This window comes from Roseibium alexandrii DFL-11 (genome assembly GCF_000158095.2).
Lineage (GTDB): Bacteria > Pseudomonadota > Alphaproteobacteria > Rhizobiales > Stappiaceae > Roseibium > Roseibium alexandrii.
The window spans coordinates 5,185,104-5,242,774 of the sequence record NZ_CM011002.1 but is presented as its reverse complement, the minus strand read 5'-3'; the positions used below and the strand labels follow the sequence as shown (position 1 = coordinate 5,242,774).

The 57,671-nt window shown below is 55.8% G+C and carries 51 protein-coding genes (2 of these 51 cut by a window edge); 26 read left to right on the top strand and 25 right to left on the bottom strand.

Going from position 1 to position 57,671, the window contains the following annotated elements; all coding sequences use genetic code 11:
* Positions 1-741, top strand: partial view of an AI-2E family transporter gene (locus SADFL11_RS24180; RefSeq protein WP_008195807.1) — the 3' portion only. The gene continues 327 nt to the left of window position 1, outside the view; the window shows 741 of its 1,068 coding nt (coding positions 328-1,068); its start codon lies off the left edge, out of view; its stop codon occupies positions 739-741.
* A 120-nt stretch (positions 742-861) separates the two neighbouring features.
* Positions 862-1,626 carry an SIMPL domain-containing protein gene (locus SADFL11_RS24175; RefSeq protein ID WP_008194263.1) on the top strand — a complete coding sequence of 255 codons (765 nt, stop codon included), beginning with the start codon at positions 862-864 and terminating at the stop codon, positions 1,624-1,626.
* A gap of 69 nt (positions 1,627-1,695) precedes the next feature.
* Here the strand turns inward: SADFL11_RS24175 and SADFL11_RS24170 are convergent, their stop codons facing one another.
* The 3 genes from SADFL11_RS24170 to SADFL11_RS24160 form a co-directional block, all read right to left on the bottom strand.
* Positions 1,696-2,667, bottom strand: coding sequence for a substrate-binding periplasmic protein (locus SADFL11_RS24170; protein WP_134853129.1), 972 nt, complete (start codon positions 2,665-2,667; stop codon positions 1,696-1,698).
* A 206-nt stretch (positions 2,668-2,873) separates the two neighbouring features.
* Complete coding sequence (locus SADFL11_RS24165; protein ID WP_209002698.1) at positions 2,874-3,638, bottom strand: substrate-binding periplasmic protein; 765 nt, start codon at positions 3,636-3,638, stop codon at positions 2,874-2,876.
* A 210-nt stretch (positions 3,639-3,848) separates the two neighbouring features.
* Positions 3,849-4,436 (bottom strand): GNAT family N-acetyltransferase, encoded by a 588-nt coding sequence (locus SADFL11_RS24160; RefSeq protein ID WP_008188673.1) that lies wholly within the window; start codon positions 4,434-4,436, stop codon positions 3,849-3,851.
* A gap of 200 nt (positions 4,437-4,636) precedes the next feature.
* On the opposite strand from SADFL11_RS24160, the gene speD reads away from it, so the two are divergent.
* Positions 4,637-5,191: an adenosylmethionine decarboxylase gene (gene speD / locus SADFL11_RS24155; RefSeq protein ID WP_050775990.1), complete on the top strand. Its 555-nt coding sequence runs from the start codon at positions 4,637-4,639 to the stop codon at positions 5,189-5,191.
* Positions 5,188-6,060 (top strand): polyamine aminopropyltransferase, encoded by an 873-nt coding sequence (gene speE / locus SADFL11_RS24150; protein WP_008190061.1) that lies wholly within the window; start codon positions 5,188-5,190, stop codon positions 6,058-6,060. Before speD ends, speE begins: the two co-directional genes overlap by 4 nt.
* Positions 6,061-6,129: 69 nt before the next feature.
* Here the strand turns inward: speE and SADFL11_RS24145 are convergent, their stop codons facing one another.
* Positions 6,130-7,227, bottom strand: a complete 1,098-nt coding sequence (locus tag SADFL11_RS24145) for an NAD(P)/FAD-dependent oxidoreductase (protein WP_008195447.1) — start codon at positions 7,225-7,227, stop codon at positions 6,130-6,132.
* 179 nt (positions 7,228-7,406) lie between these two features.
* Between SADFL11_RS24145 and SADFL11_RS24140 the strand changes: the two genes are divergently transcribed.
* Positions 7,407-8,096 (top strand): dimethylsulfonioproprionate lyase family protein, encoded by a 690-nt coding sequence (locus tag SADFL11_RS24140; RefSeq protein ID WP_134853128.1) that lies wholly within the window; start codon positions 7,407-7,409, stop codon positions 8,094-8,096.
* Positions 8,097-8,209: 113 nt separating this feature from the next.
* Here the strand turns inward: SADFL11_RS24140 and SADFL11_RS24135 are convergent, their stop codons facing one another.
* The 4 genes from SADFL11_RS24135 to SADFL11_RS24120 form a co-directional block, all read right to left on the bottom strand.
* Positions 8,210-9,058, bottom strand: coding sequence for a transglutaminase-like domain-containing protein (locus SADFL11_RS24135; RefSeq protein WP_008191712.1), 849 nt, complete (start codon positions 9,056-9,058; stop codon positions 8,210-8,212).
* A 26-nt stretch (positions 9,059-9,084) separates the two neighbouring features.
* Complete coding sequence (locus tag SADFL11_RS24130) at positions 9,085-10,182, bottom strand: permease (RefSeq protein WP_040450881.1); 1,098 nt, start codon at positions 10,180-10,182, stop codon at positions 9,085-9,087.
* Entirely contained in the window at positions 10,175-10,507 is a 333-nt protein-coding gene (locus tag SADFL11_RS24125) for an ArsR/SmtB family transcription factor (RefSeq protein WP_008189107.1), read from the bottom strand. The genes SADFL11_RS24130 and SADFL11_RS24125 overlap by 8 nt, the downstream gene beginning before the upstream one ends.
* A gap of 173 nt (positions 10,508-10,680) precedes the next feature.
* The gene (locus tag SADFL11_RS24120; RefSeq protein WP_008194415.1) at positions 10,681-11,109 is read right to left on the bottom strand and encodes a ketosteroid isomerase-related protein; all 429 of its coding nucleotides are present in this window, start codon (positions 11,107-11,109) and stop codon (positions 10,681-10,683) included.
* Between the two features lie 309 nt (positions 11,110-11,418).
* Here SADFL11_RS24120 and SADFL11_RS24115 point away from each other — a divergent pair, with 309 nt between their 5' ends.
* Positions 11,419-12,168 carry a substrate-binding periplasmic protein gene (locus SADFL11_RS24115; protein ID WP_040450882.1) on the top strand — a complete coding sequence of 250 codons (750 nt, stop codon included), beginning with the start codon at positions 11,419-11,421 and terminating at the stop codon, positions 12,166-12,168.
* Between the two features lie 144 nt (positions 12,169-12,312).
* The gene (locus SADFL11_RS24110) at positions 12,313-13,047 is read left to right on the top strand and encodes a substrate-binding periplasmic protein (protein WP_209002697.1); all 735 of its coding nucleotides are present in this window, start codon (positions 12,313-12,315) and stop codon (positions 13,045-13,047) included.
* 26 nt (positions 13,048-13,073) lie between these two features.
* Here the strand turns inward: SADFL11_RS24110 and SADFL11_RS24105 are convergent, their stop codons facing one another.
* The 4 genes from SADFL11_RS24105 to SADFL11_RS24090 form a co-directional block, all read right to left on the bottom strand.
* Positions 13,074-14,417: a DUF930 domain-containing protein gene (locus SADFL11_RS24105; RefSeq protein ID WP_008191714.1), complete on the bottom strand. Its 1,344-nt coding sequence runs from the start codon at positions 14,415-14,417 to the stop codon at positions 13,074-13,076.
* A gap of 109 nt (positions 14,418-14,526) precedes the next feature.
* Positions 14,527-16,530 (bottom strand): RNA polymerase sigma factor RpoD, encoded by a 2,004-nt coding sequence (rpoD, locus tag SADFL11_RS24100; RefSeq protein WP_040450883.1) that lies wholly within the window; start codon positions 16,528-16,530, stop codon positions 14,527-14,529.
* Between the two features lie 448 nt (positions 16,531-16,978).
* A complete protein-coding gene (dnaG, locus tag SADFL11_RS24095) occupies positions 16,979-18,928 on the bottom strand; it encodes a DNA primase (RefSeq protein WP_040450884.1) in 1,950 nt (649 codons plus the stop codon).
* A gap of 188 nt (positions 18,929-19,116) precedes the next feature.
* Positions 19,117-19,629 (bottom strand): GatB/YqeY domain-containing protein, encoded by a 513-nt coding sequence (locus SADFL11_RS24090; protein WP_081450616.1) that lies wholly within the window; start codon positions 19,627-19,629, stop codon positions 19,117-19,119.
* Positions 19,630-19,874: 245 nt separating this feature from the next.
* Between SADFL11_RS24090 and carA the strand changes: the two genes are divergently transcribed.
* On the top strand, positions 19,875-21,056 hold the full coding sequence (gene carA, locus SADFL11_RS24085) for a glutamine-hydrolyzing carbamoyl-phosphate synthase small subunit (RefSeq protein ID WP_040452386.1): 1,182 nt from the start codon (positions 19,875-19,877) through the stop codon (positions 21,054-21,056).
* Between the two features lie 91 nt (positions 21,057-21,147).
* On the opposite strand, the gene SADFL11_RS24080 is transcribed toward carA, so the two are convergent.
* Positions 21,148-21,585 (bottom strand): MerR family transcriptional regulator, encoded by a 438-nt coding sequence (locus tag SADFL11_RS24080; RefSeq protein ID WP_040452387.1) that lies wholly within the window; start codon positions 21,583-21,585, stop codon positions 21,148-21,150.
* Between the two features lie 949 nt (positions 21,586-22,534).
* Between SADFL11_RS24080 and SADFL11_RS24075 the strand changes: the two genes are divergently transcribed.
* The 4 genes from SADFL11_RS24075 (at position 22,535) to SADFL11_RS24060 (ending at position 27,516) form a co-directional block, all read left to right on the top strand.
* Positions 22,535-22,780 carry a helix-turn-helix domain-containing protein gene (locus SADFL11_RS24075; protein ID WP_040452388.1) on the top strand — a complete coding sequence of 82 codons (246 nt, stop codon included), beginning with the start codon at positions 22,535-22,537 and terminating at the stop codon, positions 22,778-22,780.
* Positions 22,781-22,949: 169 nt separating this feature from the next.
* Positions 22,950-26,312 (top strand): carbamoyl-phosphate synthase large subunit, encoded by a 3,363-nt coding sequence (carB, locus tag SADFL11_RS24070; protein ID WP_008191207.1) that lies wholly within the window; start codon positions 22,950-22,952, stop codon positions 26,310-26,312.
* A gap of 110 nt (positions 26,313-26,422) precedes the next feature.
* The gene (greA, locus tag SADFL11_RS24065; RefSeq protein ID WP_008195288.1) at positions 26,423-26,896 is read left to right on the top strand and encodes a transcription elongation factor GreA; all 474 of its coding nucleotides are present in this window, start codon (positions 26,423-26,425) and stop codon (positions 26,894-26,896) included.
* Positions 26,897-27,030: 134 nt separating this feature from the next.
* Positions 27,031-27,516 (top strand): hypothetical protein, encoded by a 486-nt coding sequence (locus tag SADFL11_RS24060; RefSeq protein ID WP_008195981.1) that lies wholly within the window; start codon positions 27,031-27,033, stop codon positions 27,514-27,516.
* Positions 27,517-27,590: 74 nt separating this feature from the next.
* Here the strand turns inward: SADFL11_RS24060 and SADFL11_RS24055 are convergent, their stop codons facing one another.
* Complete coding sequence (locus SADFL11_RS24055; protein ID WP_008190144.1) at positions 27,591-28,061, bottom strand: Lrp/AsnC family transcriptional regulator; 471 nt, start codon at positions 28,059-28,061, stop codon at positions 27,591-27,593.
* A 198-nt stretch (positions 28,062-28,259) separates the two neighbouring features.
* Here SADFL11_RS24055 and SADFL11_RS24050 point away from each other — a divergent pair, with 198 nt between their 5' ends.
* The 3 genes from SADFL11_RS24050 to SADFL11_RS24040 are packed head-to-tail and all read left to right on the top strand — an operon-like array spanning position 28,260 to position 31,208.
* Positions 28,260-29,261 (top strand): mitochondrial fission ELM1 family protein, encoded by a 1,002-nt coding sequence (locus SADFL11_RS24050; RefSeq protein WP_040452390.1) that lies wholly within the window; start codon positions 28,260-28,262, stop codon positions 29,259-29,261.
* A gap of 47 nt (positions 29,262-29,308) precedes the next feature.
* Positions 29,309-30,277: a thioredoxin-disulfide reductase gene (gene trxB, locus SADFL11_RS24045; RefSeq protein WP_008188718.1), complete on the top strand. Its 969-nt coding sequence runs from the start codon at positions 29,309-29,311 to the stop codon at positions 30,275-30,277.
* 34 nt (positions 30,278-30,311) lie between these two features.
* Positions 30,312-31,208, top strand: a complete 897-nt coding sequence (locus tag SADFL11_RS24040; RefSeq protein WP_040452391.1) for a LysR family transcriptional regulator — start codon at positions 30,312-30,314, stop codon at positions 31,206-31,208.
* A 498-nt stretch (positions 31,209-31,706) separates the two neighbouring features.
* On the opposite strand, the gene SADFL11_RS24035 is transcribed toward SADFL11_RS24040, so the two are convergent.
* The 4 genes from SADFL11_RS24035 to SADFL11_RS24020 all read right to left on the bottom strand — a co-directional run bounded on the left by SADFL11_RS24035 (position 31,707) and on the right by SADFL11_RS24020 (position 38,118).
* Positions 31,707-34,385 (bottom strand): EAL domain-containing protein, encoded by a 2,679-nt coding sequence (locus tag SADFL11_RS24035; RefSeq protein WP_008195847.1) that lies wholly within the window; start codon positions 34,383-34,385, stop codon positions 31,707-31,709.
* A gap of 157 nt (positions 34,386-34,542) precedes the next feature.
* Complete coding sequence (gene msrP, locus SADFL11_RS24030; RefSeq protein ID WP_008195836.1) at positions 34,543-35,505, bottom strand: protein-methionine-sulfoxide reductase catalytic subunit MsrP; 963 nt, start codon at positions 35,503-35,505, stop codon at positions 34,543-34,545.
* 81 nt (positions 35,506-35,586) lie between these two features.
* Positions 35,587-35,955, bottom strand: a complete 369-nt coding sequence (locus tag SADFL11_RS24025) for a SpoIIAA family protein (RefSeq protein ID WP_008190627.1) — start codon at positions 35,953-35,955, stop codon at positions 35,587-35,589.
* Between the two features lie 99 nt (positions 35,956-36,054).
* The gene (locus tag SADFL11_RS24020; RefSeq protein ID WP_008194095.1) at positions 36,055-38,118 is read right to left on the bottom strand and encodes an elongation factor G; all 2,064 of its coding nucleotides are present in this window, start codon (positions 38,116-38,118) and stop codon (positions 36,055-36,057) included.
* 349 nt (positions 38,119-38,467) lie between these two features.
* On the opposite strand from SADFL11_RS24020, the gene SADFL11_RS24015 reads away from it, so the two are divergent.
* Positions 38,468-38,800 carry a hypothetical protein gene (locus tag SADFL11_RS24015; protein WP_134853127.1) on the top strand — a complete coding sequence of 111 codons (333 nt, stop codon included), beginning with the start codon at positions 38,468-38,470 and terminating at the stop codon, positions 38,798-38,800.
* Between the two features lie 3 nt (positions 38,801-38,803).
* On the opposite strand, the gene SADFL11_RS24010 is transcribed toward SADFL11_RS24015, so the two are convergent.
* The 4 genes from SADFL11_RS24010 to SADFL11_RS23995 form a co-directional block, all read right to left on the bottom strand.
* Positions 38,804-39,406, bottom strand: coding sequence for a hypothetical protein (locus tag SADFL11_RS24010; RefSeq protein WP_008188796.1), 603 nt, complete (start codon positions 39,404-39,406; stop codon positions 38,804-38,806).
* 121 nt (positions 39,407-39,527) lie between these two features.
* Positions 39,528-39,722: a hypothetical protein gene (locus tag SADFL11_RS24005; protein WP_134853126.1), complete on the bottom strand. Its 195-nt coding sequence runs from the start codon at positions 39,720-39,722 to the stop codon at positions 39,528-39,530.
* A 139-nt stretch (positions 39,723-39,861) separates the two neighbouring features.
* Positions 39,862-41,061, bottom strand: coding sequence for a pyridoxal phosphate-dependent aminotransferase (locus SADFL11_RS24000; protein ID WP_008189220.1), 1,200 nt, complete (start codon positions 41,059-41,061; stop codon positions 39,862-39,864).
* A 129-nt stretch (positions 41,062-41,190) separates the two neighbouring features.
* Positions 41,191-42,318 (bottom strand): hypothetical protein, encoded by a 1,128-nt coding sequence (locus tag SADFL11_RS23995; protein ID WP_008195570.1) that lies wholly within the window; start codon positions 42,316-42,318, stop codon positions 41,191-41,193.
* A gap of 305 nt (positions 42,319-42,623) precedes the next feature.
* On the opposite strand from SADFL11_RS23995, the gene SADFL11_RS23990 reads away from it, so the two are divergent.
* The 4 genes from SADFL11_RS23990 to SADFL11_RS23975 all read left to right on the top strand — a co-directional run bounded on the left by SADFL11_RS23990 (position 42,624) and on the right by SADFL11_RS23975 (position 45,163).
* A complete protein-coding gene (locus SADFL11_RS23990; RefSeq protein ID WP_008194487.1) occupies positions 42,624-42,833 on the top strand; it encodes a hypothetical protein in 210 nt (69 codons plus the stop codon).
* A gap of 50 nt (positions 42,834-42,883) precedes the next feature.
* Positions 42,884-43,135 carry a hypothetical protein gene (locus SADFL11_RS23985; protein ID WP_040450887.1) on the top strand — a complete coding sequence of 84 codons (252 nt, stop codon included), beginning with the start codon at positions 42,884-42,886 and terminating at the stop codon, positions 43,133-43,135.
* 151 nt (positions 43,136-43,286) lie between these two features.
* Complete coding sequence (locus tag SADFL11_RS23980) at positions 43,287-43,757, top strand: DUF3775 domain-containing protein (RefSeq protein ID WP_008196549.1); 471 nt, start codon at positions 43,287-43,289, stop codon at positions 43,755-43,757.
* Positions 43,758-44,161: 404 nt separating this feature from the next.
* Positions 44,162-45,163 (top strand): acetyltransferase domain-containing protein, encoded by a 1,002-nt coding sequence (locus SADFL11_RS23975; protein ID WP_008191336.1) that lies wholly within the window; start codon positions 44,162-44,164, stop codon positions 45,161-45,163.
* Positions 45,164-45,190: 27 nt separating this feature from the next.
* Here the strand turns inward: SADFL11_RS23975 and SADFL11_RS23970 are convergent, their stop codons facing one another.
* A complete protein-coding gene (locus SADFL11_RS23970) occupies positions 45,191-46,045 on the bottom strand; it encodes a phosphotransferase (protein ID WP_040450888.1) in 855 nt (284 codons plus the stop codon).
* A 99-nt stretch (positions 46,046-46,144) separates the two neighbouring features.
* Between SADFL11_RS23970 and SADFL11_RS23965 the strand changes: the two genes are divergently transcribed.
* The 5 genes from SADFL11_RS23965 to SADFL11_RS25500 all read left to right on the top strand — a co-directional run bounded on the left by SADFL11_RS23965 (position 46,145) and on the right by SADFL11_RS25500 (position 55,151).
* Positions 46,145-46,444 carry an Rdx family protein gene (locus SADFL11_RS23965; protein ID WP_040450889.1) on the top strand — a complete coding sequence of 100 codons (300 nt, stop codon included), beginning with the start codon at positions 46,145-46,147 and terminating at the stop codon, positions 46,442-46,444.
* A 137-nt stretch (positions 46,445-46,581) separates the two neighbouring features.
* Entirely contained in the window at positions 46,582-49,044 is a 2,463-nt protein-coding gene (locus SADFL11_RS23960; protein WP_134853125.1) for a methyl-accepting chemotaxis protein, read from the top strand.
* 267 nt (positions 49,045-49,311) lie between these two features.
* A complete protein-coding gene (gene betC / locus SADFL11_RS23955) occupies positions 49,312-50,829 on the top strand; it encodes a choline-sulfatase (protein ID WP_008193978.1) in 1,518 nt (505 codons plus the stop codon).
* A 113-nt stretch (positions 50,830-50,942) separates the two neighbouring features.
* Positions 50,943-54,092 (top strand): excinuclease ABC subunit UvrB, encoded by a 3,150-nt coding sequence (gene uvrB, locus SADFL11_RS23950; RefSeq protein ID WP_008195676.1) that lies wholly within the window; start codon positions 50,943-50,945, stop codon positions 54,090-54,092.
* An 888-nt stretch (positions 54,093-54,980) separates the two neighbouring features.
* The gene (locus SADFL11_RS25500) at positions 54,981-55,151 is read left to right on the top strand and encodes a hypothetical protein (RefSeq protein ID WP_008189485.1); all 171 of its coding nucleotides are present in this window, start codon (positions 54,981-54,983) and stop codon (positions 55,149-55,151) included.
* A 469-nt stretch (positions 55,152-55,620) separates the two neighbouring features.
* Here the strand turns inward: SADFL11_RS25500 and SADFL11_RS23945 are convergent, their stop codons facing one another.
* Both SADFL11_RS23945 and SADFL11_RS23940 read right to left on the bottom strand, forming a co-directional pair.
* Entirely contained in the window at positions 55,621-55,830 is a 210-nt protein-coding gene (locus SADFL11_RS23945) for a hypothetical protein (RefSeq protein ID WP_040450891.1), read from the bottom strand.
* A 121-nt stretch (positions 55,831-55,951) separates the two neighbouring features.
* Entirely contained in the window at positions 55,952-56,161 is a 210-nt protein-coding gene (locus SADFL11_RS23940) for a cold-shock protein (protein WP_008192268.1), read from the bottom strand.
* A 490-nt stretch (positions 56,162-56,651) separates the two neighbouring features.
* On the opposite strand from SADFL11_RS23940, the gene SADFL11_RS23935 reads away from it, so the two are divergent.
* Positions 56,652-57,671, top strand: partial view of a trypsin-like serine protease gene (locus tag SADFL11_RS23935; RefSeq protein WP_008191753.1) — the 5' portion only. It continues 132 nt past the right edge of the window; only the first 1,020 of its 1,152 coding nucleotides appear in the window; its start codon is at positions 56,652-56,654; the stop codon falls past the right edge of the window.

Sequence of the window (57,671 nt, the reverse complement as noted above, 5' to 3'; positions counted from 1 at the left end):
GATCTGTTTCACCTCAACGACCCGGTGGAACTGCGGGACCTTTTCCCGGATTCCGTGGTGCCAAGGATGGTGACGGCGGGAGCAAGTGTGGTAACCGCGATTGCGGGATCTGCCAGCCTTGTCTTCATCTATGTGCTGTTCCTGCTGCTTGAGCAGTCCACCTTCGACCGAAAGTTCGAGAAGCTGTTTGCAACACCGGAGCGGGCGAAAGCCGCCTTTGCGATCCGCGCGGAAATCAATTCGTCGCTGATGCATTATTTCACCATCAAAACCGCTGTGTCAGTCGCAACGGGCGTCCTCACAAGCCTCGTCTTGATTGCAATCGGTTTGCCCTATGCAGCCCTCTTCGGCTTCATTGCCTTTATTTTGAATTACATCCCGACGATCGGGTCTTTGATCGGCGTGATTTTCCCAAGCCTACTGGCGATCGTCTATTACGACACCCTTGGCCCATTCCTGATCATCGCGACGGGCCTTGGACTGATCCAGTTTTCAATTGGCAATCTGATCGAACCGCGGCTGATGGGGGCAAACCTGAACCTGTCCGGATTGGTGATCATGTTATCTCTGGCGCTTTGGGGCGCGATCTGGGGTGTGGTCGGGATGGTGCTGTGTGTGCCGCTGACGGTGATGATCGTGATCGTGTGTTCCAAAATCGAGGCAGCAAGGCCTGTAGCAGTTCTGCTTTCCGAAAACGGCGAGATCGGCGATCTGCCCGCCGCCACTCAGCCGGGCAGCTGATCCATTATTCGAAGGGCACGGACTAGATGAATGCCAGCTGAACCACGTGGCCTTACCCCTGCCCTATTGGCGGTTCACCTCTGCAACAGTTTTTGAATATCGTTCAAAGGAATAAGACCCATGCAGCAGTTCATTCAGTCGAGCATTGGCAAGCTGCCAAAAGTTTCCAGAAATGCCTTCATCGCCGCCGTATTCGCAGTGGCATCACTCGCCGCCGCTCCTGGCTATGCTGATGAGACCGCGGCCCTCACCGGGTCAATCACAATGAACGGCCGCGGAACAGTCTCTGTCGCCCCGGACATGGCGGTGATCACCGCACGGGTGGTCACGATCTCAAAGACGGCAGCTGATGCTCTGTCCGGAAACACTGCCGATCTCGCCAAGGTGATCGAGAAGATCAAAGCCGCCGGAATTGAGGCCAAGGACATTCAGACAAGCGGCTTTGCGATCTATCCGCGATATGAGCGCATCACGGACAACTCAAACCGCCAGCCAGACATCACCGGTTATGAGGTGCGTAACGGGGTGGAAATCAATGTCCGCGACCTGACCAAACTTGGCGACCTCCTGACAGGTGCCGTCGACAGCGGCGCGAACTCGGTGGATGGCATCCGCTTTCAGGTGAGCGACCCGGACGAGAAACTCGACGAGGCCCGCAAGCGCGCGGTTCAGGAAGCAAAACACAAAGCAAGCATTTTCGCAGAAGCAGCCGGAGTTGAGCTCGGCGGCATCGTCTCGATTTCAGAAACCGGTATTCAGATGCCCCGGCCGGTCATGATGCGCGCAGAAGGCATGATGATGGCCAAGGCCGATGCTGTTCCAATCGAGGCAGGGGAGGAAACCATCTCTGCCTCAGTCACCATTCAATGGCAGATTTCGAACTAATCAACACCATCAATCGCAGGGGCATTCATTGCCCTTGCGCCATTTTATTGGCGCGGATGTTAATTAGGTTCAGCCAGTGGTATCGAGAGCATCGTTTTTGGCGGAAAAACCCTCTTCCAGATCGTATATGAGCGGAATGCCGAGACGTTCACTCCACTCTTCTGCTACCTTGTGAAGTGCGCCGCTGTTCTTCAGCTCATCAAAAGCGTCTTGCCACTTCTTCAGAAGTTGCGGGTCGGTTCCGTTCGACACCATGAGATAGGAAGGCGAACGTCTATGGATGAAAACCGGTTCCACGGAGGATTGCTCCGCATCGATGTTTTCGAGAACCACCGACGCCTGCAATTGTGATGTGATCCACACGTCAACGCGGCCCGCCAGAAGCATCCGGGCACATGTTTCTTGGTCGTCCGCTGCGACAGTGTCTATGCCAGCTTCCTGAAGAAGTTTCACCTGCCAGGATCCTCGAACCCCTACTGCGGTCAACCCCTGTAAACGGGCGCCTTCCAAACTCTGGATATCGATACCGGAATCTTTTTTGGCAAGAAGCCCATGTGTCCACATCACAGCCGGCGCGATGAACGTGAAGCCCATCTCTTCGCGCTCCGGTGTCCTGGCGGCCGTGAACAACAGGATGTTCGGCTCGGACTGCGCAATTTTGTAACCACGCGCCCATGGGATGACCTCGATCGGCGTCGACAGACCGAGTTTATCTTTAATGGCATCAATAATAGCGACGGAAAGACCGGTTGGTTGCCCTTCGTCATCCAGATAGTTGGATGGTGGCCAAGGCGATGTCACGAGCCTCAGTTCCTGAGAGATTGCTGGTGACCCAATCAATAAAACGGCGATCCACACGCCAAACAGCGCGAGGATAAATGTACTGGCACTCAATGACTTCTTGGCAACTCTCGCCATTCTTTTTCTCGTTTCGCCCGCCCTCAGCAGTTCACCGCGCAAAAGCACAGCTCGAGTATCCCACAAGTGTCGGGGCAATCGCTCAATAAAGGGTTTAAATTCGGCACACGTGTTGGTGATCAATGGCGGCTGGCTGAACGTCCAGATCCGTTGATAGGCCTTGTTTCGCAGCCCATTCCGAAGGTCTTTCTGATATCAGACAATGACCCGGTAGAAAATATGGTCTTTTTTTACGATAGGTGCGGCTACTCGCTATATACCTGACCGGAAGAAAAACGCGCCCCAATGCTGTTGGCACTAGAGCGCGGTTAACCGAAGTCCTGTCGGGCCTACTTGTATTTCGCCGTGATCGCGTCGAATTCGCCGGAATCTTTCATCGCCTGCATTTGCTCGCTGAAAGCCGTTGCGAACTCTTCCGGTACACTTTTTTTGCTGAACATGATGTAGGATGCATCGGAAGAGATAATGACATTTGACGCGACGACTTTGTCACCAAATCCCAACCGCTTGATATCCTCCGACACCACGAACACTTCACCCAATGTCGCATCGATACGTCCAGCTGCAAGCTTTTTCAGATTGGATTCCTGGCTGTCGGTGTCATCTATCTGACTGGCATATTTATCTTTCAGGTCATTGAAGTCACCGCCATATGCATATTCGCGGATGGTCCCAAGTTTGCCGCCCTTTTCGAAGAAATCAGTAAGAGAGCTGTATTCCCCTTCTTTGCCGGCAGGTACGAACAGGACTTCCTGAGCATCAACATAGGGACTGCTGAAATGCGCGAAGGCCTCGCGCTCTTCCGTCTTGGAAACCGGGGAGGCAATATCGACATTGCCGTCTTCCAGCCCTTTCAGATGGCGGGCCCAGGGGAGAGCCTGTGTTTCCAGCCCGCATCCAAGTTTATCCAGCACAACGGCGATGACTTCAAAGTCCATTCCGCTGACTTCGTTGCCGTCAACCTTTTGATAAGGCCGGTAATCACTGGCTCCGGCAATCAACGTTCCACCACGTGGGCACTCAACTGCGGCAGCTTGACCTGCAAGCATACACACGGCGATTCCCGCACCTGAAACCATTTTCCAATTGATCATGCCACTTGCCCTTTTCTTTAAACACAACGGTTCGATCACCGAACGTGACCGTGCTCCGTAAAAGACGTGAGGAGGATAGAAACCAAGAGTAATCACAGTATTAAAAGAAACAAAAACTCGAATATTATTATTACCAGTGCAATTAATATAATTTACAAATTATTGATATTTCACACGCGAAATAAAAACACGAAAATTTTCAGTATTTCGTCAAAATTTCCGATACCAAACCTGCATGAGCTTGTCTGTCTCTTCGCTTTCACCAACATCTTGCCATGGGAACGTAACCATCACGCCCTCTAACTTGGCATATCCGCGCTTTGTCCAGAACGGATCCAGCGGCCGGTAGTCCGCCGGTTTCATCGGATGATCATCCGGACGCACGACTGCACAAAAGACAGCCTCACCAAAACCCAGCTCCTTTGCGTGGGCTTCGCGTTCGTCAAAGAAGAGATGACCAACGCCCCGGCCGCGGTACGCTGGGTCCAGGACCGATTCAGCCATGTAAAACAATTTGCCCGGATCAAAGCCCTTTGCTCTCAAGGGGGCCTGGAAAGCCTCGTATTCTCCGCCAAGCGGCTCTCCTGTCGCCGCCCCGACCAAGCGGTCGCCATCATACGCGCCGACAATCACTGCGCCTTCCGTCTCCGCATACCGGCCTAAATAGTTTTCTTCGTACGCCAAAGTGCCTTCATAGAGATACGGCCACGCACGAAAAACCGATATGCGCAACTGCGCCAGCGCGCCCAAGGTTTTTTTCAGTTCTTCGCCAGTTAAACGCCGGATCTCAATTGCCATTGCTAACGCCCTCAAATCGCGGAATATTTTTTCACCCATTCAGCCTATCGTAGTGCATCACATAGCAGAGCTGCGCTAACTGCAGCAATTTTTTGCGACCACCCCATTGAGATTCAAAGACAATATCTGTAAGGAGGGCGCTCCGGAAATAAGGGTCAAGGCCCTCCACCGGGGACATCTGCTGGTTTGGGAGAGCGATTATGAAAAGCAACGCCCTCTTCGAACTGGGGATGGACTTGGAGGCTCGCGTAGCAGAAGACGCAATCAGCGTTGCCGAGCCAAGAAGCACCACCCAGAAGGAAGAAAACGTTTCGACTGCGGCCTCTGTCTATTCAGACGACCGCTTGGATCACTTCATTGAAAAAGAAGGGGTCCACTGCGCTGGTGCGCATTTGATTATCGACCTTTACGATGCTGAACGCATTGATGATCTCGCCTATATGGAAGAGACCATGCGCGCGTGTGTCGAAGAGGCCGGAGCAACCTTGTTGCACATTCACCTGCACCCCTTCGAGCCGACCGGTGTATCAGGCGTTGCGGTGCTGGCGGAAAGTCACATCTCTGTCCACACATGGCCGGAAGCTGGCTATGCTGCATTTGACGTCTTCATGTGCGGAGACGCGCAGCCAGAAAAATGCGTTGAAGTGCTGCGCAAGGCTTTCAAGCCGGGCAAGACTGCTGTTTCCGAGCTGCTGCGCGGGCGTGAGGTGGCGAACCAGCTGTCAAAACCGCATGCTTTGGATGCAGCAGAATGAGCAACGGTCTGGTCTTCAACGAAACGCTCCATCCAGGCGTTCAGGTCAGCTACACCTGCGACGAGATCCTCTATCAGGAAAAGACAGAGCACCAGGATCTGGTGCTCTTTTCCAATCCTGTATTTGGAAAGATCCTGATGCTCGACGGGGTGACCCAAGTCACCACGCGGGACGAATTCATCTACCATGAGATGATGTCCCATGTGCCGATCATCGCCCACGGCGCGGCAAAGTCTGTTCTGATCGTTGGCGGCGGTGATTGCGGCTTGGCCGAAGAAGTTCTGAAGCACGCAAGCGTAGAAAGCCTCGTTCAGGTCGAGATCGACAAGTCGGTCGTCGATTTTTCCGAGGAGCATTTCGCCGACTTTAACAAGGGCGTTCTTGAGAACCCGCGGTTTGAGCTGGTGATTGAAGACGGCCTGAAATTTGCCGCTGAAACAGACCGGCGTTTTGATGTTGTGATCGTCGACAGCACCGACCCGCATGGCCCAGGGGCAGTCCTCTTCTCAGAAGAGTTCTATCGCGACATTCACCGCATCCTGACCCCTGGCGGGATCCTGGTGACGCAAAACGGCGTGCCGTTTTTGCAAAGAGACGAGCTTGTCACCAGTGTCGAACGGTTCTCCCGCATCTTCAAGGACGCAGCGGCTTACATTGCGGCCATTCCGACCTATTTCGGTGGTCACATGACCCTTGGATGGGCGAGCGACAATGTGGACTTGCGCAAGCAAGCTGTGTCCGTTCTTGAGGAGCGTTTCAAGGCTGCGGGTTTCGGCACCCGGTATTACACGCCCGATGTCCATGCTGCCTCTTTCGCACTTCCAAAGTTCATCCTCGACGCAGTCGAAGAAGGTCGGGCAAAAGCTTAAGGTCTGTGTGAAATTTTAGTTTATAAAAGGCGGGGATGGACCCCGCCTTTTTCATATTTGCTGTAGGCGTCAATCCCTGGCTTCCAGCCAGATACGGGCCGTGTCCATGTCTCTTGATTGAAACCCATCTGCGAGTTTTTGCCCGACAACAGCCCCAAATTTATAGCCGTGCCCGGAGCATGCGGAGACAACCGTCACCTTGCCCTCTGTTGTGCAGAAGAAATGCTCGTCTGATGTGAAGGTGTAAGCGCAGGTAACGACATCATCGACCTTGTATTCCTTGATCCGGCCGAACGGCGGCGAGAAGTAGTCACGCAAAGTTTCCCCTTCACCGGCCTTGGCAACCCGGTCCTGATCGGGTTCTGCTGTGTATTTGTGAATACCAGCACCAAACTTAAGCCCCGTTCCCGGGACCGGCGGCAGAACGTAGCCGTCGATGGCTCCACCGGGGTCGAGAATCGCGGGACCGGCAGCCCAAGCCGCCTTTAGGTCTTCTGGCGGCGTGAGATACACAACAGCCGTCCTGTAGGTGGTGAGGCTTGTTTTGAATTTTGGAAACAGGCCGAGCGTCCAGGCACCGGCCGTGACAATCACATGATCCGCACGAAGCACAGATCCATCGGCGAGCGTGACTGATCCAGCTTCCGGATCGACCGACCTAACACGCGTATTCTCGCGGATGTCAGTTCCTTTTTCCAAAAGCCAATCCCTGAGATCACCGGCAATCTTTTGGCACAGCAGAACACCGCCCTCGTCGCTATAGGCGCCCCAACGGATCGTGTTCGCATCAATGAACGGAAAGCGCGTTGCAGTCTCTATGGCGCTCATGTCATCGAACGGGTAACCACCCTCAATCAGACCGATACGGTACTCATCGCCGCCGTCCCCTTCGATCTGAGAAAGAAGCAGAAAGCCGGTTTCCAAGAGATATTTTTGGCCAATGTCGGCCCACATTTCGTCCCAGGCTGCGTACGCGTCACCGATCCGGCGCTGATACCCGCCATGCCCACCATAGGCCCGGCGGATGATCCTGTGCTGATCGCCGGAAGCCGACAAAGGATTGGGGATTGGGCCCTGTTCAATCAGCGTGACTGACACGCCGCGTTTGGTGAGAGCCCAGGCGGTGGACAGGCCGGATATTCCGGCCCCGACAATTATGACAGACATGAAGACTTCCCGAGATATGCGGCGCGCAGGTTAGCTCGCCATACGCCAAGTGCAATATGTGATTTTCCGGAATTCGTGCATGCCGCATATGTGTTTGTGATTGCCGCAGTGACAAAAGCCTCTACTTTGCCACCCGGACACACTGCAGCGCCTCCATTTTGGCGAGAGGAGATCGCACCTTGCTGGAAATTGAAAAGAGCGAACCGGAGACCCTGGCACAGCGGCGGCTGTCGGATTATCCCGACTGGGGCTACCTCCTCCGGGAGTATTACGAGGTCTATCGCTTTTTGTCCTCTGGCGGCAGTGACCGTATCCGGGCGCATCAGCGCGCTGTCCGCGAGGCGATATCCCGCGTCATAAAGTCAAATTCCGAACTTCGTTTCGATGCCCCGGCCCACAAACCGGTGACCGCCCATCTGAAACGGGCTTTGGACGAAGGACGCCTGGAACGCACAGCCACTTTGATCCGCTCCATTGAATCCGTGCAGGACCAGCTGACATGGCAATACGGCTATGAGAAAGTCCCACGGGGGCTCGACAAGAAATACGCCTATGCCGAACTCTGCGGCCCCAACGGCCCAATCCTGACGACAGAGGTGATCTTGGGGCTCGTTCTCTTCGCCCCAAATTGCACCTATCCGGCGCACTCCCACGACGGGATTTCAGAGAGTTACATCTGCCTTTCCGGCGCCGTTTCTGAAAACCATCAGGGCGTTTATGCGCCTGGATCGATGATCTTCAACCCGCCGGAACACGCCCACCGCATAACGGTGTCCAAAACAGAACCGGCCCTGTTGGCCTACGCGTGGACCGGCCCGCAGGACAAGCTGGCAGGTCAGAAGATGGTTTTCAGCCGAAAGCGCAGCTAATCAGCAAGGTCGGCGTTGGCCATCAAGAGCGGCGCAATGCCGACCGCTATGCTGTCCGGGACTTGATCCGCGACATTTTTGTAAAGATCCCGGTCCTCGGCCGGGATTGCCCATCAAGCCGCAACAGCTTCATCGGCAATTGAACATCGAATGTCGAGATCTGCGCTTACCAGCTTGCCGTCCGAAGCAACCCAGGCCGGTTCACCGAGAAGCTTGGTCTCATGGATGCCGAGCGTTGGGAAACTGAGGCCCATGGAATGCGCGGTCGCCACCCGGTGGCCCGGCTTGGGATTGAGACCGCAACAGATCTCACGCGTCCCCAGTTTCAAATGGTGTGCAATGTCCCACTCCAGAACCACACCCTGGTGCCGTGTCACCACCCAGCAGTGACCATCAACGCAGGTCCCGTTCTTTTCTTCCGGAAAGAAGTAGCCGTAGACATATCCGGCCTCGAGCCCTGCCGCCCGGAGACACGCAATCAGATACGTATTGATGTCAACGCAGGACCCTTCGGTCAGACCGCAGGAGATATAGGGAACTTCGTCGAGGCCGTCATTGAAGCGCACCTCCGGATGACCGTAGTGAAACTTCTCGGCAACCGCATTGACGATCGCCTCAATGGCCGCGTGACCGTCTTTTGAGCTGTCAACGAGCACGCGCACGTCGTCAGCAAGCTCGTTGGCCGCGCGCGTGAACCGGTTCAACCGGGGCTGAAACATCGGCTCCGGATAACCCGAGCCGCCATCTGCATAGGCATAAGAGACAGTTACCGGCGTTCCCTCATCGGGTGAAATCAGAGCCGCTATTTGCCCCGTTGAGACTTCGCCGCTCAGCTCAACAGTGCCACCTTCCACCTTGAAAGAGACGGGTGTCTGGTGCGGGGTTGGAATTCCGGCCGGAACCAACAATTTCCGGCCGAATTCCTGGTCAGGCTGAATGGTTACATTGACAAAGATGGACATGGTACCCCCTCAAGTCCGAATTTGGTTTAGACGATCATCTGGAACAAAAGTCCGGACAGAACCGCACCAGTGAAACCAAGTCCAAGGTAGGTTGCGAACACTGGCGGCTTGACCAGCGACCACACGGCAGCCATAGCCGGAATGGAGCTGACAGCACCTGCGATCATGAAGGCCATCGCAGCGCCTGCGCCCATGCCCTGGTCCATCAGACCTGCAAGCAGCGGCGGAGCCACGTAGCTGTTGAGGTAGGCCGGCATTCCGACCAAAGCCGAAATGACAATGGTGCCAACACCTTCGCCGCCAACAACCCGCGCAATCATGTCCGCAGGCACATAGGTGACCAGCAACGCCTCGAGAACATAAGCCAGGGCCAGCCACTTCACGAGGAACAGGGCATTCGCCTTAAGCTCCGCGCCAAATGTGCTCGTGCGCTCACCCTCTTTCCAGAATTGCCAAACTGGCCGACCGGTCTTTGGCGATGTGCCACAGCCACAGCCAGAGACGGACGATCCGACACGCACAGGATCTGAAAACAGGCCTGAGCGGATGGCAAATGCCACCAACGCGCCGCCGAACAAACCAAGCGCCACCGCGAAGACCGCCTTGCCAATGGCAAACTCCCAGCCGAGTGCACCCGCTGTGATCAACAGCGTCGGCGGATCGATCAGCGGCGACGACAGCCAGAATGCCATGATCGCAGACAGCGGAGCACCGACCGCCAGAAGACCGGCAATGAACGGGATCACTTCACATGAACAGAAAGGTGCCAGCCCACCAAACAAAGCCGCCAGAACGATCGCCTGCGTTTCCCGTCCTTCAAAGGCTTTGCCCACATACGATTCTGCTCCGGCCGCTTTCAGCCACGCAATCAACAGGACCGCGAACGCGATGTAGGGCAAGGTGCCAAGGAACGCCTGAATAGCAAAGCTCACGAACGGCACGAACTGAACCTGATCCAGGAGCAGGACCAGAACTGGAACGGTCACTACGATTGCCCAAGGCGACAGGATATAGTCCCGCCCTGGAAACCGTTTAAAGGACCACGTTTTTTTCGATGTGCCTTGGCCATCAGTACCGGATGCGCAACAGCTTGTGTTCTGCGCCACGTCTACGGTCTCAGTCATTTGCCGCTTTCCTTTCAACGCCAAGAACGAAGGACTTGCCCTCTTCCGCGCAGCATTCTTTCAAGATGTATCCGGCCAGCAGTTCCAACCGTTCGAAAGCAGCACGGTTGATTACTGATCGGCCGTCTTTTTCCTGAACCACCAGATCTGCCGAGGCGAGAAACTTCAGATGATGCGCCAGCGTGGACGCTGCCATGCCGGTGCGCGTTTGAATGTCGCCGACACTCAACCCGTCCCGGCCGGCACGGACCAAAGTCAACAACACTTGCAGCCGGGCTTCCGAGCCCAGCGCCGCAAAGCCTTGCGCAGCTTCTTCCAGAACCATGACACACCTCGTCCCTGTCAGCGCAATCAATATAACTACAATTCTAGTTATATAGTTTTTTGAAGTGCGTCAAGAGTATCCGCAGGCAAACGGCAAACATAGTCCGACCTCACGACCCAACGGATCGCAATTCAGCAAACGCTCAGCGACGCGGTAGACATCGGCGATTTATATTACGAGGCTTCTTTCACCTCACCGCCAACTTGGGCAATCCAATCCTGGAGATTGTAATAGGTGGTGATGCGAGCGATCTGGCCGTCGCGAATTTCAAAAAAACTTCCAGCAGGAAGAGCATAGGTCTGGCCGTCGGCCTCCGGCAGTCCTTCATCGGTCGCGATATACGTCCCGTGAACAATGAATTCGGCAGCCGCTCGGGTGCCCTCCTCGTTCACAAACAGAACGATATCGGTCAGGCGCTCTTTGTAGCAGCGGGTCATGTGAACGTTGAACGACCAGAAGGCATCCTTTCCAAGCCGTCGCCCACCCTGATTGACATCATGGATCAGATCCTCGGCGACCAAGCTTTCCATCTTCTTGGTGTCACCGGCATTGAATGCAGCGAAATACGTGTCGATCAGAAAACGCGATTGCTTGTTTGGCATTGGAACTCAACAGGTTGATGTTGTTAGGCTGCAGGGAGTTTGCCGCCCAACGTTGCCGGGGACAAGACCGCATCGCGGCCCTGGTGTACGGAACCTCACCAAAATCATGACAATCAGTCTAAAGGTGCGATCGATCTTTCAAAGCGATAGCCCTCGGATCAGCTGCGCCGACCTGTTGCGCGAAATATTACAATTCAAAAGTTGCGCACAAACAAAATACAAGCAAAATATTTTGAATTACTTTTTAGTATTTGATTACAAATCCAATTTACCCTAGGAAAGAAGAGGTGAGACAAAAAGATAAACACCATGAAAATTAAAGCGTTAAGAGTTTTTGCTTTATTTATCCTGTTGGCGTTGATCGCACTGCCGGCAAAGGCAGAACACATCACAATCGTCACCGAACACCTCCCCCCCTATAACTACCTGGAAGATGGCGAAGCGCTCGGCATGTCGACAGAGGTCGTACAAGCTGCCCTGGATGCTGCCGGCCATACTTACGAAATCAGGTTCATGCCTTGGGCCCGGGCCTACCAGATCGCTTTAACGAAACCCAACACACTGGTCTATTCCATCGCAAGAACGACGGAACGCGAGGCGTTGTTTGCCTGGGTGGGAGAAATCGCGCCGTTTGGAGCGTCCTTATATCAACGCGCGGACCAACCGGTAATCAAGTTAAGCGAGCTAAGTGATGCCAGATTGTTACAAGTTGGTGTCTACCGAGGCGATGCCAAAGAGGCCGTTTTGCGAAAAAACGGCTTTCAAAACCTGCAAACAACAGAAGATGATCATCTAAACCTGCGCAAACTGATGCTTGGGCGCATCGATCTTATTGCGATCGATGACAGTGTGATTGGCCCCCTCCTCGCGGAAGAAGGCATTGCATCAAACAAAGTCCGCCGGACGTTGGGAATCGACGAAGTCAGCGGGCACCTGTACATGGCCTTCCACAAGGAAACGGATCCTGATCTTGTGATATCTGTGCAGCGCGGCCTTGAACTCATCAAGGAAAACGGACAGTACGAACAGATCCTAAACCAATACCTTCTGATCAATTGAGCTGGCTCGGTTCGTCCATTTATGCTGGCGGCATCGCCTTTGTGACTTTCAACCGGCTGTGCAATCTCTATTGCCTGCACTTTTTGTGGCGTGTTGGACTTCCTCGTGTATTCTCCAAACTTGGAAAACCACTCGGAGCGTATCTTGAAACTGGCAATCCTAGCTGCGCTGTGCATCTCATTCGCGTTTACCGCCAAAGCGGAAACACTCGAAATCGTCACAGAGCATCTACCGCCGTTCAACTATCTGGATGATGGCGCTCCGAAGGGGATTGGGACAGAAGTGGTCCAGGCTGTCCTGAAAGAAACAGGCCGCGCTGCTCCGATCCAGTTCTTGCCTTGGGCGCGCAGCTATCAGATGGCATTGCAGACGCCTGGGACTTTGATCTACTCGATCCTCAGAACTCCAGAACGTGAGAACAAATTCGCCTGGATTGGCAAGATCGCACCTTATGGAGTTTCTCTCTATCAGCTGGTCCAAGACAACGCCCCTGACCTCTCATCTCTGGAAGATGCGCGGCTACTGAGGATCGGTGTCTATTTTGGCGACGCGAAAGCCGAGTTTCTTCAAGCCAACGGTTTTACCAATCTGTCTTCCGTTGAAAACGACAGGCTAAACCTCCGCAAACTGCTCCTTAAGCGCATAGACCTGATGATCATTGATGATGCTGTCATCAACGAACTCATCGAACTTGAGGGGGTGGATCCAAGCAAAATTCGCCGTGCGCTGCCAATTCAAGAGCTGAGCGGATACGCTTATATGGCCTTTCAGAAAGACACGAATCCAAAGCTTGTCGAAGAATTTCGGCGCGGGCTGGAAAAAGTCAAAGAGACCGGCGTTTTTGATGCCATCCTTGAAGAATATTATCTGATCAACTGACACTTTAAAATCGTTTCGTCCGAAAATCAGAAGATCGGAAATCCGCGGCTCCGCCATTGTGATCGCGGCACGGGTTGACCGACCCGCAGGCTGAAGCTCTCAACCCGCGTAATCGCGCGATCCACCTGGCAGCGGAAATCGACATTGTGCCACGTGCCGAACGTTCGGAACGCCGCACCGCTCGGCCTTAACACCGTTAGACCGGGAGGCGTTTGGAATGTCGGCAGGAGATCCGGCAGGATTGGCGGATTTTGAGCCTGTAGTTGCGCCCGCAGCTCTGTTGCGCACAAAAGGTTCAAGCGCTCGCTGTCCGACATGCCGCGCATGGCAGTCCGCACACGCCCATCTGCAAGCAAGTCGCCTGACAACAGTCTGCGAGCTGGTCGCAGAGCTTCACCACGCGGGGCGGAAGACGTCACCCCCACTGGCACAGGCGGTTTCGTCCGTGGGATCGCAGCAACAACCGTTTGTGTCTCCGTCCCCTTGGGCTCACCTTCAACCGGTTCGTCCAGTGTCATCTCAGGTGTTGCCTCAGGAGGCGTCGGCAGCTCCTCCGGCTCTTCAGTTGCACCAGCCTCTACGGGCTCAGCAGTCTCGTCTTTGTCCAAGGCTTCAGGTTGCTCGGGGCCAGGGTCGGCCTGCTCGGGGGCAGCGTCTTCCGGTTCCCCAACAGGTTCAACAGTCTCCCCAGCCTCGACAGGCAGAGGCGTTTCGATCTCGGGCGCGTCTAACTCACGCTCGTCGAGCGAGGCCTCATCGACTTCCGCATCTTCAACTGGAGTTTCTGGCTCTGGCTCTGGCTCTGGCTCTGGCTCTGGCTCTGGCTCTGGCTCTGGCTCTGGCTCTGAAGCATCTGCCGTTTCAATCGGCGTGTCTTCTAAATTCGGCTCTTCCAGGTTGGTTTCTGCCTGTTGCGGCTCTCCCAGCTCGCTGCCTTCGGGCGCTGTATCTTCATCGCCAAACTCAATGACAGGCTGTAAAACAGGGATCTCCGGGAGTTCCTGGTTTTCCTCAGGTCCCTCAGGCTGCACGTCTTCTTCTGGCTCCTGCTCGGCCTCTTCTTCTTGAGGCTCTTCAGGTGCCGGCTCTTCTTCCTCGACCGGAGGCTCTTCCTCGGCAGCTTCTTCTTGTGGAGCCTCCTCTTCCTCCAAGGGTACGGGCTCCGGCGAAACCGGCTCTGGAAGTGTCACCAGCTCCACCTCAACCGACTCCACTCCCTCAGGTGGCCGATGCCCTTGAAATCCCCCAACCAGAAGCAGCGCCGCCAAACCGTGCAGGATCAGGGACACGACGACGCCGGTTGCAAACCCGATGCGGGGGGCAACTTCGGGCGTTTCGGGACGCTTTTCCGGAATTTCGAGAATGGTCAAACGGTTCGCCTTGCCTTGCCCGGCAAACGGGCGCGCTCAATCTTTCGCTTCTTATCAAAAAACCCGGCAGAAATGTGCCGGGTTTTCATCAAGTTATCGCGAAGGCCGATCAGCTGTCGAGGAACGACCGCAGCTTGCGAGACCGGCTCGGGTGCTTCAGCTTCCGGAGCGCCTTGGCCTCGATCTGACGGATACGTTCACGGGTCACCGAGAACTGCTGCCCGACCTCTTCCAGCGTGTGGTCGGTGTTCATGCCGATGCCGAACCGCATCCGAAGGACGCGTTCTTCACGCGGCGTGAGGGACGCCAGAACGCGGGTCGTGGTTTCACGCAGGTTCGACTGGATCGCCGCATCAATTGGCAGAACTGCGTTCTTGTCCTCGATGAAGTCGCCGAGATGGCTATCTTCCTCGTCACCAATCGGTGTTTCGAGCGAGATCGGCTCCTTGGCAATCTTCAGAACCTTCCGAACTTTTTCCAGCGGCATCTGAAGCTTTTCAGCCAACTCTTCCGGCGTCGGCTCACGGCCGATTTCGTGGAGCATCTGGCGTGATGTCCGCACGATCTTGTTGATCGTCTCAATCATGTGCACCGGAATACGGATCGTCCGGGCCTGGTCAGCAATCGAACGCGTGATCGCCTGCCGGATCCACCATGTCGCATAGGTCGAGAACTTGTAACCGCGGCGGTATTCAAACTTGTCCACCGCCTTCATCAGGCCGATGTTGCCTTCCTGAATGAGATCGAGGAACTGAAGGCCGCGGTTAGTGTATTTTTTCGCAATGGAAATCACCAGACGCAGGTTCGCCTCGACCATTTCCTTCTTTGCGATCCGTGCTTCGCGCTCACCCTTTTGCACCATCGCAACAATGCGGCGGAATTCGGTGATCTCAAGGCCCGTCTCGGTTGCCAGCGTCTGGATTTCGTGACGCAGCTCGCGGACGTTTTCCTTTTCCTTGGCGATGAAGTTCTTCCAGCCGCGGGTTGACAGGTTCGCAACCTTGCGCAGCCAATTCGGATCAAGCTCCGCGCCCTGGTATTGCTTCAGGAAGTCCTGGCGGTCGACATTGTAGCTGTCCGCCAGACGCAGAAGACGGCCTTCATAGCCCATCAAGCGCTTGTTGATGTCGTAGAGCTGAGCGACCAGAGCATCGATACGGTTCTGGTTGAGCGACAAGCTCTTCACGTCGACGACAATGTCTTCCTTAAGCTTCTTGTAGCGGCGCTCCTGGCTTGGAGACAGGGTCTTGTTGGCCAGTTTGTTCTCGACAAGCTGGTCCTGCAGACGGCGCAGCTTCTTGTAGTCGTCAGCGATGCGGTCGAAGGTTTCAAGAACCTGCGGCTTCAGCTCTGCTTCCATGGCAGACAGCGATACATTGGACTCGAACTCATCGTCGTCGTCCTCACCGTCGCCTTCGCTATCTTCATTTTCCGTGTTCTCAGACGGGCCATCAGTCTGGTTCTGAGAACCACTCTCGCCGTTTTCGCTTTCCGGCTCATCATCGTTGTCACCGGTCGGACCCGCCTTCGCGTCCGGGCCAGCGTATGTGGCTTCCAGATCGATGATGTCACGCAGGAGAACCTGCGCTTCATTGAGTTCGTCGCGCCAGATGATAATAGCCTGAAACGTGAGCGGGCTCTCGCAAAGGCCGGCGATCATCGCCTCACGGCCAGCTTCGATCCGCTTGGCAATCGCGATCTCGCCTTCGCGCGACAAAAGCTCAACGGAGCCCATTTCTCGTAGGTACATCCGAACCGGGTCATCGGTCCGGTCCGCAGGTTCCTTGCCTGTAGTGGTTTTGGCAACTGCAGAGGATTTGGCTGCGACGAGCTCGCCACCATCAACCTCTTCCGGTGCGTCTTCGGCTTCTTCAGCCTCGATCACATTGATGCCCATGTCCGAGAACATGGACATAATGTCTTCGATCTTTTCAGAAGAGTTTTGATCGGACGGAAGAACTTCGTTGAGTTCATCGTATGTCACGTAGCCGCGTTTTTTCGCGGCCTTGATCATCTTTTTGACAGCAGCATCCGACAAATCCAGCAACGGGCCGTCGGCATTGTCCGCGCCCTGTTCTTGATTGTCGTCAGCTTGTGTCGCTTTGGCTACCATATCGTGCTCCAATTCACGGCCTTGGATCGGCCGCGCCGCGCCCTGTTTGGCTCAAACCTACATTTCCGGCGCGCCAGCACTGCTGCGGCGGCTGCCAGACGAATCATCTTGTTCTGCAGGTTGTAAGCCGTGTCCCTTAAGTCCCAATTAACTGCTCACTTATCGACAATGTCATTAATTGCATCGACAATGCACGCAGTACCCGGTTTCGCGACCGCACGTGCGTTCGCGTTTTTCTGTTTCAGCGGCTTGCAGCTTTGTTCTGACTATTGGCCGTCAGCAGCTAGAAGGCTGAGGCTCGCGAAGGCTGCAAAACCTCTATTTAGCTCGACGCGCACGATTCGCAAGTGTGATTCGGCAGTGGTCAATAAGTTTTCGGTATTTTCCGCTGCATTTTGCGCGATTTTCCGGACCAAACGCCGGTAGCAACGGCAAACGGAAAAAACCATTATCCCGCTGCGACTTGGCTTGCGCCCCCGGCATCTCCGTTTGAACGGATTTTCTTCGCTCTTTCGGCGAGTTCCCCTTCTTCACGAGCGCACTCTTCCCGGCGCCGGGTGAGGTCTTGTGTCAAAGCCTGTATTCTCTGCCACGCAAGCTCGTCAATCTGATCATCCGCAGCATTGAGTTCGGATTGCAGCTCTTCTTCCAGGGCATTCAATTCCAAGACGTCAAGGAAGTGCAGGAACGCCGCCCCGACAAAGTCTTCGGGCGGATTGGCTTTCAGCAAGGGGAAACGGTGATTGAGTGCATAGAACTCGGCCTGTTTTTGTTCTTGAAGGCCAATGGTCTCAAGGACCATCTCGTGCATCACATCGCGCAGCGGGTCATCAAAGGACGCAATCAAATCGGAAATAGCAGCAGTTTCCAGATCATCGACGATACGGCACAGCGCATCTCGAACACCGATGTGCAGCTCATTGACCAGAGGCAAGCCGGAGACCCGCTCAAAATTGCGATCGAGCAAATCCGGGAACCGCATACAGAGACCCAAAACAAGCCGCTCGATTCCAAAGTCATCGCTGACGGCAACCCGTTCGCGCGCAAGACCGATAACGTTGGCGGACGGGTCTGCACCTGGCTTCTTTCCGCCCTTCCGGTCGTTTCGGGAGAGTTCGAAAAAGAGATTTGAGAGCTTGAACTTCAGATCAAGCTGGTAACGCCGTTTGACCCGATCGTCTCGAATAGTTCCAATCAGGTCATCAAACCGCTTTTCCAAAGCCGCCTTGCGCTCCGGCGTATCCAGCCGTGCAACGGAGATCTCGCGATCCCAAACAACGTCAAACAGGTTTCGAGACTTTTCAGCCTCGGCCCAGAAGCCTTCAACTCCGCGCTGTTTGACCAAGTCATCCGGGTCCATACCGTCCGGCAAGAAGTTGAACTGGAACGAATAGCCGCTTTTGAGAACCGGAAAGATCCGATCAATCGCGCGGTGCGCTGCTGATATCCCGGCGGCATCCCCGTCAAAACAGACCATGGGTTCCGGTGCAAACCGCCACAACCGCAGGATCTGATCCTCCGTAAAAGCGGTGCCAAGCGAGGCAACGACATGTAGAATGCCCGCTTGATACAGGGCAATCGCATCCATATAGCCCTCAACGACAAGCGCCTGGCCGGATTTGAACGCAGGTTCCCGTGCCCTGTGAGCGTTGAACAGCATTGCCCCTTTATGAAAGAGCGGCGTTTCCGGCGAGTTGAGGTATTTGGGTTGCCCATCTGGCAGCATGGTCCTCCCGCCAAAAGCCACCACCCGGCCACGGTCATCCTGGATCGGGATCATAAGCCGGCCACGGAACCGGTCATAGGATGGTCGCGCATCATCGGGCTTGATCAACAAACCTGCCTCGATCATCGCAGGTTCTTCAACCCCTCGGCCCTTCAGGTGTGACTTCAAGGCGTCCCGGCTGTCGGGTGCAAAGCCAAATCGGAACTCACGCAAGGTTTCCGGCGTTAGCCCACGTTTTTGGACATAGGCTCGCGCGCCCTCGCCGCGCGGACCTGCAAATTGGGCCTCAAAAAACTGGGCGGCCATTTCGCAGATATCCGCAAGACTCGCCCGCTTCTGCTCCCGGCGGGCAGCTTGCGGATCCGGGGCGGGCAAGGCGACACCTGCCTGATCAGCCAAACGCTCAACGGCTTCCGGAAAACTGAGCCCCTCAGTTTCAGTGATGAACTTGAAGTGATCCCCAGAAGCCCCGCAACCGAAGCACTTGTAGCGGTTACGCCGATCATCAACGTGAAAACTTGGGCTCTTTTCCTGGTGGAACGGGCAGCATGCCCAGTAGTCCCCCTTGCCCGGCTGGGTCTTCCTACGGTCCCATGTCACCCGCCGTGCCACGATTTCCGAAAGCGGCAATCGGGCTCGAATCTCATCAAGAAGGCGCGGCTCAAATCGCATGAAAGGAACGGTATCCGTGTGAATAAATTGCAGCAAGCAAGGCGATCTCAAACCGCCAAGCTGCTTAACTCAAAATAGGGCTTATTGGCCGGCTTCGCTACCGGATTGACAGGGCCAAAGCGATCTGGGGATGACTTGTGCGAAACTGCACCGGCAACCTTACCAGTGCCGTGCGGGAGGCCAGACGTTCAGTTTGCGCTTTTGCCGTCTACTTCGCTTACTGGTTCACTGCCAGCGTTATCGTTGTTGCCGTTCCGCAGCATGTCCCGCATGACACAAGAAGCCTGCACGAAGTCCATCTGGCCGGGATAGCGGGATTTAAGCTCGTTCATGCATCTGCCGATGTCCCGCAAACCATGGGCTTCAATTTCCCGCACAGTTTCTTCGCATGCCGACCGCACTTCATCTTCGTTTAACTGCTCCGGCAAGAATTCTCGAATGATGGCCTGCTCGGTGCGTTCTTGCTCCGCAAGGTCCAGCTTGCCGCTGTTTTCGAAATCGGCAGCGGATTCATCACGCTGGCGGACCATTTTCTGAAGGATGTCAATCACTTCATCCCCGTTGATCCCGTCTTTGCCGTTTTCCCGGGCAGCACTTTCCCGGTCTTTGACAGCAGTTTGAACGAGCCGAAGAGTGGCGCAGCGGCGTTTGTCGCCGGCATCTTGTGCAGCCCTTAAGGCCGCGTTGATTCTGTCTCGCATCACATCGCGCATGGTTTGCCCCACCCCTGCCGTATAAACCGGTCAGTGTGCTTTACACCCACCAGTTCATTTAAGCCAAGCAATTGAATTTCAAAGATCTTTTTTCATAGGATCAATATTGACGATCCTGCCCGCTTCCCATAGAGTCCCGCGCTTAATGCAGACGGCCAGATGCAAGGAATTCCTTCGCTCCGATCGCCTTTCCTGCAGTGCATGATGTCACCATCAAACTCTGGATACAAGACATGACGACTGCAGACGCATGGTCTGACACCCCGGCGACCGCCCTGCTTGTGCTCTCCGACGGCAGCGTGATCGAAGGATACGGCCTCGGCGCAACCGGCCAAGCGGTTGGAGAAATTTGTTTTAACACCGCGATGACCGGTTATCAGGAGATCCTCACGGACCCATCCTATTCCGGCCAAATCATCACGTTCACGTTTCCTCACATCGGCAATGTCGGCACCAACGTCGAAGACATTGAAACCGTAAACATGGCTACAGACAGCGGCATCCGCGGCACTGTGCTTGCCGCCTCGATCACAGATCCGGCCAATTACCGTGCTGCACAGCACCTCGATGCCTGGCTCAAAAGCCGCAACATCATTGGCATCAGCGGTGTCGATACCCGCGCGCTCACAGCGTTGATCCGCGAAAAAGGCGTCCCGAACGGCGTCATTGCCCATGATCCGGACGGCAACTTTGATCTGGATAACTTGAAATTGGCCGCTGCCAACTGGCCCGGCCTCGTCGGCATGGACCTCGCCAAAGACGTATCGACCACCCAAACACACAGATGGTCACAAAAGACCTGGGCTTGGGATGGAGGCTATTTGGATGCCGATGGCGGCAAGTTCAAGGTGGTTGCTCTCGATTTCGGTATCAAGCGGAATATTCTCCGTCTCCTGACCGATGCCGGATGTGACGTCACTGTTCTGCCAGCCAATGCGACCTCCGAAGATATCCTGGCTCACAAGCCTGACGGGGTCTTCCTTTCCAACGGCCCTGGCGATCCAGCCGCAACAGGTGCGTATGCAGTAGGTACGATCAAATCCGTGATCGATGCCGGGCTGCCAGTTTTCGGGATCTGCCTTGGCCATCAGATGCTCGCACTGGCACTTGGCGGTAAGACCATCAAGATGCACCAGGGTCACCATGGCGCGAACCATCCCGTACTGGATCAAACATCCGGTAAAGTGGAAATCACGTCCATGAACCACGGCTTTGCAGTGGATGCGGAAAGCCTGCCGGACAACGTGCAGCAGACCCATGTGTCTCTGTTCGACGGTTCCAACTGCGGCTTGGAGATGAAAGACAAGCCGGTCTTTTCGGTTCAGTACCACCCGGAGGCCTCTCCCGGCCCGCGGGACAGCCGCTACCTGTTCAAGCGCTTTACTGACCTTATGGAAACCGCTAAGGCAGCCTAAGCCTAATCGGCTTAGACATAATGTCTCTAAAAAACAAAAACGGCAGCCGAATTGGCTGCCGTTTGTCGTCAGAGATGCATCTGATTGGCGTTTAACCGCGCAACTGAGCGAACGCCCCCAAGATCTGGTCGACTTCTGCAATCTGCTCGTCCAGCATCTGCTTCTGCTCCAGCAGAATCTCTTGTTGGGAAAGGCAAATGCTTTGAAGTTCAGCGAATTGTTCCTGGCGCGGCGTGCTGCCTTCAACCAGGGCAATCACGCGGCGAATTTCAACAAGGGTCAGGCCAATTTTCTTGGCTTGCAGGATAACACGCATGCGGGACACATCACGCGCTCCGTAGAACCGGCGAGCACCCTTGCGAACCGGATGCAGCAACCCTTTTTCTTCGTAAAAGCGGAGTGTGCGGAGCGTGACGCCAAACTTTTCCGACATTTCGGAAATGGCCAGCGGTCGGTCATCTTGCGGAACTTCAGTATCCGGACCCGCGATATCCGGAACAACCACAATATTCGTAGCTATCTTATTCATAGTCTCTTGCCCGATCTTTTTATTTTCCTCAGTCGCATGACAGGTTTTGAAACGCACCAGAGGCACCGGATCCCACCAACCGGGCGCTGGCTATAAAAGCGTTTCAGACGAACCCCAATGTACAACTAAGTGTGTTGAACAACGAAAGCTCACCTGCAGACGTCCGAGATTAAGCACGCCAAGCCTTACACCTAATCCATAGAAAAAATCTAGACTAAATCACGGAGACACGCATTTTTTCGCAGAGTACGTGTCATATAATTACCGTAAAGATACGGCGTTTTCCGATGTATACATGTATTTTTTAGATAAAATTTTTTCTCAGATTTTATAATCTCAAGAAATATGAATTATCGATAATCTAATATACCAGAAACATTACAAAGAACGTTGAAAATTATACACTCACGCGACGACAAGTTCGCAAGTCTAATAATAAGGTAAACTTCCTAATCGACATGATAAATATTACAGTACGCACAGATATTATCGATAATTGGCGCTGTTAAAACGCAACTTCAGCTCTCTATGCTCAAAAGCTGGGGATTTTATTCAAGAAATCAGAATTTCGCGGAAAATGCCTCAGCCCAAACCCCAGCTCGCTCTTAACTCTATTCCCCAAAAGGCAATGAGGATGAAAATTTTCAGAGGAAAAGCCCGTTCAAAAGGGTCTAGCAGGGCAGGTCAATCCGCAAATTCCGCGATTCGGATTAGAGGAAAGTCGCTCCGCAGTCTTACCAACTGCCTCTTAGCCGTAATGTTTGCTGCAAAAAGCAAGCCCCTTTTTTTTTGCGACCATAGTCGCACTATGTGCACTTCCGGATTGACATTTTCGGCCGCAAGATATTTGTGTCAGGAAACAATTACCGACTGCCGATCAAGGCGTTGGTTTCAACACACGCTTAATTTGAAGATGCCAGACTCGAAATCAAAGAACCCGCCCCCCATCATGACGCCGGAACAATTTCGAAGCTGGCGGCGAACACTCGGACTGAAGCAAAAAGATGCTGCTGAGCTGCTCGGCTTGAAAAAGCGCATGATCCAATACTATGAGAAGGGAAACCGAGATGGCCGGCCGGTTGAAATCCCGAAATCAATCCGATTGGCCTGCTACGCCCTATCGCAGGGGATCGCAGACTTCGACGGTGTTACGACGACAGATGCACCGCCCTCCAAGGACAAACCCGACGCCTGATCGAGTTGCCTTGATATAAACATCATGTTTAGCGCGATCCGGGGTTCCCACGCGGCACAGTTTTCCCTATAAGACGCGCTCAGCCAACATCGTCATTCACTTAACGACCGAGCAGACCGGAAGCAAACACGCGCTTGTCCGGACCGCTCGCTTCGAGCTGCGAGCCGAGATGCCTAAACGCACAGATATTTCCTCCATCCTGATCATTGGTGCCGGCCCGATTGTCATCGGCCAGGCATGCGAGTTTGACTACTCGGGAACACAGGCGTGCAAGGCCCTGCGCGAAGAAGGCTACCGAATTGTCCTGGTCAACTCGAACCCGGCGACGATCATGACGGATCCAGATCTCGCCGATGCAACTTATATCGAGCCGATCACGCCGGAACTGGTCGCCAAGATCATAGAAAAGGAACGCCCGGACGCACTGTTGCCGACGATGGGTGGGCAAACCGCGCTGAACTGTGCGCTGGACCTTGAACAGATGGGCGTTCTGGAGAAATACGGCGTTGAGATGATCGGCGCCCGGGCGGACGTAATTGACAAGGCAGAAGACCGCGAAAAGTTCCGCGCGGCAATGGACGTGATCGGTCTTGAGAATCCGCGGGCGGCCATTGCCTCCTCCCCGGCCATTCGCGGTGAAGATGGTAAGATAACCGGTTACGACCGGAACACCGGTTATCTGGAGGCCATGCGTGCTCTGGATGAAATTGGCCTGCCAGCCATTATTCGCCCCGCTTTCACGCTCGGCGGCACAGGCGGCGGTGTTGCCTATAACCGTGAAGAATATGAGACCATCGTGCGCTCGGGCATCGACGCGTCTCCGGTTGGCCAGGTCCTGATCGATGAGAGCCTTCTCGGCTGGAAAGAATATGAAATGGAGGTCGTTCGCGACAAGGCGGACAACTGCATCATCATCTGTTCCATCGAAAACGTTGACCCGATGGGCGTTCATACCGGCGACTCGATCACCGTCGCTCCTGCCCTCACGCTGACCGACAAAGAATACCAGATCATGCGGGACGCCTCGATCGCGGTCCTTCGCGAAATCGGCGTCGAAACCGGCGGCTCAAACGTCCAGTTCGCAGTCGATCCGGAGAATGGGCGCCTTGTGGTCATTGAGATGAACCCGCGCGTCTCGCGCTCGTCTGCGCTCGCCTCCAAGGCGACCGGCTTTCCGATCGCGAAGATCGCAGCGAAACTCGCGGTCGGCTACACACTGGACGAGCTGGAGAACGATATCACAGGCGGTGCAACGCCAGCCTCTTTCGAGCCGAGCATCGACTACGTGGTCACCAAGATCCCTCGATTTGCTTTCGAAAAATTCCCGGGCTCAGAGCCTTACCTGACAACCGCGATGAAATCGGTTGGCGAAGTCATGGCCATTGGCCGGACCTTCAACGAAAGCCTTCAAAAGGCATTGCGCGGTCTGGAAACCGGTTTGAACGGTCTCGATGAAATCGACATTCCGGGCCTCGACCAGGGCGACGACAAGAACGCATTGCGGGCTGCCGTTTCAACGGCGACCCCGACGCGGTTGCTGTCGGTTGCTCAGGCCATGCGCCTCGGCATGACGGTTGAGGAAGTTAATCAGGCCAGTGGTATCAACACCTGGTTCCTGGAACAGATGGCCGAAATTCTAGCCATGGAAGCCAAGATCCGGAACATCGGCCTGCCCGAGGATGCTACCAATCTGCGCAAACTCAAAGGTATGGGCTTCTCCGATGCGCGGCTCGCAAGCCTTGCCGGCGCGGACACGGACGATGTGGTCAAGCTGCGGGATGAGCTGAACGTTCACCCCGTTTTCAAGCGCATCGACACCTGCGCTGCCGAGTTCGCGTCCCCAACCGCGTACATGTATTCCACTTATGAAGCTCCCTTCATGGGCGCTCCGGCCTGTGAAGCCAACCCGTCGGACCGCAAGAAAGTCGTTATCCTCGGTGGCGGTCCGAACCGGATCGGCCAAGGCATCGAGTTTGACTATTGTTGCTGTCATGCAGCGTTCGCGCTGGAAGACGCCGGCTATGAGACCATCATGGTCAACTGCAACCCGGAGACAGTGTCCACGGACTATGACACTTCCGACCGTCTCTACTTCGAACCGCTGACACCAGAAGACGTTCTGGAAATCATCCGTAAGGAACAGGAAAACGGCATTCTTCACGGGGTTATCGTTCAGTTCGGCGGCCAGACGCCTTTAAAACTGGCCCAGACGCTGGTCAAGGCCAACGTGCCAATCCTTGGCACGTCACCGGACATGATCGACTTGGCGGAAGACCGTGACCGGTTCCAAAAACTGTTGATCAAGCTTGGTCTGAAGCAGCCGGAAAACGGCATCGCCTATTCCGTTGAGCAGGGCCGCTTAATCGCAAGTCAGCTTGGTCTGCCACTGGTGGTCCGCCCGTCTTATGTTCTGGGCGGCCGCGCCATGCAGATCATTCGGGATGACGAAAGCCTCAACTCCTATCTGCTTGGCACTCTGCCAGAGCTGGTTCCTGCAGAAGTGCGGGCGAAATACCCGAACGACAAGACCGGCCAGATCAACACGGTTCTAGGCACAAACCCGCTGCTGTTCGACCGGTATCTGGAAGGCGCTATCGAGGTTGATGTTGACGCCCTGTGCGATGGCAAGGACGTGTTCGTTTGCGGTATCATGGAACACATCGAAGAAGCTGGCATTCACTCCGGTGACAGTGCCTGTTCCCTGCCACCTTTCTCGCTGTCAGAAGACCTGATCGAGGAACTGAAGCGCCAGACAACGGAAATGGCGCTCGCCCTTGAAGTTGGCGGCCTGATGAACGTGCAATATGCAATCAAGGACGGCGAAATCTATGTTCTTGAAGTGAACCCGCGGGCTTCGCGGACTGTTCCGTTTGTTGCAAAAACCGTCGGCGAGTCGATTGCCAAGATCGCCAGCCGTGTCATGGCCGGGGAAAGCCTGGCGTCGTTCGGCCTTGCAGAGAAGAAATTCGACCACATCGCCGTCAAGGAAGCCGTATTCCCGTTTGCCAGGTTCCCGGGCGTCGACACTATCCTTGGACCGGAGATGCGCTCCACCGGTGAGGTTATGGGCCTCGACAACCACTTTGGAACAGCCTTCGCAAAGTCCCAGATCGGTGCCGGTACGGGTGTTCCGTCGGAAGGAACCGTCTTTGTCTCCATGCGCGATCAGGACAAGGCGTCGGTTGTTGAGGCAGTCCGTAGCCTGGAAGACGCCGGGTTCAAGATTATCGCGACAGCGGGAACCCAGACTTTCCTGAAAGAGCAAGGCATCAAGGCTGAGAAGATCAACAAGGTGATGGAAGGCCGTCCCCATATTGTCGATGCGGTCAAGAATGGCGAAGTGCAGCTTGTCTTCAACACGACGGAAGGTGTTCAGGCGATTGCCGACAGCCGCTCCATGCGCCGAGCGGCCCTTTTGAACAAGGTTCCGTATTACACCACGCTTGCAGGGTCGATTGCTGCAGCGAAGGGCATCTGCGCTCATAAAGCGGGGAGTCTTGAAGTTAGACCTTTGCAATCCTACTTCGCCTAAGGCTAATATGAGTTGAAACCGGCCGGGAAAGCGCACTTTCCCGGCTGGGTTTGTTTTTGTGAAGCGTGGTCTTCTTCGAGAGGACCCAATAAGCTGAAGGTCTTAGACCCATGGAAAAAGTTCCGATGACCTCCGCCGGTTACACCATGCTCCAAAGCGAGCTGAAGGAACGGACCGGCGTCGAGCGCCCGCGCATTGTTGATGCCATTTCAGAGGCCCGCGCGCATGGTGACTTGTCGGAAAATGCCGAGTACCACGCGGCCAAGGAAGCACAGAGCCTGAACGAAGGCCGGATCGCGGAATTGGAAGACAAGTTGTCCCGCGCCGAAATTATCGACGTGAGCAAACTCTCCGGCGATGTCGTCAAATTCGGTGCGACTGTCAGCTTGGTTGATGAAGACACGGAAGAAGAAAAGAAATACATGATCGTCGGCGACGTTGAGTCCGACGTGAAACAAAGCAAGGTTTCTATTTCTTCTCCGATCGCCCGTGCACTCATCGGAAAGACGGTAGGAGACAGCGTGGAAGTTGCTGCTCCAGGCGGTGCGCGTTCCTACGAAATCGTGGAAGTTCAGTTCATCTGACGGCAGTTGCCTGTCTGGCTCTCCAGGATACCGAGACGGAATTTTGCCAAGTTTTCGTTTTTCACCGCCAAGCACCTTTTATTCTGATCATGAAAGGATTTAAGGTCTAAGGCGGTGGGATTCGGAGTTCCAAAATGGTTTTTCACGTAATTGGTTTCTGGCTGCTGATGCTTTCCATCCCCTTGTGGGGATATCGTTTCTTTTTGACATCCAAGCTTGCCTACCGGGAGAAGAAAATCTTCCGGCGGCTTTTGGATCATGCTGACGAGCGGGCTTACTTTTTCGCGTTAAAGTTATTCGGTTTTTTGGTTGCCTTGAGCGCAGCTGTTTTGGCGATGGTTGCCGGTCTCGGCTATATCAAGCACGGCTCCACACAGATCGGCAGTTACCGGGAAGTCATTCGCAGCCGTATCTATTCAGGCGTTGACCCTGTGGACCAGGCCCTCGACACCTTCCACTACGATCAGTGGCTGCCAATTGCGATCCTGACGACCTGTGCATTGCTCAGCATCAGCTTCACGCTCGTAGCAACGGCGCTCCGGGACATCTCGCTTCTCAATCGGCTGCGCAAACGCCTGAAGAAAGTCCCTCAGGCAATGAAAACGGCACCGAAAGCTTAAGCTTCAACGTTCAGACCTGCGTTAGTGGAAACAGGTGTGACATCACACGTTCAAAAAGACTTGAGAAGCAAAGATCAACCGTCGATCGGCACGACCGGCTCGTCTTTGGTCCGGCGGATGGTGAGCGCTGTGCGGACACTGTCCACGTTTGGCGCAGCTGTAAGTTCACGGATCACAAAATTCTGGAATGTCTGCAAATCCGGCGAGACGCATTTCAAAAGGAAATCCACCTCCCCTGAAAGCATATAGCTCTCACGAACCAGCGGCCATTTTTCAACCGTCTGCTCAAAAGCAATCAGGTCTGCCTCGGTTTGGCTGTGAAGGCCAACCATGGCGAACGCTGTGACATCGTAGCCAAGCTGCTTCTCATCCAGAAGCGTCCGGTAGCCCTGAATCAGGCCAGCTTCCTCAAGCGCACGCACACGCCTCAAACACGGCGGCGCGGAAATTCCGACCCGGCGAGCCAACTCAACATTGGTCATCCGGCCATCATCTTGCAATTCCTTCAGGATTTGCCAGTCAATGGCATCAAGGCGCGCTTTCACACCGCTCTCCTATGAGTTCTGGGACGGTGCCGTCACACGGCCCTAATCTGGGGCTGACGTGAGGTTCCGCAAAAACTTGAGTTTCATGCACAAACGTGTTTCTACGGTGCCGAGTTATGACTTTTTGCGCGTTTGTGCAAGACTATAACAAATTTGCGCACAATCTTGAAAGATTCCGACAGGGAAATCCCGCAGTTTATGTTGAACGCAACGGCATCGCCCCGTTCCCTTTGGATTTTGACGGATGGTAAGGCGGGCGACGTCGCGCAATGCGTCGGCGTCGCCGATACCCTCAACCTACCCCACGAAATGCGGACCGTTTCTCCCAAACCGCCCTATTCCTGGTGGATGCCGTTTGGCCCGTTTCCGCCGGCCGACCGGGAAGACCAACCCGGGAGCCCGATCGCGCCACCGTTCCCTGATATTGCAGTGGCCTCCGGCCGCCGTGCTGCGGCCTACCTACGCCGCCTCAAAAAGGCATCCAAGGGGAAAACCTTCACGGTGTTCCTGAAAGACCCGAGATCCGGCACTGATGCTGCTGATCTCATTTGGGTTCCCGAGCACGATCCGCTGCGCGGCGAAAATGTCCTGGTCACACCGACCTCTCCCCACAAGTTTTCTGCAGCGCGTCTTGCTGAGCTAAAGGCAGAACTTGTACCGCAGATCGATGATCTCCCTCAGCCGAGAGTGGCTGTACTTGTCGGCGGCAACAGCCGGCACCACACCTTCACGGAAAATGATCAAACCCGGTTTCTGGACGGACTGCGGGAGACCGCGGAACAGGACGGGACACATTTTCTGATCACAGCTTCGCGGCGGACACCCGAGTTGCTTGTCGACGGGATCAAGAGCCTTGTTCGCAATGGCGGCCATTTCTTCTGGGACGGCACCGGCAACAATCCGTACGGTCATTTTCTGGCAAAGTCCGACGCCATCATTGCCACAGCAGATTCGACCAACATGATTGGCGAGGCCGCAGCCACGGGCAAACCCATCCACGTCTTTCATCCAAGTGGTGGTCACGCAAAGATCACCCGGTTTTTGGGGACTTTGGAAGATATGGGATGTGTTCACCCCTTCCCAGGACCACTTAAAACCACTACCTACGATCCGATTGACGCAACACCTGTGATCGCAGAACGTATTCTGGCAGACTACAGAGCGCTTCACCAAACCGGTCAAATATCGCAAGGTGGCTGACATAGACAGTCACGGTTGAGACAAGAAATACGGATTATACTACGCCCATGAGTACTAAGCACAGCAAGCTGTTGATCGTCGGCTCCGGCCCGGCCGGTTATACCGCCGCCATCTATGCGGCCCGCGCCATGATCCAACCGACCTTGGTTGCCGGAATTCAGCCGGGCGGTCAGCTGACCATCACCACCGATGTCGAAAACTATCCCGGCTTTGCAGACCCGGTCATGGGCCCATGGCTTATGGAACAAATGCAAAAGCAGGCTGAAAATGTCGGCACGGAGGTCATATACGACACGATCATCAAGGCGGACTTGTCGGTACGCCCATTCCGTCTGGAAGCCGATAGCGGCACCGTATTCACGGCAGACACGCTGGTGATCGCGACCGGCGCGCAAGCCCGCTGGCTGGGGCTGTCCTCCGAACAGGATTACATGGGTGCTGGCGTGTCGGCCTGTGCGACATGCGACGGATTCTTCTATCGGAACCGCGAAGTCGTCGTGGTCGGCGGCGGCAACACGGCCGTCGAAGAAGCGCTTTACCTGGCGAACCTTGCCTCCAAGGTGACGCTGGTTCACCGCCGCGACAGTCTGCGCGCAGAAAAGATCCTCCAGGACCGGCTGTTCTCACACGAGAAAATCGAGGTGATCTGGGACCACCAGGTTGACGAGATCCTCGGGGGCGGCGAGCCGAAAGCCGTCAGGGGTGTGCGCCTGAAAAGCACCAAGACCGGTGAGCTTCAGGAAATCTCCACCGATGGTGTGTTCATCGCGATCGGCCATGCTCCATCCGTTGAACTGTTCAAGGATCAATTGACCTTGAAACCGAATGGCTATCTGGAGACAGATCCGGATTCCACCAAGACATCGATCCCCGGCGTTTTCGCAGCCGGTGACGTTACCGACGATATTTACCGCCAAGCGGTCACCGCAGCCGGAATGGGCTGTATGGCTGCCCTTGAAGCGGAAAAGTATCTCGCCGAACAGGATGCTGTCGGTTCACAACAGGCTGCTGAGTAACGCAGTTTCCCGGCTGGACGGATTGGGGATTGCCATGGATTGGGACAAATTGCGTATCTTCCACGCTGCCGCGCAAGCAGGCAGCTTTACCCATGCGGGCGATACGCTTCATATGAGCCAATCCGCAGTGAGCCGCCAGGTCAGTGCGCTTGAGCATGATTTGGGGGTTCCCCTGTTCCACCGGCATGCCCGCGGCCTTCTGCTGACGGAACAGGGTGAACTTCTCTATCGCACTGCCGGTGATGTCCTGATGAAGCTGGAGGCTGTGCAATCCAGGCTCAAGGACAGCAAGGACAAGCCTTCTGGCGTTTTGAAAGTCACGACCACGGTTGGCTTGGGGTCGACCTGGCTGGCATCAAGGATAAGAAGCTTCACGGATCTTTATCCGGATGTTGAACTGCAGCTGATATTCGACAACGACGAGCTCGATCTCAGCATGCGCGAAGCCGATGTTGCGATCCGGTTGCGCCAACCGACACAGCCGGATCTCATTCAACGCAAACTCTTCACCGTGCACTTTCACGTGTTTGCGTCACCTGAATACATCCAGCGCTTTGGCTCCCCGTCCTCGATCGAGGATATTGATGATCATCGTATCATCACGTTTGGCGAGCAGGCTCCTGCCTATCTGCGCTCCATGAACTGGCTTGTGACGGCAGGCCGCGTGGACGGCAAACCGCGGCAGTCGGTGCTCCAGGTCAACAACATCATTGCGATCAAGCGGGCGGTCCAGACTGGCGCCGGCATCGCGATGTTGCCAGACTACATTATCGACAATGGCCGGAACTTGGTTCCCGTGCTTGAAGACCAGGAAGACAAGGTGCCGTCCTTCGATACCTATTTCGTCTATCCCTCAGAGCTCAAGAACACTGCGCGGGTTACAGCATTCCGGGAGTTCCTTTTGAAGAACGCTCAGAACTGGGTGTATTGAAGCACAACTGGGAGCCAAAGCCATCGGTCGACCTTGGAATCACAAGGAACGACGACCAGATGTGTGTCGTTTCAGAAGTGTTTGTTGCGCCGAACATCTCTCTCAGCGCTGCCGTTGTGATGAGCATCACGATTACGAACCAAGTTTTATTGAAAGCAGCCGAATTCATATTCATACCAAGACAACGGCGGCCCAAACGCTCCTGCGCGCCCATCTAGTGGGACGCTGAGTCCGTAACCTACTCAGAAAATTGAGAAATTGGACGACGGGCAAAGCCCTGCGCAATTTGCATAGCAGATCTGCGCGACTGCCTCTTGTTTAAGCAGCTTGTGCACTGCATATAAGCATCACTGTTGGTCACACAGGCATCACGTCCTCCTCCCAGTGATGCCTCGACCAGCTGTTCCCCTCTGGAAGGTGATTCCACTGGTTACAGTGAATCAATTCAAACTGCCGGGTCTTTTGAGACCCGGCTTTTTTTTGCCTACATGAACGCACTCAAGCGTTAAGCGCAGCCTTGGCAACCTTAGGGATCTCGAAATACGCCTGTTGCACATCCTCAAGCGGGATTGGCTGACCGATGAAGTAGCCCTGCCCGTAGTGGCATCCGCAAGCTGTCACCACGCTCAACTGCTGAGCCGTTTCGACGCCTTCGGCCGTCGACTTCATATCCAGATTGTCAGCAAGCGCCGCAATCGTTCTCAAGATCGCTGCACTGCCCTCGTCTTTTTCAACTTCCGAAACGAACCTGCGGTCAATTTTGAGCTTGTTGAATGGCAGTTCCTGCAGATAGCCAAATGACGAGAAGCCGATGCCGAAATCGTCCAAGGCCAGGTTTAGACCAGCATCTCGCAATTTTCTGAGATCCTCATGAGCGGCTGAGCCTGCGGACATCAAGACACTCTCGGTCAGCTCCAGTTCCAGGCGATGCGGAGAAATTCCTGCCTCTTTGAGCCCATTAAGGACTCGTTCGACAAATCGACCATCGCCAAGCTGTAGAACCGAGACGTTTACGCAGGCGCGGTAATCGTTCGGCCAGGTTGCCAGCGAGCGCAGCACTTCAGACAGAACAAAATCACCAACCTTCGCGATCAGGCCAATCTCTTCAGCCAGCGGTATGAAATTGGACGGGGGCACATAACTCTCCTCCCCCTGATGCCAACGAACCAACGCCTCGAAGTGATCAACCCGATGTGTTTCCAGGTTCAGGATCGGCTGGCAGAAAACATCAAGTCCCTGGTTTTCCACCACGCGGATCAGTGCGTTCTTCGTTCGCTTCCTCTCCGCATCTTCTTTTGCGATATCAGCGTCGAACACACGATATGCGGATCTTTTCTCCTGTTTGGCCTTGTAGAGTGCCAAATCGGCGCGTGAGAGTGTTTCTTCAGAACCGGTACCATCCGCCGAGATGATAGCCACTCCAACGCTAAGCCCGCTCTGAACCATGAGTCCGTCGAGATTAACGGGCAGATCGAAAACAGCACACAGACCGTTAGCAATCTCGCGGATGTCCTCTTCCGTGCGCGGCTTGAGCACAAGCGCAAACTCATCGCCGCCCAAACGGGCAGCAAGATCGCCACCTTCGCTAACAGCTTTCAGCGTATTCGCGACATGTTGCAGCAAACGGTCACCAACCACGTGGCCATGACTGTCGTTCACCGCCTTGAAATCATTCAGGTCGATCAACAACAAGGATGACGCCACCTCATCGGCATCCCCGGCAATGTCTACGACGTGGTCCAAAGTCTCCCGGAAAGACAATCGATTGGCCAGTTCGGTCAGGTTATCCGTTTCAGCGGCCTTTTTAACACGCTCATCTGCCACAACCTTTTCGGTGACATCTTCATACGTCTCCACCCACCCGCCATCCGGCATTGGAGCTGCGGAAAAAGACAGAATCCGGCCGTTGGACAGGTGGATCAACGAGCGTATGTGTGAAGTAGGCTGAACACTCTCAGAAACGGCTTTAGTGGCTTCTCCTGGAAACCCGGTCACAAAAGCGCCTTGCCGATACTGGTTGTAGGCGTGGTAGGACGTTCCCGGCACCAGCATTTCCGGCGGAAGCCCCGTAAACTCCCCGGCTCGGTCATTGCAAAAATGCAACCTGCCATCCTTATCAAACGCACTGACGCCCTGTACGACCGATGCCAAGGTGACCTCCAGCTCTTCTGAGCGAAGGCGTGCTTCCTTTTCTCTCTCGAAAAGGCTGTCAGCCATTTCCTTGCTGTCTGTGATATCCCAATTCACCCCGACGGCTTCCGTTACATTGCCATCGTCGTCCTCCAGAAAACTACAATGAGCGGCCAACCAGTGAATGCTGCCATCCCGGCGAACGATGCGAAAATCGGTGGCGAACCCGGATTTCTTCTCATATGCCTCCAGGAATTGCCGACGGGCTGCGTCGATGTCATCCGGATGAACCGTCCGCTCCCAATCGTTGAATTCGCCGTTGAAAGACCCTGGATCAACATCAAACAACCGGAACATGGCATCGTCCCAGGTGAGACGATTGGCAGCCATATCGAAACGCCACACGGCAATTCCGGCAGATGAACGGGCGAGATCGGTTAAAAAGAGAGTCGACTTGAGAGCCTTGTGCTCAACGGAGAATTTCTTGGCCTCGCTGATCATCAGGCCAAGAATAACTACACCGACCACGTTTCCAACAAGCAACAAGTACCATGCGTTTTCGAGGATCTGGAGCCCCACTTCAACGCCTTGATCGATAAAGAAACACGGTAGGACGAAAAGCGTGCCGACGACCGCAATGGACAAAAGCCGCAAGGGACCCGGGCCGAGATCACGATGACGACAGCAGGCCCCGACAATGGCACCGTAAGCCGCATAAAAAAACGGGCTGAGGCTGCCGCCAATCGCAAATGGGCCACCGACCCAATAACGCGCAGCGCCAGCGATGGTCGCCGTGATTATCCCCCCGAAAGGCCCAAGGAAGTACCCACTCAGAATCGCCGGCGCGGCACGCGTGTCGAACGTGGCACCATCGCCAAAATGGACAGGCATCATCACAACCAGAACGGACAGGAGGCCAAACAACGCGCCAAGGAATGCCGCGCTTACCGACCGGCGCGCGTGCAAGATATCGCGGCGCGCAAAAAAATAGAACGCCAGGGCGCCTAGCGAAAGAGCGCCAATATTTGCGATCCAATCGACGACCATCTAAGCCTTTCTGAGCGCACAAAAGCACACTTGGAGAAAAAGCGACGATGATCAGCCTAGTTCAAAAATGCTAACAACTTCAATATACAGTAATACATACTTGCATCGAGACTATTGCTAATAGTCTCGATGCAAAAACAGCAGATGCAGCGCCTTTTTACATAAACAAAAGCTCGCCACTCATGTCTTTATAAAGACCCGCGACTTGCTCCTCGTAGCCGTTGTAGAGCAGTGTGTTTCGGCGTTGATCCGTTCCCAGCAGTTTCTCGGTTGCCTGTGGCCAGCGCCGATGTGGAACCGACGGGTTCACATTCGCCCAAAAACCGTATTCCTTCGGCTGGATTTCTTCCCAGAAGCTCACCGGACGCTTGTCGGTGAATGAGATCCGAACCACGGACTTGATACACTTAAACCCGTATTTCCAGGGGGTTACGAGCCTGATCGGCGCTCCGAACTGCTTGGCAAGCGGTTTTCCATAGATCCCGGTCGCCATGAACGCCAGCTCATTGGTGGCCTCCGCAAGTGTCAGACCTTCAACATAAGGCCACGGATACCAGGACTGTTTCTGACCGCTGGCAACTTCCGGATTGAGGAATGTTTCGAAACGAAGGTATTTGGCACCTGTTTGCGGTCCCGCCAGTTTGACCAACTCGGCGAGCGGAAAGCCAGACCAAGGCACAGCCATGGACCAAGCTTCAACACACCGATGTCGGTAAAGGCGCTCCTCCAGAGGCATCTTAGCAAGAAGAGCGTCGATATCAATCGTCTGAGAATTGTCGATGAGGCCGTCCAGCATCACAGTCCATGGACGGATCTCAAGGTTCTGAGCTGCCGGCCAGATCTGCTTGTGTGAGCCAAACTCATAGAAATTGTTATACTTCGACGCCACGTCTTCATCGGTCACCGGCCGGTCCAATGTAAATGTAGAATTGCGTGGAACCGGGTAGAGCCCAGCGCTCGGGTCTGCCTCCGCAAAGGCCGGCCTCATCCCAAGTCCACTTCCGAGCAAGGCACCTCCCCCTGCAAGCCCCGCCAGGATCTGGCGTCTGTTCAAGAAGACATGCTCTGGGGTCGCTTCGCGCTCGGGCAATTCCCAACTGCGTTTGGTCAAGATATTCATCGTCAAACTCCCAATCTGGACGTAGAAAGACCGGATTGTGTGTTCAAACGCAAATAACGCCCGAGTGACCGATGCCAAGTGTCAGGCTCGTGTTAGCCAGTTTTCAGCAGCCTCCCGGTCTTTTGAAACGAAGCTTTTGATCTCCAGACCCGGGATCAGCATCCCTTCGATTTCCGCGACCTTGCGAATCCAACCCGCATCACACAGGACAGCGCACTTTCGGAATTTACCCAGAAGCTTCAGAAGGTCCGGCATCATCTTGAATTCGACAGCCAACGCGCCTGCGGTTGGCCATTCGAAATCATCAATGACATAGAGCATCGTGCCGTTGGTCAGATCTTCTGCGGCTTCGATGAGATCCTCCAAACCGGCATGCATCAAGTCAGCATTGAGAGGACCGCACAAATGAACAAAGACGCGGTCCTCTTCCTGTTTTTCGATCGCAAGCATTGAACACCTCCTTTGGCAGCGCCTCTTCCCATATTGAGAGTAAGGGAACGGAGACACAATCAAATGAGACAGATCAACACTTTGCACTTGCGCGGCTCTCTACGCCGCCTGTTTTCCCGAACGCTGGAGCGCCTGGTCAGCTGCTTTGCCCGACAGCTCCGCCATATGATCGAACTCTGCCGTGTAGCTGGCAACTCCCGCCGTCGCGGACCGGAGATCAACGATCAAGTCACCGATTTCAGCTTCTGGCATCAGCGCCTGAACTTCATCCCATCCGCTCCAGCCGGGACGGGCGTCAAATCCAAGCAACTGTCCGCGCCGGGCCGAAACAATGGCATTGATCCTGGCGGTCGCATCACTTGGACACGTGACGACCACCTTGTGTATTGGCTCCAGCAGGATCGGCTTGCACTCGGACAGGCCTTCCCGGATCGCCAGGATACCTGCCATCTTGAAGGCCTGATCGGAACTGTCGACCGAGTGATACGACCCGTCGATGAGACACACCGAAAGGTCGACTACAGGAAACCCGAGCGGCCCTTGCCCCAAAGCTTCCAGAACACCTTCCTTCACCGATGCGATGTATTGCTTGGGCACCACGCCCCCGGTGATACGGTCGGTGAACTGGATGCCTTCCCCTCTTGGCAGTGGCGAAATCTCGAGAACCACGTCACCAAACTGCCCGTGACCCCCGGACTGCTTCTTGTGACGCCCGCGAGCCGTCGCGCTACCACGGATCGTTTCCGAATAAGGCACATGCGGCGCATGCACGGCGACATCCAGCCCGTATTTTCCAGACAAACGCTCCTGAGCGACGCGCAAATGCATTTCACCCTGCCCGCATAACAAGGTTTCAGCCGTTATCTGGTTCTGCGCCACTGTCAGGGAGCCGTCTTCTTCGGCAAGCTTGGAAAGGGCAGCTGACAAGCGAACCTCATCCTTGCGCTGCCCGGCTTCAATCGCCGTCGCCAGGACCGGCCGCCTGGTATCCGCAGTGTCCAGAGCTGGGAGTTTGCTGCCCTGAAGGCTCAGTACATCACCGGTTTGAACGTCTTCCAAACGCCCCAGGCCGACGAGATCCCCCTCAGACGCTTTGGAGATCTTGTTCAATTGCTGTCCAAACAGGGAAAACAGCCCCGAGACCTTCGCTTCCGTGGTTCCGTTCACATAAAGGCTGTCATTGTCCGCCAGAGCGCCACTCAACACGCGCGCCACAGAGACTTTGCCGCCATGTTGTGTGTGAAGCGTCTTGATCACTTGGATTGCGCTTTCGGGCGCGGCATCAAGAAGGCGCGCCTTGAGGCGGTCAACCGAAGGCACCTCATGGCGTAGGGCTTTCAAGAGGCGGGTGACGCCGTTGCCATGTTCTCCAGAGCCAAAGAAGACCGGACAAATCAGGCCGTCCTGCATTTCCGCAACGAGATCAGCGAACACTGTACCCCGGTCCGGCGCAATGTCCTCAAGCAGCGCTTCCATCAGGTCATCATCGTGATCGGCAAGATGCTCCAGCATCGTGAACCGGGCTTCATGTTCGCGCGCCCGGTCTTCATCCGACATGTCGATCTCGGTGCTCGGTTCCTTTTCATGATAAACATGCGCCCGTTCCAGGGCGAGATCGATGAAGCCTGTGGCCTGACCGTCCTCCCAGATCGGTATCTGGCGCAAAACAAGTGGGACGCTTGACGCCGGTTGCAGCAAGTTTAAAACATCGCGAACACGTCGTGTGCTCTTGTCGATCTTGTTCAAAAACAAAACCCGCGGAATGGCGCGGGCTTCAAGGGCTTTCAGGATCAGCTGCAAGGCTGGAACCTTGCGCTCATCATCTTCGGCGACAACCACAGCCAGATCCGCACCGGACAAGGCGCTGTCCATTTCTCCCAAAAACTCGACTGATCCCGGACAATCGATAAAATTGAACCGGTCGCCGAGGTATTCCACATCCGCGAAGTTGAGCTCCACGCTCATCCCATGAGCCCTGGCTTCAGCCGAACCATCACCAATGGTGTTTCCGTCTGACACCTTACCCTGCCGGTCCACCTTGTTCGTGCGCGCCAGGATCGCCTCCAGCAAGCTGGTCTTACCGCTGCCAAAGGGTCCGACCAAAGCCACGCAGCGCGGTTCCCTGCCGCTGGAGTTTGCCTGTCCATTGTTGGCGTTTGCCATACTTAGCCTCCCGTTTGCCCGAGGATATCCTCGTTAAAACGCGGCACGGCCGGCGGTTCAGGACGCGGGCCCGCCGCGTCTCGCCCGGATGGGATCGAAGGCCAAAAACCCGGAAAGCACCGGGCTTGATATTCGTCATGGCCCTTCAATCAAGGGCGGGAAACTATCGTCGCGCCCGAGACGGGGTAAACGCAAGGAAATCTTACCCTGCACCGCAGCAAACAGGTGGCGCATTCGGCGCTACCAACCGGCACCTTTCGCTCGTCCGGTCACCGAAATGCTTCAATTCGCGATTTAAGTTGGTGTTGCGCGCAGCTCCACTCATACTGATCCGCGGGCACGAGATGGAATGAGAGGTATAAACATGTTGCTAATGGCCAGGACTGTCTTGTCGGCGTTTGGTGCAACGATTGTTTCAGCGGGGCTATTGTTTTCTGGCAGCAGTGTCGCAGAGGCGCAATCAGTTCAGCCGCGCGGCGTAATCCAACCCGGCACAACGCTCGGGCCGTCCGCGCAACAACAGCTCAATCAGAACCTCAATCGTCAGCAGAACAATTTCTCGACCCAGCAAAGAATCGACAGCAACAATCGGCTGAACCGGACACAGCAGATCAACCGCAACAACACCCGGACAAACACACTCTCGTCTTGTCCCGGCGCAAATTCGGCTTGCCAGAACTAGGGCTCAGGCCTGAACATCCTGGGATGTTCCCGGCGCTGCCGCAGAACCTGTAACCAGAACTCCCGCGCCCGCACTTTTATCTGACAAACGCGCCTGGAGGAAATTCCGGCCGATTATCAAAGCTGCGATCGTCACCACCACCGGCACAAAACGGCTGCCCGGGGTCATCAGCGCCCAAACGGCCCCGCAGGCGCAGATAGCAAGTAAGACGGCGGAAAAGACGAGTTGCAGACGGTCTGTGACATTCTCCAATGCAGCGAATCGGGACCGCGAAAACAGCATCTGGGCGAAACCGACAGCAAAAACGGTCACCAGAACGCCCCCATACGCATATTCGGCAAGGACGTCTCCCACACCGTCAAACCCGAGCCGGAACAGACCCACAATCAGCGGCGTTGCCAATAAAATGTGAATGTTGACGCCCATCAGGATTGGATGCATCCGAACCTTCATACCGATTAGGGCACCCAAAACCATGAGGCACAGTGCAGAACCAACCCAGCCGGCGAATTCCAGATCCCCCGATTGGCGCCATAAAAGAATGAAAACGATTGACGGCACTCCTTCCATCAGGTCGGTCAGCCATCGTTTTTGTTGGGTTTGCATGCCGTGTGCCTCGCTCGTTATGCAATCAGATTACGGCCACAAGCGCTGATCGTAAATACGCAGCAGCACAATCGATTTTTCGCCGCATAGATTGCCTAGCAAAGGTCAAGTTGATCAGCCTTTAGTGGCTCGGGCGGATCCGCTTCAAGAATTCCCAGACCGGCAGAGCCGTCACACCTCCAACCACGCCGGACACATAGCCGGGTATGGCCCAGCCGAGCAACGATGACCAGAGCAGGCTGACAACAAAACTCACCGCGAACATGGCGGCCACAGTGATCAGCAATCGTTGCCAAAGCGGAAGAAGAACAGCCAAGCCAGCCTCCAAAGCACATAGAAACGACTTCAGCCTATGCGCGCCCTTCGAGAAAGAAAAGCCTGATTGGTCAAAGTCAGAGTGAGCCAAACAAAAAGGGCGACCGGAGCCGCCCTTGGATGCCGAAAAGCAACCGAACTTATTTCAGGTTGCCACAGAAGCGCTGAATGCGGGTGCAGGCTTCTTCCAGGGCTTCCGTGGATGTTGCGTAGGAAATCCGGAAGTTTGGACCGAGGCCAAAGGCCGACCCGTGAACAACCGCAACACCTTCAGTTTCCAGGAGTTCGGTCACGAAGTCTTCGTCGTTCTCGATGACTTTGCCGGACGGAGTGGTCTTGCCGATGGTTCCAGCGCAGGACGGGAAGACATAGAACGCGCCTTCCGGAACCGGGCAGGTAATGCCATTTGCCTGGTTCAGCATGGAAACAACGAGATCGCGGCGCGCTTTGAAGATTTCATTGTTCTTCGGAATGAAATCCTGCGTACCGGAAATCGCTTCAACCGCGGCCCACTGTGCGATCGAGTTCGGGTTGGAGGTCGACTGGGACTGAACCTTGGCCATGGCCTTGATCAAGTCGGCCGGGCCACCGGCATAGCCGATCCGCCAGCCAGTCATGGAATAGGCCTTCGACACGCCGTTGACGGTCAGCGTGCGGTCATAAAGCGACGGCTCGACCTGGGCCGGTGTCGTGAACCGAAAATCGTCATAGACCAGGTGCTCATACATGTCGTCGGTCATGATCCAGACATGCGGATGTTTGACCAGAACGTTGCACAGCGCCTTCAGTTCAGCTTCCGTGTAAGCGGCCCCGGATGGGTTGGACGGCGAGTTGAAGATCAGCCACTTGGTGCGCGATGTGATGGCAGCATCGAGCGCTTCCGGCGTGATCTTGAAGGTGGATTTGTCGGCTTCAACGATGACCGGTTCGCCGCCAGCCAGGAGGACCATATCCGGATAACTGACCCAGTACGGCGTCGGGATGATGACCTCATCCCCCGGATTGATGGTCGCAACCAGAGCATTGTAGAGCACCTGCTTGCCGCCGGTTCCAACAGTGATCTGATTGGTTTCGTAAGTGAGCCCGTTTTCCCGCTTGAATTTTTCGGCGATGGCGGCCTTCAGCTCCGGAATACCATCGACGGCCGTGTACTTGGTCTTGCCGTCATTAATGGCCTTGATCGCGGCCGCCTTGATGTTTTCCGGGGTGTCGAAATCCGGCTCGCCAGCACCGAGACCGATCACATCGCGGCCTGCGGCTTTCAGCTCGCGTGCCTTGTTGGTGACGGCGATGGTCGCAGATGGTTGAACTCGCGCCAATGCGTCAGCAAGAAAGCCCATAATGTCCTCCAGGGGGAAACGGGAAAGTTAGCGCGCGGACCCTAGATCCGCTGGGCCATCATGACAAGGGCATGAAGGCCTAGAACGGCAAAAATAAAGGCAATCGCTTCGATCGCAGGCTGAGAAGGATCAGCTGCGGGTTTCCAGGACCAGTTTCGGTTCCTTGCTGTCCTTGTCGACAAGCATTGCGCGGAAGCGTTTCTTCTTTGTCTGGCCGTTCAGGATATTGACCGGGATCGACATCGGGATTTCGGTTTCTGACTGTGCCGCACCAAGCAAGGAAGAGTAATTGTTCGGATGAAACAGAATTTCCGTGACCGGCTTGCTGTCCATGATTTCGTTGGTCAGGTGGTAGGTCTTCATCGCCGCCTTGTTGGCAGCAATGATCATCTTCGACTTTGTGTTGATCACCAGCATTGGCGCGCTGCAGATTTCAAAGACTTTGAGAAAATCGACATCACCGCCGATCCGGCCTGCGGAAAATAGAACGCCTCCAACCGTTCCCCCGATCCGGAAGTGCATCGCTTCATAGGTCAGCTCGATGGCATCGTTGGAGGCCAGCAGGAACTTGCCGCGGCCAGACGCACTCGCCCGGCGCGTCAATGCGCCCAGCGCCAGGGAAACAATGGTCCGGCCAACGCGTTTTTGGATGTGCGCGATATTACGGCCGATGATCAGTCGGGCATCCTCGATCTGAAAGGTTTTAACAAAGCCGTCGCTCGCAAAGCGTACGTAACCGAAATTGTCGATAAGCAGCACCACCCGGTTTGAAGAGGCAACAAAGTGCTGCAGGATCGGTGCAAGCCCCAGAACAATGCGGCCCGGGTTTTCGTCTTCGCCAATCGACGGGAAACAGATGACAACGATCCGTCCGTCGACCAACTCATAGCGGTGAGCAACGATCGGGATACCGGGGATCCGGTGATCCGGTCCGCCGCCGACATCAAACGGCCCGGCGACCCCATCGCGGATGGCGCCTTGGATCAGGCGCAAGATCGTTTTCCTGTCTTCCGGTGACAAGTTGCGCAGGGCGAGGTTCGACGGCGCCTCCTGCAGGTCCTTGACCTCGCTATGGAAGCTCTGACTGCCGATCTCATGCCAAAGGATTGTTTTTTGAGAGATATCAGCAACGAAAAACTGGAGCCCAGCCAAGGCAAGCGCAGGTGTGTCCTCTGAAACTTTCGTCTCAAGTTCTTGTTCTGCTGGCTTGTCATCCTTGCTTTGTGTCAACGCGTTCTGCGCTGCTTTGACCACCATAGCCGTCTGCACTCTCTACCGATTACCTACCCTGTCCGCAGTATCGAAAAAAAGTGCAAACAAACCATAAAATGGAACGCATAAAGTCTAACTTTATTTAAATGCATCAGTAATTTATGCAGTGATTTCTTTGAAAGCACTGCGCTTTTATTGCTCACTTATTTTGGGAACATCCAACCGCAAAAAACGGGTGATTTGCAGCGCCCCACAAATGTCATGAAATGGCACCAGCAAAGCCCAAGAGCAGACGGTCTCCCGGCGTAATTTGATTGGAATGTGCATCCGTTGAAACTGCGGAGGCCAGAATGTTGGAACGCACCCAGAAATCTGAACACCATAGCGAAGACCGCCATATCGCCATACTGGCGATATTGTTCGGGTCGGCAGCAGTGCTTTTGACGTTGCTGGCCGTTGTTCCTGAACCAGCGGCCGCTTTGCCGTTTTTGGCGCTGATCTTAATGGCGCAACTGACCCGGATGCTCGGCACCCGCCTGTTCCGCGATCTTAAGGACTAACCGCCTTCACGATTTGCAGCCCCCAGTTCCAAAGAAAAAGACAGGCTGTCATGACACACACACACGCAAAATCAGCTGATTATAAAACCCAGGATCCCGAGATCCAGACGGCAGACCGGAAAAGGTCCAGGGACCTGCAGGACGCCCGCCCCCTGTTGCAGGCTATTTGTCTCGGCATATTCTTGGCGGCAATCCTGACCGCAGCCGCCGCTATTGCGGGATCTGAGGCAAGAGACATGACAACACCGGGCACCACCATCCCTGCCCTGACACATCCGCTGCATTCCGAAGTAGGCAAATAAGTTCTTTGGGTCCAGGTTGATGCCACCAGCGCGTTGACACCGATCAAGGCCATGAACAGGACCTCCAGATACAGTCATCCGGTCTGGAGGTTCCAAGCGCAATGCCATAAGGACCTCCTGTTAAAATACTTGAGAAACAGGAAATTAGGCCATGGCCATTGCCAACGGACAAAAGTGGATCGATAAAGAAGTCAGTTTTTCGGAGGCTGCCATGGACATCGATCTTTCTCTTTCGGCTGATACCGTACGGATGCTGGCGCAAAAGGCCCGCGCGGTTGCAGAAACCTCTGCCGATACGTTTGAAGATGGCCATGAAGGGGACGTCGAGTTTGACGCCGACACCCTTGAAGAAGCTCATGGCCACGACGGTCTGGCAGAAGAAGAAAGCGACAACCTCTCCGATGAGGAATTGCGTGAGCTCTTGGAAGATCTGAACGTCGACGAAGCTGCCGAGCTTGTCGCCATAACCTGGATCGGCCGGGGGGATTTCGAGGCAGAAGACTTTTCGCAAGCAGTTCAAGAAGCCAAGGATCGGGCAGTCGGCTCAACCGCTTCCTATCTGCTTGGCATGCCGATGCTCGCGGATCACCTGGAAGCCGGTCTGGATTCCCTTTCCCTGTAAGCCCTCCCCGCCAGAAAACCTTTCGGCAGGCCAGCGGCTTGGCCCATGTCAATCCGTATTCCTGGTCCTTTTCGAGCAGTCCACAGCTTGGCGTTTTCCTTGGGAAAACACCTTTAGATATTGTTTACCATCTTTTCGCCGCGGGATTTATGCAGCAACCTCAGGCGCAGTGGTGGTGATCAAGGGGTGGTGTGAATGCTGCGTGATCCGGTCAATCAGGAAATCTTTGCGACGCAGAGACCGTCACCCTGGCCGTTCGTTGGGGCGATATTCGGGGCGGCCGCACTGGTCACGACTTTGATCATGGCATTCAACAGTTAGGGTTGCCTCGGTCGAACACTCCGAGCAACTTGCATCTCCAGCCCTTCAGATAATTGGTCATGGACAAACGTTAACCGGAAGCCATGACACAACCCTCATTCAACAGCCCATCAGGCAACATGCCCCGGACAGAGACCGGCCGCCTTGCCGTTCTTGATTTGGTCCGCGGCGTGGCAATTGTTGCCATGGCGATCTACCATTTTTCTTGGGATCTTTCGTGGTTTGCCTTAGTTGACTGGGATGTCGGAGGGGCTCCAAGTTGGCGCGCATTTGCCGTCTCGATCGCCGCCAGCTTCATGATCCTGGTTGGGATCAGCCTGGACCTCGCGCATCATAAGGAGATCCGTTGGCGCTCCTTCTGGAAACGCTTTGCGCTTATCGCCGCTTCCGCAGCCTGTGTGTCGATCGGCACCTACTTTGCCTTTGGAGACAGCTTTGTCCGGTTCGGCATTCTGCATTGTATTGCTGTTTCGAGTCTGATCGCTCTACCGTTCACGCGAATGCCATTGGTCTACGCTCTGGTTGCTAGCGCAGTCATCCTGACACTGCCGAACTGGGCATCCTCGAGTGTGTTTGATGGTGATATGTGGATCTGGACAGGCCTTGGCACCCCGGCTATGCCCAGCGTCGATTATGTCCCTCTCGCGCCGTGGACCGGAGCAACACTGTTAGGTGTGGCGCTGTCAAAGGCCATTCGCCGATCCGCCGCCATGGAACGCCTCAAACAGATGGAATTCTGTAGTCTATCAGGCCGGGCGCTCAGATGGATGGGCCGCCATTCCCTGCCAATCTATCTTCTGCATCAACCGCTTCTTTATGGTCTGGTTTGGAGTGTTACGCTTCTGGGCCCAAACATGGACCGAACCAGCCGCAGCTTTCAGACCAATTGTGCGCAAAGCTGCGCAACAAGCATCGGGAACGAGGCACTTTGCGTTGCCGCATGCCGATGCACGCTTGATGGCTTGAAATCAGAAAACATCTGGCAACCGCTGCTCGGCAGCCCCCAGGACCCGGATTTGCAAACACGCATGAACCAGCTTTACAGCGCCTGCCTCTCAGCCCCTGGAACCGATACGATCAATTAGACAGTACAGTGACGTCGTATACGTCTCCTATACCGGTTTCTGTTTCAGGGCACGGGCCGCGCGTTCAAGAGCAAAGGGTCCGAATGTCGCCGGGTCACGCCTGTCAATAAGCTGAACAACCGCCCATAGAGCTGAAATGGCGTCACACCGCGCTTTCATGGCCTCCAAAGCGGCCCGGTTAATGTGTTGGTGTTGTCCGGATTCGTAAGCATTCAAAAACCGCCGCTCATCATCCGCATCAAATCCGATTTCCTGGATGGCATAAGCAAGATCCCAACAAGGGTCCGCCATGCCGGAAAATTCCCAATCGATCAGCCACAGACGGTTGTTGGCCAGCAGGCAGTTGCCTTCAGACAAGTCTCCATGGCTCGGCACCAGCACCGGTTGGTTTTGCACCCCCACATCTGCCATCAGCCGTTCGAGCTTAGGGACGATCGCCGAAACATCCTTCGACAGCGACATTTCTGGATAGCTATCAAGTGCCTCAGAGATCCGTTTCCGAAGCGCCGCATATGTCTTGTGCGGATTGATCTCCCCCTCAAACCGCAGCTTTGAATTATGGAGCCGGGCGAGCTCTTGTCCAAGCTTGTCCGGAAAGTCTGTTTTCCCGGCCAGCCTGGTTTCAAGAGCCCGCGTAAGCAATAGTCCGCTGTCTGGATCCATGAACACGGGTGGAACGGCAACGCCCAGATCAGCGGCCAATTGCAAATTGTGGGACTCTGCAAACCGATCAACCAGTGCTTCAGATCCGGCCTGACCGATACGCAGAAAGAACACGCCCTTCTGGGCCGTGATCCGCAAAACCTGATTGCTCAGACCATCCTTCCGCTCTGCAGACAGAACCTCTCCAAGAACAGCCCGGAGGTCCGGATTGCTCTGCATAACCTTATCCAAAACCGTTGATTGGCCGGCTGGTGTCATTATGGAGGAATGTGGCAAGAAGAGCCTTTGACGTCTGACCGTAGAACTGAACGAGGACCCATGCAGGATATCCCCGCGCCCCATATCATCATCACCTATTGCCGCCAATGCAATTGGCTGCTGCGCTCTGCCTGGATGGCGCAGGAAATCCTGTCGACTTTTTCTGAAGAAGTGGGCGCCGTCACCCTCGTTCCCGGCACAGGCGGAACTTTCACCATCAAATGTGACGGCACTCCGGTTTGGAACAGAAAAACCGACGGCGGGTTTCCGGAAGCCAAAATCCTGAAACAACGGCTTCGCGACTTGCTGTGGCCGGACAAGGATCTTGGGCACTCGGACACAACCAGCAGCCGGAAATAGGAAATTCGCGCTTGGGTAGAAACCCGTACACCAGAAAAACTCGTCAAATACGCAGCAAAATTGCGTAAAATTCGGATCTTGTTAAATCCATTCCGGCACACTTGCAGGCGTTTTCAGACTGGACTGGGGCCCGCCCAATGCGCTTGCCGAATATGTCGTTCTTGAACTGGCCGATCAAAACACAACTTCAGATCGGCTTTGGTGCAATGCTCTTGTGCTCCGTCGGTGTTGGTGCCGGCGGATACCTGGCCGCAAGCCAGGTTCAAGAGTCCGTCACGACTTCAAAAGCGGCAAGTGATCTTCTGGGAGATATCCCGCCACTGCTTACAGGCGCAGAAGCATTCGGGCGCAACGGCACTGAGCAGACGGCCAATGTGGTTGAAGCGAGCATCGACAACTTATCTGCAAGCAGCGACGAACTGGCCCGAAACAAACCAGAGGCCGCCCAGCGCCTGACCCTTTCCGTGAGCGAGTTGGAAGAAAGCTTCCGCAACCTGAAAACCACGCGAAGCGCGCGTGATGAAGCAATTGCAAATCTTGATGTTTTGACATCTGGCTTGGTCGAAACGACCAACGAGGTGTTTGAACAGTACAAGGCGCTGGAAGCTTACCGCCTTGGTCTTGCTCTCAACAACGAAGGCAAGATGAACAACCTTTCCAAGGTCGCCCCGCGTCTTGCGGACATGCGGATCGCCGCGATCGTTCTGGCGCAGGAAACCAAAGCCTTTGTCAACGCACCGGACAAGGCAAACGCCAAAGCCCTTTCTGAGCGTGTCAAGGCGCTGGACAAGGACGCAAAAGCTGTCCGGCGTACAGTGAAGACAAAAACGCTCAGAGCCTCCGTCAAGGATCTCACCAAGGCGGGCAAAGCGTTTGAAAAACAAATCAAAGCGCACCTAAAGGCTGGTGCCAGCGACGGGACCGCAGCGGTTTGGTCGGAAACCTTCCAGCCGGCTGTTGAACAACTCGTCGGCCTGACAACAACCATCATTACAGAAGCTGAAGCTCCGATTGAGGAGCTGACAGCGGAATTGCGTGGATTCGACAAAGCAACCGCGGACATCGCGCTCCTCTCCAATTTCACGCAAGGCGTGGCCCGCAATGTCCTTGGCGTGCGCAGTGCATATGCGGAGTACCTGACCACGTCCTCAGAAGCATCGAGTGCCGCCTTCCAGACTTATCTCGGCGAAACCGAAACCCAGCTGGACGCTCTGGAAGGCATTCGCCAGTCATCCCTTCAATCCACATCTGACAAGGCCTTTCTGGATCTTTTGAACGGGCCTTTGAACACGCTTGTGACAGCCGGAGGTGAAGCGCTGCCGGTCCTGCGCTCAACCTTTGCGGATGTCGTCACGAACAGCGATGCACAGAAGGCCGGGCAAGCCCAATTTGCAACTGCAGCTTCGGCGCTGAGCGAACAGGCAAGCACCATAAGCCGCGCCGCGGGCCTGACCGCCGTCTCCTCCGCCGCCACCGCCCGGACACAGATTTCCGTCGCCTTGCTGGTGGCATTGGTCATTGGCGTTGGTTTTGTCGTGCTCTTGTCAGGCGCCATCATTCGTCCGCTCCGGTCCCTCACCAACGCCATGCGCCAATTGCAAGAGGGTCAAACCGACCTCGACCTGGCCGCCAATAGCCGAAAAGACGAAATCGGAGACATGGCCCGCGCGGTCGGCACATTCCGGGATCGCGAAGTGGAGCGTGTCGCACTGGAGCAACAGACCCAGCGCGATGCAGAAACCGCGCTCAAACGCCAGCAGTCTGTCGATGCACTGGTTACCGAGTTCAGAGCTGATATTGAAGCCGCCCTGACCTCCGTCAATGGCAACATGCGGCAGCTCGAAGACACGGCCGAACATCTTACTGGTATTGCCCGCTCGACAACGGACAAAAGCGAAAACGTCAGCCATGCCTCAAGCCAGGCAAGTGACAACGTCCAGACGATTGCGGCTGCAACGGAGGAACTTTCAGCCTCCGTCCAAGAAGCCGGGCGGCAAGTCAACGCCACCCTCGGCCGAGTTGAAGACGTGACCCAAGCGACCCGGACGTCCAATGATCAGATCAAGGGATTGTCGGCCGCAGCTGAACGGATCGGTGCCGTGATCCAACTCATTCAGGATATTGCGGAACAAACCAACCTTCTGGCTCTCAACGCGACAATTGAAGCCGCACGCGCCGGCGATGCAGGCAAAGGCTTTGCCGTGGTCGCCGCGGAAGTCAAAGAACTGGCGACGCAGACGTCGAAGGCAACCGATGAGATTTCCGGTCAGGTCTCGGAAATCCAAGGTTCCACAGAAGCCGTCGTGGCAGCGATTACAGAAATCATGACCATGATGGACGAGGTCAACGAAACCGCAGCTGCCATGGCAGCATCCGTCGAGCAGCAGGCTGGTGCCACTTCCGAGATCTCTTCCGGAGTGACACAGGCAGCCGGTCAAACGGCCAGCGTTTCGGAAACAATCGGAGATCTTTCCCGCGGCTCCGGTGAAACCAGCCAGTCCGCCGCACAGGTTGAATCCATCGCGGATGAGGCCACTCGGGAACTCGATGGTGTCACTCAACGGATTGACAGGTTCCTCAAGGACGTCGCAGCGGCTTGATAGCCTGCGCAAATATATCTTTAACTCCCGCATCGCCGGAAGCGCAACGCTCTGCAAATCGGGCAAACAATAGGAGAGGTGGTAAAAACATCCTCCGTTCCGACACGAAATTCTATCATTTCTGAGCGGGCACCGCTCTCTCATCAGATGCTGGATCTCGCTTCGCCGAGTCCAAATGACACAAACACCGGTCGGATTTGATTGATCGCTCAATCAAAATAACGGACAAGTTTCTTTCATGACCTTTCGTAAGCTCGGAGAAACAATATGGCCGAACAGAAAAACATCCTGATATTGATGGTCGATCAGCTGAACGGCACCTTGTTTCCCGACGGGCCGGCGGATTTCCTGCACGCTCCAAATCTGAAGGCACTTGCCGAGCGTTCTGTCCGGTTTCAAAACAGCTACACGGCCTCTCCGCTGTGCGCCCCGGGGCGGGCCAGTTTCATGTCCGGTCAGTTGCCGCGCAGGACCGGTGTTTATGACAACGCCGCAGAGTTTGCATCCGACATTCCGACCTACGCGCACCATCTGCGGCGGGCGGGCTACACCACGTGCCTGTCGGGCAAGATGCACTTCGTCGGACCCGACCAAATGCACGGCTTCGAGGAGCGTCTGACCACCGACATCTACCCGGCCGATTTCGGCTGGACACCGGATTACCGCAAACCGGGAGAGCGGATTGACTGGTGGTATCACAACATGGGGTCCGTCACCGGCGCCGGCGTTTCGGAAATCTCCAACCAGATGGAGTATGACGACGACGTCGCCTTTCAGGCGATACGCAAGATCTATGATTACGGCCGCGGCAAATACGACCGCCCTTTCTGCCTGACGGTCAGTTTCACCCATCCGCATGACCCTTATGTCGCCCGCAAGAAATACTGGGATCTCTATGAGGACTGCGATCAGCTGTTGCCGGAGGTTCCGGCCAAGGCTTATGAGGATCACGATCCGCATTCCAAACGGATCTTCGATGCCAATGATTGGCGCAGCTTTAACATTACCAAAGATGACATCCACCGCTCGCGCCGGGCCTATTTCGCCAACATCTCTTATCTCGATGACAAGATTGGCGAAATCCTGGCAGCCCTTGAGGCCATGGATCTGGCGGACGACACCACAATCCTTTTCGTTTCCGATCACGGCGATATGCTCGGCGAGCGCGGCCTGTGGTTCAAGATGACCTTCTTCGAAGGGTCTTCCCGTGTGCCCTTGATGATCTGCGACAAGGACCTGTCACCCCATCTGGAAACCGCCCCCGTCAGCACCCTCGATGTCCTGCCGACGGTCTGCGATCTCGCCGGCATCGACATGAGCGAGATCATGCCCTGGACGGACGGCACCAGCCTTGTCCCATTGGCCAAAGGCGCGGCTCGGGCCGAACCGGTACTCATGGAATACGCCGCCGAAGCCTCCTACGCGCCTCTGGTCGGCATCCGGGAGGGGAATTGGAAATACATCCATTGCGACCTCGATCCGCCCCAGTTGTTCAACCTCGCGGACGACCCCAACGAACAGACCAATCTGGCCGATGATCCGACCCATGCAGAGGTCGCTGCGTCGTTCGCAACAAAGATCGGAGAAAAGTGGGACATGTCCGCCTTTGACGCCGAGGTCCGCCAATCGCAAGCCCGCCGCTGGATCGTCTACGAAGCCCTGCGCAACGGCGCCTATTTCCCCTGGGACTACCAGCCCCTCCAAAAAGCCTCAGAGCGCTACATGCGCAACCACATGGACCTCAACGAAGTCGAAGACGGCCAGCGGTATCCAAGGGGTGAGTGAGGGCGGCTTCCTGACACCCTTCTGTCAGGAGACTGGCAAGAAGTCTGAGAAACTGGAACAAAGCCGCAACGCAGGGGTTTTCTCGGCCGGAGAGTCGGACCATATTGCAGCCCATGAGCAAACGTCCCCCGAAATCCTCCGCTGAAGATCCGACAACGCCTGCCCCGCAAACGCCGGACGGTTTCGGCGAAGCGCCCCAAAAACCTCTGTCCGGCGCGCCCCTGTCCGGGTCGATATCCGACTGGGCAGCTGAGATTGCCGAGGAAGCAGAGAAGCCGACGCCCCCCTCCAAATCCAAGATCAAGGACCCGTCGAAGCTCGCAGAGCTGGCACCTGGCGCGCCCGGCTCGTCCACGCGCACGGCCCGGACTTCCTCGAAGGAGCGCGAGCGGGCCGGAGGGGACGGGTCTGTTACCGCCAATGTCGAAGAAGGCCGCAAGGCGAAGCTGTCGCCCAAGGGCGCGAAGGCACGTGGGACATATCCGGAGCCAAGCGAAGGCAAGGCCGACGGGCCGTCGTCCGGTCAGGACGCGCCCGCGCAGGCCAGCGCTAAAGCGCGTCGGGCCGCGAGCGCAAAAAAGGAGAAACCAGCCAAATCCGCGCGCGGAACAAGTATGGGCAAGGCGGACACGGCGCGCGAGCGGGCTGCCGGGGGTCTCAATCCGGTGGCCGGGCTGGACATGTCGCTGGAGGAGGCCGAGGAACTCGAGGCCAAACTCAAGCAGCACAAAAAGGACAACAAAAAGAAATCCGCCGCCGATGGCCGCTATGGCGAGCTCGGCGGCAAGCAGGGCGCAACCGCGACCGTCGAGGCCCTGTCGGCCCTGATCGAAAGCGGCAACCCGCTGCACAAGAATGGCGAACTCTGGGTGCCACACCGGCCGGACCGGCCGGAAAAATCCGAAGGCGGCGTCCCGATCAACCTGGCCTCCGAGTACGAGCCGAAGGGCGACCAGCCAACCGCGATTGCCGAACTTGTGGGTGGCATCACGTCCGGCGAGCAGACCCAGGTGCTGCTCGGGGTCACCGGCTCGGGCAAGACCTACACCATGGCGCAGGTCATCCAGCGCACCCAGCGCCCGGCCTTGATCTTGGCGCCGAACAAGACGCTGGCGGCCCAGCTTTACGGCGAGTTCAAGAGCTTCTTCCCGGACAACGCGGTCGAGTATTTCGTCTCCTACTACGACTATTATCAGCCGGAGGCCTACGTCCCGCGCACCGACACCTATATCGAGAAGGAAAGCTCGATCAACGAGCAGATCGACCGGATGCGCCACTCTGCCACCCGCGCGCTGCTGGAACGCGATGACGTCATCATCGTCGCTTCCGTCTCCTGCATCTACGGTATCGGCTCGGTCGAGACCTATACGGCGATGACCTTTGCCATTGAGGTCGGCGAGCGCATCGACCAGCGCCAGCTGATCGCCGATCTGGTCGCCCTGCAGTACAAGCGCAACGATGCCGCGTTCCAGCGCGGCACCTTTCGCGTCCGCGGAGACACGATTGAACTCTTTCCAGCGCACTATGAGGACCGGGCGTGGCGGATTTCCCTGTTCGGCGACGAGATCGAACAGATCACCGAGTTCGATCCGCTAACGGGCAAGAAATCCGGCGACATGAAGTCGGTGAAGATCTACGCCAACTCGCACTATGTCACACCGAAGCCCACCCTTCAGCAGGCAACCAAGTCGATCAAGGCCGAACTGAAAGGCCGTCTGGAAGAGCTGAACGCCCATGGCCGCCTGCTGGAAGCCCAGCGGCTGGAACAGCGCACGATCTTCGATCTGGAAATGCTGGAGGCGACCGGGTCCTGCGCGGGCATCGAAAACTATTCACGTTACTTGACCGGGCGCAAGCCGGGCGAACCGCCCCCCACCCTGTTCGAATATCTACCGGACAACGCCCTCGTCTTCGCCGACGAGAGCCACGTGACCATTCCGCAGATCGGCGCCATGTACCGGGGCGACTTCAGGCGCAAGGCGACGCTGGCCGAATACGGCTTCCGCCTGCCGTCCTGCATGGACAACCGGCCGCTGCGCTTTGAGGAATGGAACGCCATGCGGCCGCAATCCGTTGCGGTGTCGGCGACGCCCGGCTCGTGGGAGATGGAAGAGGCGGGCGGCGTCTTCGCCGAACAGGTTATCCGCCCGACCGGCCTGATCGATCCGCCGGTGGAAATCCGGCCTGCCGGCAGCCAGGTCGACGATCTTCTGGGCGAAGTCCGCGAAGTCGCCCAGAAGGGCTACCGCACGCTGGTCACCACGCTTACCAAGCGCATGGCCGAGGACCTGACCGAATATCTCCACGAAAACGGCGTTCGTGTGCGCTACATGCACTCCGACATCGACACGCTGGAGCGCATCGAGATCCTGCGCGACCTGCGTCTGGGCGCCTTCGACGTGCTGGTCGGCATCAACTTGCTGCGCGAGGGCCTCGACATTCCCGAATGCGCGCTGGTTGCGATCCTGGATGCAGACAAGGAAGGCTTTCTGCGCTCCGAGACCTCGCTGATCCAGACCATCGGCCGCGCGGCCCGGAACGTGGACGGCAAGGTCATCCTCTACGCTGACAACATGACCGGCTCCATGGAGCGGGCGATTGCCGAGACCAACCGCCGCCGCGACAAGCAGCTCGCCTACAATACAGAGCACGGCATCACGCCGGAAAGCGTCAAGCGCTCCATCGGCGACATCATGCAAAGCGTCTACGAGCAGGACCATGTTACGGTCGATGCCGGGTTCGCCGAGGAAGGCTCGCTGGTCGGCCACAATCTTGCAGCGCATATCTCGGATCTGGAAAAACAGATGCGCGATGCCGCCGCCGATCTCGATTTTGAGACGGCCGCCCGCCTGCGCGACGAGGTCAAGCGCCTGCAGGAAACCGAACTGGCCGTCGCCGACGACGCCATGGCCCGGCAATCCAATGTCGACCAAAAAACCGGCGGCTACCAGGGCGACAAGAAATTCGGCGCCGGCGGCACCAAGGAAGGCGCCTCCGGCAAGAAGAAGGAAACGGCGAAGGACCGAGCAGCCAAAGCCAAATCAAAGGTTCACAAGCCGAGCCTCGACGAAATGACCGTCGGCCGCACGGAAGTCCCACAGACCAAAGGGCCTCTGCCGCAAAAACCAACGCCGATTGTTCAAGCCGAAGACGCCCCGCATCTTTCCCCGCGCGGCAAGATCGGCGCTGGGTCTTATGAAGATCCGGCAGACGAAAAGAAGCGGCGGGGAAGACCGAAGAAGAGTGGGCGGCCGGGGCGGTAGCATACCTCTCAGCGATCATCCCCGCCTTGTGCGGGGATCCAATCCACCGCTCGGCATTGGCCAGAGCATCGAGCGTTTTTATTGAAACTCCCGCTGATCTAGAGAACAGCTTGAGGGTCGGCCGGGCCGCTGCGCAGTCTCCCTTTCTCAGCCCTCAGGTTCCAATGGATCCCCGCGCATGTAAATTTCACGGGGCGGGTATGACGCCGGTGGGTTGGGTTTTGGCCGCACATTATCTTAGCTTCTCTGGAAACGAGTAGGACCCGGATCGGGTCCGGGGTGATGGTAGAGAGTGTGGCCGGGCGGTGCCTATCCATTGTCGTTCTACGGATATGGGGACCCGGAAACTCGCTCCACAGTGACGGCTGGGCGTGTGGCAAGGCCTCGCCACCCACTCCGGCATCCTCGGGCGTGACCCGAGGATCCATGCGGTTCATTCGTCACAAGCACTGCTGATCGGGTGAGCACCTCACCGCTTGGATCCCCGATCAAGTCGGGGATGACGGCAGAGGATGTGGCGAGGACGTGCCTTCTACGCCGTCCCGGCCTCCGAGCCGGGACCAAGGGGAAGGCCCTCTGGATCGGGTCGCGGACAAGCTACCCAGGTCAGAGACCAACGCTAGTGAAACAGGTCCCGGATCAAGTCCGGGACGGCAAGTGCGATCCCTCCTGACACAAAGAAATCTTATCCACGCCTCTTGCCCCTGCCCGTATACTTCTTGCGTGCCGGCTCACTTGGGCTTTCCGGGGGACCGTCCCGCAGAAGGGAGCAGGCCGGGCCGGTCTGGGCCGGCGGGGTAGATCAGCGGGCGTTAAATCGCGATCGATTGAACACCCAAAGCTGATCGCTTCTAAAGTGGCCAAGCATCTTTGGGCGTTTTCAACAAAATGCCCGATGCTCTAGCGATCCGCGCACCGGACAAGGATCCGGGCGAGACGGCGGCAGGCAGTTGCCGCCGCGCCTCAAAAACGCCGGCGACTGTGGAGGGCTCATCACTGAACCTGAAGTTCGTCTCAGTTTCCAGCCTGCTCAGAACAAACTTCAGCTTCAAAAAGTGACAAGCAAGCATATGTTTCTAATGTGGTTTTCGAATTTGAGATTCGCTACGGAAGACGCCAACTTGATAAGGCGAATTTCAAATTCACCAAACTAGGTGCTCACCTGACACGGGAACACGAGACAATTCTCCCGCTGGTCCGTTGAAGAGCAAGCCAGATCCTCCTGAAGGCCCGGGCGGGGCGGACCAGCCTTTGCCGGACAAACGTATTTTTACATCTGCTGCGCAGGCAAGGCCTGACACGCCTCGCCACTCCTGTGACCAACGGCAAGCATCTTGAGCAAAACGCCGGAGGAACATCTCGCGGCGGGCTTTTTGTTGCAGGGCTATATTGCCGGAAAAACTCAGCAGATCGACCGGCCAAAACCAAGAACGCATGTGGGATCTGCGCGGCACCGTCTCTGCCGCGATGCCCCCAAGCCAACCTCTTCTGATCAGACGGTGGTAAGCCGCAGACAGACAGCCGCTGTCTATTTCCCCTTCGGCTTGCTGCCAGCTTCTGCCAGCCGGCTGACTTCCTGTTCAAGGCGGGCCTTCTTCAATTTTTCGGTCTTGATCCGGCGAGCTTCGGTTTCAGCATGCGCCAAATCCTGCGCTGCCTTTTTGGTGATTTCGGCTTTGGTCACCGGTGTCTGCGGGACCGCCTTGAAAAGGCTGTCCTTGTCCATTCGCTTTGGCATGTTTCCCGGATCCTTCCGGTGCGAGAAAACAAAAAGGCCGGAGCAAGAATGCTCCGGCCTTCAATGGTCTTATCAGGGTCGCGCCGCGGGTCCCGTGGACGCACCGCACGATCAGAACTTATCAGGCAGCGGACAGGTTGTCGGCTGCAGACTTGCCGGAGCGGCGGTCCTGAACAACTTCGAAGCTGACCTTGTCACCTTCGTTCAAAGTTGCCAAGCCGGCGCGCTCAACAGCGGAGATGTGGACGAACACGTCGTTGCTGCCATCTTCCGGCTGAATGAAGCCGTAGCCTTTGGTGGAGTTGAAGAATTTAACTGTACCGATGGTCATAACGATGCCCTTTCAATCGGTCATAGAAGAATGCCCGTTCCACAATGCGCGGTCCGTGCGTGAAGTCGACGTTGAGAGGGAAGATCGTTCAGTTCACAGTCGCCTGCGCAGATACAAAGTTCGTCAGCAATATCGATAACAGTTTCTATAGCGGAGAATTGCGGTTTAATAAAGGCAAAAACGGCGTGCACCTCAACTATTTGCATCGGGCCGGACAATCTGGGGAAATTTGCCCAGGGCACATGGTCTGACGCAAATCCAATCCGGTTGACGTTTACGATCATGTGAACGGCCAAAAAAACGCCCCTGAACAGATCCCGCAACGTAAAAACTGTGTTTCAGATTACAGCGATTGTTAACACCCGCGCTATACTCAGTAAAAGACACGCGCAGGCGCGGGCATGACGCCCTCATCGGGAAGAAAAGACGCGTTGCCGGGTTCATACAACGGTGCAACCCGAACCATCAGCAGACTTAACCGGACCAAGACATGTCATTTGAAGCGAACGACGACAGTTATCCAGGACAGGCCGTTGCCTTTATTGTCGCCACCTGGGGCAGCCAGTCTTTTGTCAGTTCCGGTGTTCTTGTCGGGCGCAACGACGTTCTCACCGCCAGCCACTCCATCTACGACACGACGCTCGGCGGATTGGCGGATGAGGTGAAGATCTATTTCTCCTACGACCCGGATGAGTCCAATCCGACCTTCTATACGCCCGCCTATTACAACTATTATACCGATTTCGACCCCGATAATGACGGGCTGATCTACAGCGGCGACAATCAGGCCTTTACGCTCGGCGGGGCGGAGAAAGATATCGCTCTCCTCTCTCTCAGCGAGGCTGCTGGCGATATCTATGGCTGGTTCGGGATCAACTACAGCTACACGGGCGGAAATGTCAGCGTGTTCGGATTTCCGGGGCGCTACGATAACAACCTGACCTTCGACAGCGGCTATGCCTACAAGGATGTCGTCGACAACTATGTCGACACCGGTTTCCTGGAAATCAATTCAGGCAACAGTGGCGGTCCGATCTTCACCGGCAGCGGCAGCGACGTCAGTGTGGTCGGCATTGTCTCGACCAGCGCGGCCGCGGCGTCGGTTGCCGGGCACGAAAACTGGCTGACATCCAACATCGCCAGCAACGACGTTTACATGGACACAACGACGACAACGACGCCGGTCGTGACCACCGTTGAGAATGCAATCTACCGATTTTTTAACACAGACACCGGGACGCATTTCTATACCGCCAGCTCAGCGGAACGGGATACTGTCATCGCCAACGCGTCCTCCTTCTCTTACGAAGGGGTGGCATTTCTGTCCGCAAACTCCAGCACGGACCTGTCCAGCCTTGTAAACGTCTACCGCTTTTACAACACCCAGACCGGAACGCACTTTTACACATCGAGCGAAGCCGAACGGGAAGACGTCACCAACAATAATGCAGCCTTTGTCTACGAGGGAATTGCATATCAGGCCTATGCTGGTGATACGGCAAGCAGCACT

Coding starts and splice junctions, on each gene's coding strand:
- SADFL11_RS24175 (WP_008194263.1), top strand. CDS start 862: ATGCAGCAGTTCATTCAGTCGAGCATTGGCAAGCTGCCAAAAGTTTCC.
- SADFL11_RS24165 (WP_209002698.1), bottom strand. CDS start 3,638: ATGATCAATTGGAAAATGGTTTCAGGTGCGGGAATCGCCGTGTGTATG.
- SADFL11_RS24160 (WP_008188673.1), bottom strand. CDS start 4,436: ATGGCAATTGAGATCCGGCGTTTAACTGGCGAAGAACTGAAAAAAACC.
- speD (WP_050775990.1), top strand. CDS start 4,637: ATGAAAAGCAACGCCCTCTTCGAACTGGGGATGGACTTGGAGGCTCGC.
- speE (WP_008190061.1), top strand. CDS start 5,188: ATGAGCAACGGTCTGGTCTTCAACGAAACGCTCCATCCAGGCGTTCAG.
- SADFL11_RS24145 (WP_008195447.1), bottom strand. CDS start 7,227: ATGTCTGTCATAATTGTCGGGGCCGGAATATCCGGCCTGTCCACCGCC.
- SADFL11_RS24135 (WP_008191712.1), bottom strand. CDS start 9,058: ATGTCCATCTTTGTCAATGTAACCATTCAGCCTGACCAGGAATTCGGC.
- SADFL11_RS24130 (WP_040450881.1), bottom strand. CDS start 10,182: ATGACTGAGACCGTAGACGTGGCGCAGAACACAAGCTGTTGCGCATCC.
- SADFL11_RS24125 (WP_008189107.1), bottom strand. CDS start 10,507: ATGGTTCTGGAAGAAGCTGCGCAAGGCTTTGCGGCGCTGGGCTCGGAA.
- SADFL11_RS24120 (WP_008194415.1), bottom strand. CDS start 11,109: ATGCCAAACAAGCAATCGCGTTTTCTGATCGACACGTATTTCGCTGCA.
- SADFL11_RS24115 (WP_040450882.1), top strand. CDS start 11,419: ATGAAAATTAAAGCGTTAAGAGTTTTTGCTTTATTTATCCTGTTGGCG.
- rpoD (WP_040450883.1), bottom strand. CDS start 16,530: ATGGTAGCCAAAGCGACACAAGCTGACGACAATCAAGAACAGGGCGCG.
- dnaG (WP_040450884.1), bottom strand. CDS start 18,928: ATGCGATTTGAGCCGCGCCTTCTTGATGAGATTCGAGCCCGATTGCCG.
- SADFL11_RS24090 (WP_081450616.1), bottom strand. CDS start 19,629: ATGCGAGACAGAATCAACGCGGCCTTAAGGGCTGCACAAGATGCCGGC.
- carA (WP_040452386.1), top strand. CDS start 19,875: ATGACGACTGCAGACGCATGGTCTGACACCCCGGCGACCGCCCTGCTT.
- SADFL11_RS24080 (WP_040452387.1), bottom strand. CDS start 21,585: ATGAATAAGATAGCTACGAATATTGTGGTTGTTCCGGATATCGCGGGT.
- SADFL11_RS24075 (WP_040452388.1), top strand. CDS start 22,535: ATGACGCCGGAACAATTTCGAAGCTGGCGGCGAACACTCGGACTGAAG.
- carB (WP_008191207.1), top strand. CDS start 22,950: ATGCCTAAACGCACAGATATTTCCTCCATCCTGATCATTGGTGCCGGC.
- greA (WP_008195288.1), top strand. CDS start 26,423: ATGGAAAAAGTTCCGATGACCTCCGCCGGTTACACCATGCTCCAAAGC.
- SADFL11_RS24060 (WP_008195981.1), top strand. CDS start 27,031: ATGGTTTTTCACGTAATTGGTTTCTGGCTGCTGATGCTTTCCATCCCC.
- SADFL11_RS24050 (WP_040452390.1), top strand. CDS start 28,260: ATGTTGAACGCAACGGCATCGCCCCGTTCCCTTTGGATTTTGACGGAT.
- trxB (WP_008188718.1), top strand. CDS start 29,309: ATGAGTACTAAGCACAGCAAGCTGTTGATCGTCGGCTCCGGCCCGGCC.
- SADFL11_RS24040 (WP_040452391.1), top strand. CDS start 30,312: ATGGATTGGGACAAATTGCGTATCTTCCACGCTGCCGCGCAAGCAGGC.
- SADFL11_RS24035 (WP_008195847.1), bottom strand. CDS start 34,385: ATGGTCGTCGATTGGATCGCAAATATTGGCGCTCTTTCGCTAGGCGCC.
- msrP (WP_008195836.1), bottom strand. CDS start 35,505: ATGAATATCTTGACCAAACGCAGTTGGGAATTGCCCGAGCGCGAAGCG.
- SADFL11_RS24025 (WP_008190627.1), bottom strand. CDS start 35,955: ATGCTTGCGATCGAAAAACAGGAAGAGGACCGCGTCTTTGTTCATTTG.
- SADFL11_RS24020 (WP_008194095.1), bottom strand. CDS start 38,118: ATGGCAAACGCCAACAATGGACAGGCAAACTCCAGCGGCAGGGAACCG.
- SADFL11_RS24015 (WP_134853127.1), top strand. CDS start 38,468: ATGAGAGGTATAAACATGTTGCTAATGGCCAGGACTGTCTTGTCGGCG.
- SADFL11_RS24010 (WP_008188796.1), bottom strand. CDS start 39,406: ATGCAAACCCAACAAAAACGATGGCTGACCGACCTGATGGAAGGAGTG.
- SADFL11_RS24000 (WP_008189220.1), bottom strand. CDS start 41,061: ATGGGCTTTCTTGCTGACGCATTGGCGCGAGTTCAACCATCTGCGACC.
- SADFL11_RS23995 (WP_008195570.1), bottom strand. CDS start 42,318: ATGGTGGTCAAAGCAGCGCAGAACGCGTTGACACAAAGCAAGGATGAC.
- SADFL11_RS23990 (WP_008194487.1), top strand. CDS start 42,624: ATGTTGGAACGCACCCAGAAATCTGAACACCATAGCGAAGACCGCCAT.
- SADFL11_RS23985 (WP_040450887.1), top strand. CDS start 42,884: ATGACACACACACACGCAAAATCAGCTGATTATAAAACCCAGGATCCC.
- SADFL11_RS23980 (WP_008196549.1), top strand. CDS start 43,287: ATGGCCATTGCCAACGGACAAAAGTGGATCGATAAAGAAGTCAGTTTT.
- SADFL11_RS23975 (WP_008191336.1), top strand. CDS start 44,162: ATGACACAACCCTCATTCAACAGCCCATCAGGCAACATGCCCCGGACA.
- SADFL11_RS23970 (WP_040450888.1), bottom strand. CDS start 46,045: ATGCAGAGCAATCCGGACCTCCGGGCTGTTCTTGGAGAGGTTCTGTCT.
- SADFL11_RS23965 (WP_040450889.1), top strand. CDS start 46,145: ATGCAGGATATCCCCGCGCCCCATATCATCATCACCTATTGCCGCCAA.
- SADFL11_RS23960 (WP_134853125.1), top strand. CDS start 46,582: ATGCGCTTGCCGAATATGTCGTTCTTGAACTGGCCGATCAAAACACAA.
- betC (WP_008193978.1), top strand. CDS start 49,312: ATGGCCGAACAGAAAAACATCCTGATATTGATGGTCGATCAGCTGAAC.
- uvrB (WP_008195676.1), top strand. CDS start 50,943: ATGAGCAAACGTCCCCCGAAATCCTCCGCTGAAGATCCGACAACGCCT.
- SADFL11_RS25500 (WP_008189485.1), top strand. CDS start 54,981: ATGCCCGATGCTCTAGCGATCCGCGCACCGGACAAGGATCCGGGCGAG.
- SADFL11_RS23945 (WP_040450891.1), bottom strand. CDS start 55,830: ATGCCAAAGCGAATGGACAAGGACAGCCTTTTCAAGGCGGTCCCGCAG.
- SADFL11_RS23940 (WP_008192268.1), bottom strand. CDS start 56,161: ATGACCATCGGTACAGTTAAATTCTTCAACTCCACCAAAGGCTACGGC.